Below are 55,957 nucleotides of genomic sequence, written 5' to 3'. Positions count from 1 at the left end.
GGCGAGGCCTCCGTTCCGGGACCGCGGGTGCCGTGGCGGGCCCGGGAGATCGCCGACACGGAGCCGGAACCGGCGCCACCGGAGCGTCCGGGGCGGCTGATCGTGCTGACGTCGGGCACCACGGGCACGCCCAAGGGCGCGCGCCGCCCCACGCCCAGGGGTCCGCAGGACGCGGCGTCGGTGCTGTCCCGGATCCCGTTGCGGTCCTCGGACCGGATCCTGGTCGCGGCGCCGGTCTTCCACACCTGGGGCCTGGCCGGGGTGCAGTTGGGCATGTCGATGCGGGCGACGCTGGTCATGCGCCGCCAGTTCGACCCGGAGGACGTGCTGCGGGCGGTGGCCGAGCACCGGTGCACGGCGGTGTTCGCGGTGCCGGTGATGCTGCGCCGGATCATGGACCTGCCACCGCGGGTGCGGGCCGCCTACGACACGTCGTCGCTGCGGGTGGTGGCGTGCAGCGGTTCGGCGATGAGCCCGAAGCTCATCACGGAGTTCATGGACGAGTTCGGGGACGTGCTCTACAACCTGTACGGCTCGACGGAGGTGTCGTGGGCGACCATCGCGACCCCGGAGGAGATGCGGCGGTCGCCGACCACGGCGGGCCGCCCGCCGCTGGGAACGCACCTGGCGGTGCTGGACTCGGACGGGGTGGAGGTGCCGCCGGGGACGGAGGGGTCGATCCACGTCGGCAACGAGATGCTCTTCGAGGGGTACACGAACGGCGGGACCAGGGACGTCGCGCACGGCCTGATGGCGACCGGCGACCGCGGCCACGTGGACGGCGAGGGGCTGTTGCACGTGGCCGGGCGGGACGACGACATGATCATCTCGGGCGGGGAGAACGTGTTCCCGCGGCCGGTGGAGGAGCTGATCGTGGCCCTGCCGTCGGTGCGCGAGGTGGTGGTGACGGGGGTGCCGGACGAGGAGTTCGGGCACCGGTTCGCGGCGTTCGTGGTGCCCTACGAGGGGATGGAGGTCGATCCGAACGAGATCCGGCTCATCGTCCGCCAGGAGTTGGGGCGCTTCTCGGTGCCGCGTGACGTGGTGCTGCTGGACGAGCTTCCGCGCAACGCGACCGGCAAGGTGGTGAAGCGGCGGCTGCCGACGGACGCGTCACCGCGATAGGAGGCGATCGGGCGGCGGCATCGGTGTGGGCCGTGGATCAGGTGTGTCCGGTGGGACCGAGATTCCTGGTGTGCGGGATGGATCAGGTGTGTCAGGCGCAACGGCGTGTCAGACAGGACCGATGTGGCTGGTGTATCTGGTGTGCCTCATGTGCCCGGCGTGGCCGAGGTGCCTGGTGTGTCCCGACCGGATCGAAGTGCCTGGTGCGTGCGGGGTCCGGTGGGAGCGATTACGGGGTTTCCTCGCACCCGAGGCAATTGTGGTCTTTGACATCGACCACTCGGTTACTACGATGTGCCCGATGTCCGAGCAAGCTCCCAACCCCGGCGGAGACTTCCCTCTCCCACCCGTCGACGAGCAGATGTGCTTCGCGCTCTACGCCGCGTCGCGTGCCGTCACGAACCTCTATCGTCCGCTCCTGGAACGGATGAACCTCACCTATCCCCAGTATCTGGTGATGATGCTCCTCTGGGAGCGGCGGGACTGCCCGGTCAAGGACATCGGCGCGGTCCTCCAGCTCGACTACGGCACGCTCACGCCTCTGCTCAAGCGGCTGGAGACCAGGGGCCTGGTCAACCGGGACCGCGATCCCGGGGACGAGCGCTCGGTCCGGGTCACCCTGACCGAGGAGGGCGTCCGGCTGCGGGCCCTCGCGGAGGGCGTCCCCGAGGCGGTGGGCGAGGTCATCGCGCTGCCCGCGGACGAGTTCGAGGCCACCCGGCTGTCCCTGCGCCGCCTCACCGAGAACGTGCTCGCCGGTGAGGCCCGCCTGCCCGGCCAGGACTGAGACCCCGTCGCGGCGACCGCCACCGGGGGTGGGCGGCGGACGCGATGGCGGCGGAGACGGGCGCCACGGGGGTCGTGCCCGTCCTCACCGCGTGTGGGCGGACCTGTCCGCCCGCACGCGCTCGCGCACCGGGCCGGGCGGCCGACGAGGCCGTCCGGACCGGTGCGTCGAATGCCCCGTCCGGCGGCGGGACATGCCCTAGGTTGGGGGCATGACGATCTGGGCGTCGGACAACCGCAGCGGGCAGGTGCGCGAGGCTCTCACCATGCTGCTGTCGCAGGGCGTGATCGACGATTTCCGTATCCGCCCGGACGAGGAGTTCCCGTTCCACGTCCAGGTGCCGGCCGGGCTCGTCCCGATGACCGAGCACCAGGCGGCGCACTTCGCCCTGGGGGCGACGGTCGCCCACTTCGGACGGCTGGCCCGCGGCGGGAACGGCATCTGACACCCGCCGCGGACGCCGTCAGCAGGCACCGGGCGTGTGCTCCCAGTAGCCGGGAGAGGTCTCGGTCAGCGCGGTGGTGACGAAGACGTTCCACAGGCCGAGGGGGTCGTCGGACCCGACCGCGTAGGTGAGGCCGGAGCGCTGGACCGCCCGGTCGCCGCGGACGTGGTCGTAGTTGCTCGCCTTCACGCACTCACCGGGCTCCGGGTCCCCGGTCGGACCCGGCGTGGGGTCGGGGTCCCCGGTGGGGTCCGGGTCGCCGGTCGGACCGGGGTCGGTGACCTCGCCGAGCCCCCAGAAGTCGACGGTGTACCCGGTGGAGCAGACGGTGTCCAGGAAGTAGGCACCGGCCGTGCCACAGCCCTGCCCGGGGTCCACAGGCGTCCCGTGCCCCATGCCGGAGACCCGGAAGTGGGCGACGGCCGCCGTGGCCGCCGTTCCGCCGTGGTAGTCGGCGGTGGTGCCGCCGGGCAGCTGCTCGGTGGCGTCGGGAGAGCCGTCCAGCCCGTGCGCGTTCGTCCACTGGCTCACGCTCGCGGCGCCGTTGGCCGGGGCGACCGTGGTGTCGGCGGTGCCGTGCCACACGGCCACGCGCGGCAGGGGCCCGCTCCACCCGGGGTTCTTGGCCCGCACGGCGTCGCCCCACTGCTCCGGCGACTGCGTCTTACCCGGGTTCATACAGGTGAAGGCGTCGACCATGCCGTCGGCGCAGCCGACCGGGATGCCCGCCACGATGGCGCCGCCGGCGAAGAGGTCGGGGTAGGCGGCGAGGAGTTCTCCCGCCATGGCGCCGCCCGCGGAGAGACCGGACACGTGGACGCGGTCGGCGTCGAGCCCTTCGGCGGCCACGGCGTGCTCCACCATGGAGCGCACGGACCGGGCCTCGCCGGAGTCGCGGGCCACGTCACCCGGCTGGAACCAGTTGAAGCAGGCGTTGGCGTTGTTGGCCGACCGCTGCTCGGCGTAGACGAGTGCGAATCCGTGGCTGTCGGCGTAGCCGGCCCAGCCGGAGTTCGCGTGGTAGGCGGACGCGTTCTGCGTGCAGCCGTGCAGGAGGACGACGAGCGGCGCGCCGTCGGGCAGCCCGTCGGGGACGTAGGAGTACATGCCGAGGTCGCCGGGGTTGGTACCGAACGAGGTGACGGGGGTGAGCGCGGCGGCCGATGCCCGTGGGGCGGCGGCGAGCAGGACGGCCGCGACCGTGGCGACGACGGCGGCCAGGGCGGTGAGGACGACGGCGAGCCGTCGCGGGGTCGGAGTCGGGGGGTGCAAGGGAGCCTCCGGGGGTGGGTCCGAACAGGGCGTGGGGGAGCTTCGGACGAACTCCGTGGCCCGGAGACTAGTTCTCGTGTGACGTGGGCGACATGTCAGTGAGACCCTGGTCACTCACGCGTCGGGCGTGGGATCTCCACAGCCGCGCCCGGGCACATGGGCCTCGTCCACATGAGTCGCCGGTGCCGTGTGTCGGCCCGGCCTATCCACGCTCTGCGCACGCCCGCCTAGTTTTCAGGCATGACGACGCACGAGTACCCGCCGGGCGCGCCTGGCCGGATCCCCCCGCTGCCCGCCGCCTCCCCCTCGGTCGCCCAGCGCACCGCCCGGGTCGACCTGACGGGACGGACCGCCCTGGTCACCGGGGCGGCGCGCGGGATCGGCCGGGCGTGCGCGCTGCGCCTGGCCGCGGCGGGGGCCGACGTCCGGCTGGCCGACCTCGACGGACCCGGGCTGCGCGCGCTGGCCGACCAGGGCGTCGGCGAGCCCCTGGAGATCGACCTGTCCGACCTCGACGCCGCCGAGGAGGCCGGACGCGGCGCCGACATCGTGGTCAACAACGCGGGTGTGCAGACGGTCGCCCCCGTCCAGGACTTCCCGCCCGAGCGCTTCTCCCTCATCCTCCGGCTGATGGTCGAGGCGCCGTTCCGCGTGGTCCGCGGTGCCCTGCCGCACATGTACGAGCGCGGGTGGGGGCGCGTCGTCAACCTCTCCTCCGTGCACGGGCTGCGGGCGTCGCCGTTCAAGTCGGCCTACGTGACCGCCAAGCACGGGCTGGAGGGCTTCTCGAAGGTGGTCGCGCTGGAGGGCGCCGAGCACGGGGTCACGTCCAACTGTGTGAACCCGGGCTATGTGCGCACCGCCCTGGTGGAGCGGCAGATCGCCGACCAGGCGCGGGCGCACGGCGTCCCCGAGGACGAGGTGCTGGCCGAGGTCCTGTTGGCCCGCACCCCCATGAAGCGGTTGATCGAGCCGGAGGAGGTCGCCGAGCTGGTGGTCTACCTTTGCAGTGCCGACGCGTCGTTCGTCAACGGTGCGTCGCTGGCCGTCGACGGAGGATGGAGCGCGAGCTGAACACGACCCCCGCCCCGCAGGGCGATCCGGAGGACCAGGCGTTCTTCCTCGACCTGCTGCTGCGTGACGCGCCACCGGTGGAGTACGAGCGCCCGGTGCTGCGGGCGCGCGCGGAGGGCGCCGACCCCGACGTGGTGGCGGCCCTGGAGAACGCGAAGCTGACCGCCCTGCGGGTGCGGTCGGTGCTGCGCGACCGCCAGCGCCGGGAGTCGGAGCTGAGCGCGCTGTTCGAGACCGCCAACGACCTGGCGGGCATGCGCAGCCTGGACCGGGTGCTCCAGGCGATCGTGGAGCGGGCGCGGCACCTGCTCAACTGCGACGTCTCCTATCTGACGCTGAGCGACCCGGAGGCGGGCGGCACCTACATGCGGGTGACGTCGGGTTCGGTGTCGGCGTCCTTCCAGCGGCTGCGCCTGGCGTCGGGCAAGGGGCTGGGCGGTCTGGTCGCGACGACGGCGCTGCCCTACGTGACGGCGAACTACTTCGCCGACCCCCGGTTCGAGCACACCGAGAACATCGACCACGCCGTCCGCGAGGAGGGCCTAGTCGCCATCCTGGGCGTGCCGCTGAAGATGAACGGCCGCGACGTGGGCGTGCTGTTCGCCGCCAACCGCAGCGAGCGCCCCTTCGCCCACTCGGAGGTGGCGCTGCTGTCGTCGCTGGCCACGCACGCGGCCATCGCGATCGACAGCGCGAACCTCATCGACGACACCCGCAGGGCCCTGGACGAGCTGCACACCGTGAACGAGCGGCTGCAACGGCACACGGCGTCGGTGGAGCGGTCGGCGGCGGCGCACGACCGGCTGGCCGACCTGGTGCTGCGCGGCGGTGGCGTGCGCGAGGTGGCGGCGGCGATCGCGGAGGTGCTCGGCGGTTCCGTGCTGATCCACGACCAGACCTCCGACGTGTCGGTGAGCGCCACCCCCGAGGGCACGGTCGTGGAGGACCGCCACCACGGCGGGGCGGGCCCGCTGCCGGAGGAGGAGCTGGCCGAGGCGGTGCGCACCGCGCTGTCCAGCGGACGGGCGGTCCGCGCGGGACGGTCGGGGCAGGCGGGACAGGCGGGGCCGTCCGGGCACGCGGGACGGTCGGCGCAGGCGGGACAACAGGCGCAGGCGGGACAGCAGGCGCACGCGGGGGGACCAGAGCACTCGGGGCGGCCGGAACCCGTGGGGGAGTCGGCGCACGCGGGGCCGCCGGAGCAGGTGGGGGAGGCGTGGGTGGCGTCGGCGACGGCGGGCAGCGAATCGCTGGGCACCCTGGTCCTGCACGGCGCGGTGCTGGACGAGACCGACCAGCGGGTCCTGGAGCGGGCCGCGATGGTGACGGCCCTGCTGCTGCTCATCCGCCGGTCGGTGAGCGAGACCGAGCACCGGGTGCGCGGCGACCTGCTCAACGAGCTGTTGGAGGTCCCCGCGCGCGATCCGGAGTCGCTGCGCCAGCGCGCCGCGCCCCTGCACGCCGACCTGGACGCGCCCTACGTGCTGGTGGTGGCGGAGGCGCCCGGCGCGGACCCGGCGCGCCTGCGCTCGGCGGCCACGCACGTGGCCGAGACGACGGGCGGGCTGGCCGGGCACCGGTCGGGGCGCCTGGTGCTGGCGCTGCCGGGTGAGGATCCCGCCGAGGCGGGGCGCCGGGTGGTCGGCGAGCTGTCGGCGGCGGCCAACGGGCCGGTGACCGCCGGATTGGCGGGGCCCACGGACGGCCCTGGGTCGTTCCTGTCGGCGTTCGCGGAGGCGTCGCGCTGTCTGCAGACCCTGCGGGCGCTGGGCCGTGACGGCGATGTCGCCACCACCGACGACCTGGGGTTCCCGGGTCTGCTGCTGAGCCAGGACCGGGACGTGCCGGGGTTCGTGTCGGCGACGCTGGGGCCGCTGCTGGAGTACGACGCCAAGCGGGGCACGCTGCTCGTGGAGACGCTGGGGGCCTACTTCGCGGCCGGGGGCAACCTGTCGCGCGCCAAGGACGACCTGCACATCCACGTGAACACGGTGGCGCAGCGCCTGGAGCGGATCGGGCAGCTCATCGGGGCGGACTGGCAGCGCCCCGACCGCGCGCTGGAGCTACAGCTCGCGCTGCACCTGCACGGTCTGCTCGGCCAGGGCGTGGACCTGCTCGGCGAGCAGGGCGGCGGTTGAGGAGAACAGCGGGCTGTAGTGGTTGTCGTCGGGCAGTTCCACGGTGACGAGGTCGTCGGGGAGCCCGGCGAGGCGTTCGGGGGAGTAGAGGCCGGGTGACTCGTCCATGAGCCCGCGCGCCGTCCACAGCAGGCGTGCGGGGCAGGGCAGGCGGTGCACGGCGCCGAGGGCGTCGGGGTCGGCGAGGACCTGGGCGCCGTCCACCCGGACGGCCTCCTCGTGGCAGGCCGAGCGGGTCTTCGGCGGCGTGCCGACGAGGTCGCGCAGGACGTAGTGGTCCACCCAGGTGTTCCAGCGGCCGGTGAAGGCGGGGTGGCGCCGCCAGAAGGCGCGGTAGTCGTCGGGCCCCTCGAAGGTCATCCGCAGGCGTGCCATGGCCGGGCCGAGGACGGCGTCGATGTCGGTTCCCGGTGGCACGGGGAGTCCGTGGCCGCCGTCGACCAGGAGGAGTCCGGCGACGCGGTCGGGGTGGCGGACGGCGGCCAGGCAGGCGATGAACGCCCCCATGGAGTGGCCGACCAGCACCGTGCGCTCGATGCCGGCCGCGTCCAGGACGGCGACGAGGTCGTCGACGTGTCCGCCCAGCCCGTAGGGGCCGGGGAGGGGTGAGCGGCCCCGGGCGCGCAGGTCGGGGGCGATGAGCGGCGGACCGCCGCGGGCGGCGAGTTCGGCGGCGAGCCGGGCGAAGGCGTGGCCGTTGGCGGTGATGCCGTGGACGGCGAGCACGGGGAGGAGGGGGAGGAGGGGGAGAGCGGGGGGCGGCGACGGACGGTCCGCGGGTCCGTCCCACCGGGTGACGGCGAGGTCGCCCCCGCGGACGGGAACGGTGTACTCGTCGCCGTCGCGCCAGGCCGTGGTGGACGGGGTGGCCTTGGTGGACGGGGTGGGCGTGGTGGACGGGGTGGACGGCGTGGACGGGGTGGGCGTGGTCATCGCTGGACCGCCTTCCGGTTCCCGAGGGTGTCGGACGCGTGCGGGGAGGGCGGGTGCGGGGCCGCCCGTGTGGAGTCGGTCCGATGGTAGGAGCCGGACGCGGCCACAGATATCCCCCGGGCGCACAGGGTGGGACCGGCGAAGGTGGGAGGAGTCCACGTGGTGGGTTCGCGGGGCGGGCCGGTGGCCTGGCGGGCTCCGGGTGCGCGCCGGGTCGGGGCCTGGCGCACGGGCTCGGTACCCCGGCCGTCCGAGCGCGGTCGGCGGTCTCCCGATGGCCTGGCGGGCTCGGCCCGGTGGTCGACTTGGCGAGCGGGCCCCGGTCAGTTCTTGACGTACTCCGCCCGGACCGCGTAGATGGCGGCCTCGGTGCGCGAGTGCACCTGGAGCTTCTCCAGGATGTTGCGCACGTGGTTCTTCACGGTGTTCTCGGTGATGAACAGGCGCTCGCCGATCTCCCGGTTGTTCAGCGACCGGGCGAGCAGCTTGAGCACCTCGGTCTCCCGCGGGGTGAGCTCGGGCATGGCCGGGCGGCTGGGCGGTGAGCTCTCCTGCTTGGCCAGCTCGGCGAACTCGCCGATGAGCTTGGTGGCCATGGCCGAGTTGATGAAGGACTGCCCCTCGGCGATGGTGCGCACCGCCCGGGGGACCTCGGTCACCGAGATCTCCTTGAGCAGGTAGCCGGTCGCACCCGCCTTGAGGGCGTCGAAGAGGTCCGACTCCTCGTCGCTCATCGTCAGCATGACGAACTTGGCGTGCGGCACCGCCTCGCGGATGCGCGGGCAGGCGTCGATCCCGCTGGAGTGCGGCATCATCACGTCCATGAGGACGACGTCGGGCCGCAGCTCGGTGGCCAGACGGACGGCTTCCTCCCCGTCCCCGGCCTCGCTGACGACGCTGATGCCCTCCTCGTCGTCCAGGACGGATACCAGCCCACGCCGGAAGAGGGCGTGGTCGTCCACCACCAGGACGCGGATCGGTCGGGCCTGTGCGATGTCGGTGGGTACCGGGGCGTCCGTGGCTGGGAAGGGGACAGGACTCGGGGGGTGCGGGCTCACGGCGGTTGCCTTCCTCGCGTGTCACAGCCGGGGGCGGACTCCACGGACCCGGTCTCGGCCGGGCGTCGAACGGTGCGGGGCGCACCGCCTTGGGGTGGTTCTTTCCACTTTAGGGGCGCTTCTCGCCATCAGTGGAGGGAACGCTTCAACTGACCCGGCGGTACCCATCTCAGGGCGACAGAAAACGGGACCAATTACACTTTCACCCCGAGTTGGGGATGAGGTCCGACACGGCTGGTCGTGCCAAATGCGCAAGAAATTAATCCACTTATGTCGTGACCGAAACCCGGTAACCGCAGGCCATCGCGCACTTCCGGGCGACATCGTGCCTTGCCGGAGAACGGGTCTCGCACACCGTCATCTCGGGCGTGTTCGGGGCGCCGCACAATCCCCGCAGACGCCTTCGCTGAGCGGGGATGCGGAAATGACCAGGCATGACGTCCGATCCCTTTTCGCGGGGTGGGGCGAATGTATCGATCCAGGAGTGTCCGCCCCGGGCCACGACGCCCGGGGCGGACGGGAACGAGCGGGGACGGCCTGTCAGGTCCCCACGGTCGGGCGGTCATGCTCAGACGCCCTTCGCCAGGGGTCCTGCTCCAGTGGTCATTGGCGCTGCATCCATCTGCGCGCGCTCCTCGTGCGTCAGTTCGTCGTCGCCCTCGATGTGGTCGAGTATTTCGGCGACGACGCGGCCGACGGGGGTCTCGATGACCTCTCGACGGGTCGGGGGAGGACTATCAGGGGGTGGGGTCGCCGCCTTCGAGGGTGGCCCGGATGCTGCCGCGTCCAAGGGACCTGACCTGCAACTCGATGAACGCGCGGAATCGGAAGCGCTCGGGTGACTGCCTGCCTGGGAAGGCCCGCACGAGGCGGCGGCACCTGGGCAATGCCGGGCCGGTACCGATCATCAGGCATCGTCCCATTCTGGCAGGTCAGGTCTCGTCGAGGTCGACCCCGAGATCCCCCACGGTGTGGACGTGTCCCGCCGGTTCCAAGATCACCTCTGCCGGGCGTGACAGGAACGTGCACATCCGAGCGCGCCGTTCTACTTCCCGCACGACGGTCCATCCCTGGACCTCGGTGTAGTAGCGCACCAGGGCCGGAGCGAACGTGCCCCGGCGCACGTGCTTCCGACCGGTGCGTGCGGCGTGGTCCAGCGCCCACCGGGCCAGAACCCACCCCAGGCGCTGGCCGGTCGGCCAGGTCCACGTCGAGGCCAGGAACAACGCCGGGATCTCGCGCTCGGTCTCAGTGAACCCCCACTCGGGTGATTCGCTGTACGCGGTTGTACACCCCACCACCTGGCCGCCGTCGACCAGCACCCACATGGGGGTGTCGGCCTCCGCTGCCTGCCCGGCCATGGCCTGGGCGATCTCCGGGCTGGAGGCCAGGCCGTTGTCGCTCATCCACTCCACACGCCGCGCCACCATCGCCTCAACGCCATCATGGTCATCCGCTCGGGCCGGTCGGATCTGCATGTCGCCCCTCATCGTCGGGCCTGGAGGGATGCCAGGCCGGTCTCCAGGATCAGTGGTCGGTACACGTCGAAGGTGCGCTCGCCCGAGGTCTTGAACTCGGTGGCCGCGTGCGCCAGCTCGTCCGCGTCGAGGTATCCATCATCGACCAGGAGTGAGCCGCGATCGAGTGTGTCGAGTAGATGGTCTGTTCCGTGGCGGCGCATGGCCGTGTCGAGGATGTCCTGGAAGTTCTCGGGCATCACCGGATGGGAGACCTCTCGGGAAAACCCGCACCGCGTCAGCCGGTCCCGGAGCAGCCGTTTGCGGTGTCTCCATTCTGCGGGCAAAGACTCGGCGAGCCGTACCACTTCGGGGGCCGCAAACGGGTTGATCGGCCAGATCCCATGCCGCATGTGCTGAGGGTAGAACGCACCGAAGCAGTCCAGGATGGACCACAGGGTCGGGCCGATGGGTGCCGCGCCCTCGAACCGGTGAGGGAACAGCTCCCGACCGAGTGGTCCCAGGAACGCCGGCACCCCGTCACGCTGACGTAGCGGTGCCGCCGCCCTCACCCCGAACCGTTCCCGTTCGGCGGTGCGGAGCTTCATCGCTTCGTCTCCGCCCAGCCCGGTGAACAGCACCCGTTTGCCGTGCTCGGCGTAGTCGGTGAGGAGGACATCGCGGGCTTCCGCGTAGGGGCCTTCCTGGGGGTCGAACGGGCGACCCCGGCGACGCCTGTCCTGAGGATTGAACGGTAGGTGATCCACCATCCGCATGGCGTGGTCGGGGCCGAACCCGTTGGCGAGTAGTTCGTGGCGCCGTCGCCGCTGTTGTTGCCCCATGGTCCCCGCCAGGAGCATGGCGCCGGTATGGACACGGCCCGGGTAGAGCTGGGCCAGGGCCATAGCCACGTTCGCGGAGTCCATCCCCCCGGACACGTCGGCCACTGCCTGTGCGGGGTTGAACTCCCAACGGTCGATGACGCCCTGGAGGATGGTCTCGAAGACCGCCGCCGGGTCGGCATCCTCGACCAACGTCCGGGGCAGTGCGTGTGCCGCGGGCTCGGGATAGGCGATGGCTACGCCTTCACCCGTCCAGGTCGCCGTCGCCCGCTCGGTGACGGTGGCGACGTCGGCCAGGAGAGTGGCTGAGCTGTAGTGGGTGGCGTAGGTCAGGAACCGAACTACCGACAGTGGGTCGAACCGGCGGGGGTTCACGTGCGGGGCCAGGGTCAGCACATCCCAGGAGCCGCGCAGCGTGCCGTCCGATGCGGCGAGGTGGACCGGGGCCACACCCCATGGGCTCGCGTGGAGCTGGACCTGCCCTCGGGTGAGCTCGACGAGCACGTATCCCAGCGGCCACGTGCGCGCTTGATCCCATCGCGTCTGGTACTCGCCTGGTGCGACGTGGTCCGCTCCGACTGAGGTTGAGCACCAGGTGGTGGAGCCGCGCGCGCGTTCGCGGATCACCAGAAGCGCACGGTCTTCGGTGACGGTCATGCCCGTTTCGAGGCAGGGGTGTGCGTAGGGGGTCAGGTGCGAGTCGCCGAATGTCCAGCCATGGCCGTCCGGCGCGGGACGCCACAGGGCTGGGGTTCTCAGGTCATGGAGGTGGATCTGCAACCTCAGCATGTGGAATCCCGACTACGAAGATGAGGGCGGCCCCTGGATGTGGGGCCGCCCTCGGCGGTCAGATCTCGTCGTAGTTTCGAGGGGAGTCGCTGTCTCCGTCGACCTTGGTGTACTCCTCGGCCTGATCCGGGATCACCAGTTGCTCGGGGGTCGCGAAGAGGGCTTCGATCTGTTTGTTCATCTGGGCTCCTTGGGAGGGGAGTGGGGCGCCCTGGCTTCTCTCGGCCAGCGCCCTCATGCCCGCGCCCGCAGGGGAGGCACTCCCTGGACGGCGGGCGCGGGGGTCTGGTCACCTCACCCGCGGGTGACGGTGATGGTGTCGTGGCAGTGGCGACACTTCATGGTTCGGATGTCGGGGTACTTCGGGTTGGCCGGGTCGGCGATGTAGTCGTGCTGTCCGCTCGTGGTGTGCCGCTGCACCTGGTGGCACCGTCGCAGGCTCGTCTCCTGGGGGTGAGAGGTGCGGCCCCGACCGGGTCAAGGGGCGGGGCCGCACCGGATCAGGGCGTCATGGCGGGGGTCAGTCGTTCCAGCGGTGAGTGCCAGACCAGCGGTCGGGGGTGGGGGTCCGGACGCGGGTCCACGACCACACGGCTGGACGGACCCCGGGTCGCCGCGTAGAGCGGGCGGCCCTCCAGGGTCGGACCGAGGTAGCGGACGCGCGTGCCGTGGGCGCGGGCCCAGGCGCGCAGTTCGGCCAGGGTGGCCAGTTCGTGCAAGTCGCAGACGGCGGTCACTCGGACGCCTCCCTGGTCTCGTACCGCACGGCTAGGTCGGGCTCGGTGTGCAATCGGCGGATGCGGGCGGTGAGGGCGCGGACGTCGTCGCCCGTACGTCGGCGGCAGCCGAGGAGGCCTCGGACGTGCTGGGCGCGCGCGGCCAAGAGGTCGCGGCGCGCGTCCCAGGAGCCGAGCGCGGCCGGGGGCAGGTGGTAGACGGACGCGAGCGCGTCGAGGAGGTCGTCGACGTCGGCGACGGTGATGCGGGCGTCTGACTCGGTGGCGGTCATCGCGTACTCGCCTCCAGACGCCGCAGGCCCTCCAGGATCGTGCTCAGGATCGCGGCGGGGATGAGGTCCGCGGGCACGCGTGGACGCGGGACGGGCCACGGGGCGTAGGAGCGGGCGCGAGCGGCGCGGCGGGGCCGACGCCGGCGCACGCGCTCTTCGGCGAGGTAGCGGACGGCGGCGAGCGCCGACGGGTTCAGGTATCGCACAGGGCGACTCCTCTGTCAGGGTGCCGCTGGATGAAGGCGGCGAGTGGATGAGTACAGCACTCATCATCCACTCGAAACTTTTAAATCGCAAGTCCTAAGTCGCGATACGGTGTTTCGCATCATCACAGTAAGGAGTTGCGAAATGTCCGTTTCTCACTCACCGGCGATAGCATCGAGCAGGTCACCTGAGGAGGTCGATGTGAGCAGCCCGTCCGTTGCACGACGCCAGCTATCAGCACAGATGCGGGCGAAGCGACTCAACGCGGGCATGACCATCGAGCAGGCCGCCGACGCCCTCGAATGGTCGAGCACGAAGATCTCGAACATCGAGACCGGCCGGTCGAAGAAACCGGCGGTGACGGACATCCGCGTCCTGCTCGACCAGTACGAGGTGACGGACGAGCGCGAACGCGACTCGATACTCGCCTTGACTCGGCAGTCACGCGAACGCGGGTGGTGGAACCGCTACGACGATGTCCTCGGAGGCGCGTACGCCTCCCTGGAGGCCGGTGCGAGAAGCGTTCGCCTCTTCGAGCCGCAGTACATCCCCGGACTGTTCCAAACACCGGAGTACGCCGAAGCCATCGCGCAGGCCACGCTCATCCGCGATCCTGCTGACATCCAGCGGACCGTCGAGGCGCGTGTGCGACGGCAGGAGATCCTGACGCAGGACGATCCGCCGGACGTGTGGGCGGTCATCCACGAGGGTGCACTCTTGATGCTCAGAGCGTCTCCGGACCTGTTCGCCCCTCAGGTGGAGCGGCTCCTCGATCTCGCGGAGTCGCCCAACTCAGTCACCATCCAGGTACTCCCCATGTCATCAGGGCTACATGCTGGGATGGGAGGCCCGTTCTCCATCCTCGATTACGACGCCGCTCAGTCACTCGTCTTCCTGGAGACGAACACGGACGGGCTGTACCTGGAGAAGCCGCCGGAGATCGCCCGGTACCGCAACTGCTTCGACCGCTTGCTGGCCAAGGCACTCGACCCGGACGCGGTCCCTGGCTACCTGCGATCGCTCACCGCCTAGAAAGTCACCACCATGTACTCATCCAGCGACGAACTGACCTTCCGCAAGTCCTCGTACAGCAACCCGTCGAACTGCGTCGAGGTCGCCGACGTGCCCGGCGGCGACGCGGCGGTGCGCGACTCACAGAACCCTGGTCACGGGCACTTCCTCGTCCCCGGAACGGAGTGGACGGCGCTTCTGTCCGCCGTGCGGCACGAGCGCGGGTAATACGCCCAACAGACAGGCCCCGGGGAAATCCCCGGGGCCTTCTGCGTACTCATCCGTCGCCGATCTTACCTCTCCGTGCCATCCCGGCACGAGGTAGTGGCCGGAGTCAGCTCCGGGCCGACCTCCGTTCCCTGAGGGCGGACCGGACGCGTCCGGGGAGCGCCACCAGACCTCCCGGGAAGAAGAACACCATGAGCACGAACAGGACCCCCAGCACGAACAGCGGCTGCGACAGCGGCGCGCCGAGCCACGCGGGCAGGGCCGTGAACGCGTCCGAGCCGCCGAGCTGGAGCAGGCGGTGGTCGAGATACGTGTACAGCCCCGCGCCGACCAGCGGACCCCACCGGGTTCCGGCTCCGCCCAGCGCCACCATGACCAGCAGGGCCAGCGTGAACTCCGCGGTGGTGATGCCCGGGGTCACGCCTCCGGTGACCAGCAGGTACGCGACGCCGCCCAGGGAGGCCAGTCCGCCGCCGACGGTGAACGCCGCCAGCTTGTAGGGGTACGGATTCACCCCGAGGACGGCCACCCGCTGTTCGTTGGCGCGGATGCCCTGCCACACGCGACCGACCGGCGACGCGGTCAGCCACCAGACCACACCCGTGGCGACCACGGCGTAGGCCAGGGCCACCCAGTACAGGTTGACAGTGTTCACCACGCCCACGAAGGCGTCGGGCACGGCCGCCGTGTGCAGCGGCAGGCCCTCCTCCCCACCGGTCGCCCGGCCGGGGTCGCGCGCGATGAGGATCGATCCGGCCTGCGCGAAGGCGAGCGTGACCATGGCCAGCGCGATGCCGTTGACCCGCAGGGACACCGCGCCGAGGACCAGCGAGAGCAAGGTGCCGCCGACGACGGCGACGACGGCCGCCCACAGCAGGGGCAGCTCCAGGACCCGCATCAGCAGCGCGGCGGTGTAGGCCCCGCAGGCGAAGTAGAGCGCGTGCCCGAAGGACAGCAGTCCCACCCGCCCGTAGAGCAGGTCGTAGCTGGTCGCCAGCCCACCGAACACCAGGCACAGCGCGAGCAGGTGCAGGGTGGGCGGGCTGTTGAGGGTCCCCTCGAACACGCCGGGCAGCGTGAGCGTGGAGAAGGGCAGGGACAGCGCCACCAGGAGGAGCACGCCCGGGGCGATCCAGCCGGTCGGCCGCGGGCGCCGGCGCACGTCGGGCACGGCGGCCGGGGCCGACGCACCGGTGCCGGGCGTCGTCGGGGCCACGTCGGTGTCGGTCATCAGGCCACCCTCTCCGCGGACTTCTTCGCGGTCAGTCCGCCCTGCCGCGTGAGCAGCACCAGCGCCAGGACGATGACCACGGCGATGTCGCCGAGTCCGGCGACGGTGTAGTAGTTGGCGAACTGCTGGATGAGCCCCACCGCCACGGAGGCGAGTGCGGTACCGACCAGCGAGGTGGTCCCGCCGATCACCACGACGATGAACGCGAAGATCAGCAGGGACATCCCCTGCGTGGGGGTCACCACGCCGAAGTAGAGGCCGCCCAGGGCCCCGGCGAGCGCGGCGGCGGCGCCGCCGATCGCGAAGACCAGGGTGAAGGCGGTCCGCACGTCGATGCCCAGGGCCGTGACCATGGCGCGGTCCTGCACCCCGGCTCGGACGATCAGCCCGTAGCGGGTGCGGGAGTTGAACAGCCACAGCGCGGTGAAGACCGCGACGGCGGCGGCGATCAGCAGGAAGCGGTCAGTGGGGACGTTGACGCCGAGGACACCGACGGTGCCCGCCACCAGCTCGGGGCGGGGGAAGGTGAGCGGGTCGGCGCCCCAGACGGCCTGGATGAGCGCGGGCACGGCGAGGCTGAGGCCGACCGTGGCCAGGATCTGCTCGCGGTGGCGACCGTAGAGCGGTCGGATGACGCACAGCTCGACCAGGGTCGCGGCGAGGGTGCCCGCGCCGACGCCGAACGCGACCGCCAGGAGGAAGCCGAACCCGTCGGGTCCGGCCCCGGGCAGGTACACGCTCGCCCACCAGGTGCCGTAGGCGCCGATCGCGAGGAAGGCGCCGTGGGCGAAGTTGAGCACGTCCATCAGGCCGAAGATCAGGGAGAGCCCCGAGGCGATGAGGAAGTACAGGGCGCCCAGTCCGAGTCCGGTGATGACGAGGAGCACGACGGTACTCACGCGGTGTCCACCTGCCTGTCGTGGGTCGGGTCGGCGGCGGGTCCGGCCGGAGGACCGACCTGAGGAGCGGTCGTGGATCCGCGAGCGGACCCCGGTGTGGACGCGGACGTGGACGCGACCCGGGAGTCGGCGTCGGGCTCGGTGTCGGGCTCGGACTCGGGCTCGGGCTCGGGCTCGGGCTCGGTGTCGGACTCGGCTGCGGACCCCGACCCGGTCCGGGCCACTCCCAGGAGCGCGCGGACGCGGTCGGGGTCGTCGAGCAGGTCGTGAGCCGGGCCGGTGTGGGTGACCCGTCCGGCGTCGAGCACGACCACCTGGTCGGCCACGCGCCGGACCAGGGCGAGGTTCTGTTCGACGAGCAGGACCGGCACGCGCTCGGCGGCGACGGCGACCGCGTCGGCGACCTCGCGCACCACCCTGGGGGCCAGCCCCTTGGTGGGCTCGTCCACGATGAGCAGCCGGTTGTCGTTGAGCAGGGCCCGCCCGATGGCGAGCATCTGCTGCTGTCCGCCGGACAGGGTTCCGGCGGGCTGGGCCGCGCGGGCGCGCAGTTCGGGGAAGAGTTCGTGGACGAGGTCGTAGCGGGGCGCACCTGGCCTGCGTTCGGCCAGCCGCAGGTTCTCGGCGACGGTGAGCGCGGAGAACACCCCGCGGTCCTCGGGCACGTAGCCGATCCCCCGGGCGACGATGGCGTGCGTGGGGTGCGCGGTGATGTCGGTGCCGTCGAACTCCACCCGCCCGGTCCGGGGCACCAGGCCCAGCAGCGCCTTGACGGTGGTGGTCTTGCCGACGCCGTTGCGGCCCAGGAGTGCGGTCACACCGACCGCCGGGGTGGAGAAGGTCACGCCCTGGAGGATGTGCGACCCCTCGATCCACACGTGCAGGTCGGCCGCGTCCAGGAGCGGCCCGCCGGTCACGCCCCGTCCCCGAGGTAGGCGGCCTGGACCTCGGGGTCGGCCATGGCCGAGTCCGGGTCGGTGAAGGCCAGCAGTGCGCCGTGGTGCATGACGGCCAGTCGGTCGGCCATGTCGAGGAGCACCTCCATGTGGTGTTCGACCATGAGGACGGTGCATCCCTGTTCGCGGTGCACGTCCCGGATGACGGTGGTGAGGTCGCCGATCTCGCCCGCGCTGACCCCGGCCATGGGTTCGTCCAGGAGGATCAGGCGGGGTCGGCGGGCCAGCAGCAGGGCGAGTTCGAGCTTGCGCTTGTCGCCGTGGGAGAGGTCCCCGGCCAGCGCGCCCGCCCGGTGGGAGAGGCGGACCAGGTCCAGGACCGCGGCGACCTCGGGGCCGCCGTCGGGTGCGGCGCGCCGCCAGAACCGCCGCGACTCGCCCGTGCGGGCCTGGACGGCGAGGCCGACGTTGGCGCCGACGCCCAGGTCGGCGAAGACGCTGGAGGTCTGGAAGGTGCGCCCCATGCCGAGCCGGGCCCGCCGGTGGGGCGCCCGGCGGGTGATGTCGGTACCGGCGAGGCGGATGGTGCCGGAGGTGGGCCGGGTCAGCCCCGTCACGAGGTTGAACAGGGAGGTCTTGCCCGCCCCGTTGGGTCCGATGAGGGCGACGAACTCGCCTTCGCCGACGTCCATGGTGATGTCGTCGACGATGACGGCTCCGCCGACCGACCAGCTCAGGTGCTCCAGTGCGAGCACGGCGGGGCCCTGGTGCGGCCCGGGTCCGGTGGCGGTCCCGGCGCCCGCCTCCTCACCGGTACGGATGTCCTGGGCCGCGGCGGCGTCCGCCGCGCGGGTGGCGTCGGTGGGCACGGCTACTCCGCGACCGGGGGCTCGACGTCCGCGGCGGGGATCTCCGCGATGAGTTCCGGGTGGGCGTCCTCGCCCTCGCCGACGAGTTCGACCTGGTACATCGGCTGGATGAGGGCGTGGTCCTCGGCGCGGATGTGCACCTCGCCCTTGACCCCGTCGAACGTCCACCCCTCCAGGGCCGCGATGCGGTCCTGGACGTCGGTGCCCGCCCCGGCCGCCTGGACGATCATCTGCGCCGCGGTGAAGCCGTCCGGGGTGAAGAGGTCGACCTCGCCGCCGTCGGTCACGACGGTGTCGTGCATGATCTCGGCGACCTCGGTCTCGCTGGCACCGTCGAAGTAGTGGGACAGGAAGGAGATCCGGCCGCCCGCCTCGCCGAACACGGGGTAGGAGGGCTTGATGTCCAGTCCGGTGACGACCTCGGTGGAGCCGAGGATCTCCTGCTGGTCGAGGGCCTGCCACATCGCGGCGGCCGTCTCGCCCGCCCAGGCGACGAACACCAGGTCGGGCTCGGCCTGGCCGAGTTGTTCGGCGAAGGGGGTGAGGTCCGTGGTGTCCGGCGGGGCGAGGACGCTGTCGACGGAGGCGCCCTCCGCCTCCAGGACCTCCGTGACGGCGGCGACGTTGTCCTGGCCGAAGGCGTTCTGCTGGGCGAACACCACGACCTCGGCGCCCTCGGGGTCGTCCATGAACGCGGCCGCGGTGAGGATGTCCTGGTAGGTCTGGCGCCCGGACCGGAAGGTGTGGTCGTTGAGGCCGGTGAGGGCGTCGGTGGCGGCGGAGCCGGAGACGAACAGGATGTCGTTCTGCTCGGCCAGCGGCGCGACCTGCGCGGCGATACCCGAGGCGGTGGACCCGGCGATGATGTCGTGCCCGGAGCCGATGAGGTCGCGTGTGGCCGACACCGCCTTGGTGGGGTCGCCCGCGTCGTCGGCGTAGGACACCTCGATGGGGCGGCCGTCGACCTCCATGGTGCCGTTGGTGGCGTGGTCGAGTCCGGCCTCGAACCCCTGGCGGTACTGCTCGCCGTAGGAGGCGAGCGGCCCGGTGGACGAGTAGACGATGCCGACCCGGACGGGGTCGTCCTCGCCGCTTCCGGCCGCCTCGCCGGGGGTCCCGCACGAGGTGAGGGCGAGCGCCGCGGCGCAGGCGGCGGCCAAGGGGGGCGTCTTGCGCATGTGTCTCCTCCGGTCGGCACCCGATCGTCGGACACCACCGCCCGTACGGGGGGATGGGGTGCCAACCCGAAGGTAGAACCGCAGTGACCTGATTCACATGTAGGTGTCGCCCATAGTTCGCCGCGGATCAGTGTCGGTGGCGCCCACGGGTCAGCAGGGGCCGAGGTCGGCCCACGGCCCCCAGTCCCCGCCGTCGCCCGGACGGTGCTGCGCGCCCTGGACCCACCAGCGCGCCTCGTACTCGCGGCCCTGGTGGTGCACGCGGTCGCCGGTGTCGTACTGGGTGTGGGGGTGCCAGGCCGCGCCGGAGCAGGACGCGTCGTCGTCGCCGCGTCCGCCGCCCCAGCCGTCATCGTCGTCGCCGCGGTCCGGGTCCTCCTCCTCGTCGGTGGGCTCGTCCCGGTCCCGCTCCCGGTCCGCGTCGCGCTCCTCCTCGTCGTCCTCGGTCTCCGACTCCTCGACCTCCGGCTCCTCGGGGCCGGTGGAGACGGTGATGGCGACGTTCGCGTCGTCGGGCAGGATCGACCCGGGCTCCGGGTCCTGGCCGAAGACCTCGCCGACGACCACCTCGTCGTGGGGTTCCTCGACGATCAGCGCGGCCAGCCCGGCTTCGTCGAGGAGGGTGACGGCCTCGGCCTGGTCCACGCCGATCAGCGACGGGACCACGTTGCCCTCGCTGACGCTGACCACGACCGGCTCCTCGCGGTCGCCCTGTTCGCCGGCCGCCGGCTTCGTGGAGAGCACGGTGCCGGGGGCCTCCTCGCCGGAGTGCTCCTGCACCACCTCGATGTCGGTGAAGCCCGCCTCCCGCAGCGCGGTGCGCGCCTCGGACTCGGTCCCGCCCGCGACGTCGGGGACCTCCACGGAGCGCGCTCCGATGGAGACCACCAGTGTGACCTGGTCGCCCGTCTCGACCTCGGTGCCCGCGGCGGGCTCGGTGGCGGCCACCGCCCCGGTCTCGACGGCGTCGTCGTAGGCCTCGGTGCGCCGCACGACCAGGTCGGCGCCGAGCCCGGTGAGCACGGCCTCGGCCTCCCCGGGAGCGCTTCCAGTGACGTCCGGGACCACGACCGCGTCGTCGGGGGCGAGCGCGGCCCAGCCGACGACGGCGAGGAGGACGACGGCCAGGGCGGCGGCCGAGACCAGGACGGGCAGGCGCCGCCACGGCGGTGCCCCGTCGCGGCCGCGGCCGGGGGTACCACCGCCGGTGGGCCCGGAGGCTCCACCGGGGGCGCGCCGGGAGGCCCGGCCTGCACGGAAGGCGGAGGTGAAGGCGGACCCGGCACCGGCCTGGGCCAGGGTCTCCGGGCCGACCACGGGGATGGGCCGGGTGTCCGCGGGGTCGCCGTCACCGTCCGCGCGCGGCAGTGACCGCGTCACCTGTTCGACCATCGTGAGGTACTTGGCGGCGTCGCGCGGGCGGTAGCGAGGCGTGGGGTCGGTGGCGTTGGCGACCAGCATGTCGACGTCGGACGGGACCCCGTCCACCGCCTCCGAGGGACGCAGCGGGCCCTCGTGCGGCGCGGTGCCGACGCCGGTGATCAGTGTGTGGAGCAGCCGCCCGACGGCGTGGACGTCCTCGCTGGTGTCCGGCTCCCGCCCGGCCGTGGTGTCGGCGATCAGGGGGAGCCCGGTGACGGTCACACGGCCGTCGTCGTCGAGCAGGACGTGGTCGGCCTCGACGGCGCCGTGCACGATGCCCGCCTGGTGGAGGGCGTCCAGCGCGCCGAGGACGTCGGCGACGATGGTCAGGGCCGTGGCGGGGGAGTAGCGCAGGGCGGCGTCGCCGTCGGTGAGGACGCTGGCCAGACTCTCGCCGCGCTCGTACTCGGTGACGGCGTAGACGTGGTCGCCGTCGCGCCCGTGACCGAGTGTGCGCGCCAGCCCCGGGTGCGTGACCGACTCCAGGGTCTGGACACGGCTGTCGAAGGCGTGGACGGCGCCCGCGTCGGCGACCGACTCGGGGTGCATCACCGTGACCATGACGAGGTGGTCGACGGTCAGGTCGTGCGCCGTGTGGACGGTACCCGAGGGACCGCTGCGGACACGCTGCCCCAGGACATAGCGTCCATGCAGCGTGAGGCCGAAGAGGGTGTCGGGGCTGGGGGTCGCCATGATGCGGATTCTACGGTCACCCGCACAGCAGATCACCGCCATTCGTCCGAATGTGGACATGCGACCCGCGCGCACGGGCGCGGCGCCGGGTCCGCGCACGGGCGCGCGACCACGCCGCCGTCACCGTCGGTGTCCTCGCCGTCTCGTTCGCCGTGTCCCGGGCCGCTTTCCGGTGGTTTCCCGGAGCGAGTCGGGGCACGCGGCCTCGATAGGGTCCCAGTACCCGAAACCGAAGCGAGGCCCCCCATGACACCGCCCCCTCCCGGGACCGTCGGCGACCGCGCGGCCGGAGTGCTGCTCGGCGCCGCCTGCGGGGACGCACTGGGCGTCCCCTACGAGTTCGCACGCAGACTCGGCGACCACGAGGTGCCGGAGATGGTCGGCGGTGGGCTCGGTCCGTACGCGCCGGGCGAGTACTCCGACGACACCCAGATGGCGGTGTGCATCGCCGAGGCCCTGCGCGACCACGACGCCCCGCTCTCCGACCGGGCGCTCCGGCAGACCGCCGAGGCCTTCCTGGCCTGGCGGCGCGACGGTGCCAGCGACATCGGCCACCAGACGCAGAAGGTCCTGGGCGAGGTGGAGGCCGCACGGGGGACCGAGGGTGTGGCCGAGCAGATGGCGGCCCACGCGCGACGGTTGTTCGAGTCCGGCCTGCCGAGCGCGGGGAACGGCTCGCTCATGCGGACCGGGCCGCTGGCCCTGGCCTATCTGGACGATCCGGCGGGCCTGGCCGTGGCGGCCGACCGCTACAGCCGCCTGACGCACGGGGACCCGCTGGCGTCCGAGGCGTGCGTCCTGTGGTGCGAGGGCGTGCGCCGGGCGGTCGTGCGCGGGGACCTGTCGGGGGTGCGCGCCGGGGTGGAACTGCTGCCGATGGGACGCCAGGCGTCCTGGGCGGCGTGGCTGGACGAAGCCGAGGAGCGGCCTCCGCACGCGTTCGAGGGCAACGGCTTCGTGGTCCGCGCGCTCCAGGCGGCGTGGTCCGCGGTCAGCCGCGGGGAGGCGGAGGAAGAGGCGCCGGGCGCAGGGGACGCGGGGAACGCGGGGCTCCCGACCTCAACGGAAGGCCCGCGGCTCCAGCTTTCCCGACCCGCCGCCCACCAACGCCCCGAGGGCGCTGCGCGGGAGTCGGAGCGTCCACCCTCAACGGAAGGCCTGCGGCTCCAGCGTTCCCTGTGGTCGGCGGTACGGGCGGGGAACGACACCGACACCGTGGCGGCGATCGCCGGGGCTCTGCTCGGCGCCCGTTACGGCGCGAGCGCGATCCCCGACGAGTACCTGTCGGTGGTCCACGGCTGGCCCGGCTACCGGGCGGCGGACCTGGCCGCTCTCGCCCTGGCCATCACCGAACGCCACTCCTGACCGGCGGTTCCGACCCCGGCCCCTGCCGTTCCCGGCTCCCGCCAGTGGGCGCCGACTCCCGCGCCCCGAAGCGACCGTCGACCAGGCGGCGGGAAGGGGTCCCCCATCGCGGGTGCCGGCGCCCGCGATGGGGGGGGACACGTCCGTGCGGGGGGCCGGATCCGTCCGTGCGGCGGGCGCCGCCGGGCCTCACTACGCTGGCGGCGAGAAGCGGTTCGACGAGGGAGGCGCCCATGACCGACGCACTTGACTGGACGCGGCCCGACGAGCACCCGGACTGGCTGGCCGAGCCGACCAGGGCCGCGCTCGACGGTCTGGCGGAGGGAGACCGGGACCGGGTGCGGGTCGCGGAGATCGATCCGGAGCTGGCCGACACCGCCGCGTTCTGCGAGCGCTACGGGATGCCGTTGGAGACCAGCGCCAACTGCGTGGTGCTCGCGGCCAAGCGCGGCGGCGAGGTGACCTACGCGGCCTGCATGGTGCTCGCGACCCAGCGCGCGGACGTCAACGGGATGGTCCGGCGCCACCTGGGCGCCCGCAAGATCTCGTTCGCGCCCATGGAGGAGGCCACCGGGCTGACGGGCATGGAGTACGGCGGCATCACGCCGTTCGGGCTGCCCGAGGGGTGGCCGGTCCTGGTGGACAAGGCGGTGGTGGACACCCCGTCGGTCGTGGTGGGCAGCGGTCTGCGCCGGTCGAAGCTGTACGTGCCGGGCCCGCTGGTGGGCGGGCTCCCGGGCGCCGAGGTGCTCCCGCTCGTCAAGGAGTAGGCGTCGGGTCGATATGTCGACAAAGTGACCAGTGGTTACGGTCGCCGACAAAGCGCCTTCGTGCGCGTCTACAGGTGTTCGACACCGTACCCCGTGCGGTGGGGCGCCGTCAGGGGTTCGCGCGTCCTGAGGGTGACGGGGAGCCGGCCCGCCACCGTGTCGACCTGTCGCCATGTCCGCACCGGTGGTCGAGGCGACGGGTCGACACGTCGCTACGTCACTCCCGGCGCAGGGCCGCCGGGACCGCCCCCGCCGCGAACGCGGCCACGAGCAGGGCCACGAAGAACACCGCCAGCCCTGTGGACCCGTCGATGAGCGTGGTGAAGTTGGACAGCACCAGCGCCGCCACACCCACCAGTCCCACGGCTCCCAGAACCGGCGCGATCCGGGCGTGCCACCACCGCGTGTCCGCGCCCGTCCTGGCGAAGAACGCCACGACCGCCACGCTCACGAGCACCATGAGCGCCAGCACTCCCAGCGTGGCCATGCCGCTCATCCAGGTGAACACCTGGAGTACCGGATCGGCCTGGGCCAGCGCGAACACCGCGATCAGTACGGCCGCGGCCGCGGACTGGACGAGCGAGGCCACGTGCGGCGACGCGTGGCGGACGTGCGTACCCGCGAGCGGCGACAGGACGCCGCCGGTGTGCCCGATCGCGTACAGGTAGCGGGCGATCGTGTTGTGGAACGCCAGCAGCGCCGTGAACAGGCTGGTGAGCAGCAGGATCTCCATGGTCACGGCCACACCCGGCCCCGCGTACAGTGCGGCCACGGAGAACACGAGCCCCTCGGTGTCCTCCAGGGCGGCGGTCCGCGCCTGCCCCGTGCCGACCCCCACGACGACGGCCCAGGACACGAGCGTGTAGAAGCCGCCGATGAGCAGCACAGCCGCGTAGGTCGCGCGGGGCACGGTCCGTCCCGGGTCCCGGGCCTCCTCGCTGTAGATCGCCGTCGCCTCGAAGCCGATGAAGCACGCCACCGCGAACATCAGCCCGATCCCGGGCGACCCGGAGAGGAAGGCCCCGGCCGTGAACGGCTCCGCGCTCGGGCCCTCGGCGCCGCCCCGCAGGAACACCGCGCCGACCAGGACCGCGAGGACCCCGACCTCGCACACGATGAGCACACTGAGCACGCGCGTACCCACGTCGATGCTGCGGAAGCCGAGCACGCCCACGACGGCGAGCAGCACTCCGCTCCACAGCCACCAGGGCAGGTCCGGCCCGCCGTAGGCGGCGACGGTTCCGCCGAGGGCGGCCCCGGCCAGTCCGTAGACCGCCGCCTGGATGGCGGTGTAGGAGAGCAGGGCCAGACCCACGGCACCCGCGCCGGTGGTCCGGCCGAGCCCCGCGGTGACGTAGGCGAAGAACGCGCCCGCGCCCTCCACGTGGCGGCTCATCCCGGCGTAGCCGACGCTGAACAGCAGCAGGACGACCGTCACCGCGAGGTAGGCCACCGGGACGCCCGCGCCGTTGCCGATGGCCATCATCACCGGAAGCGCGCCGCCGATCGCGACCAGCGGCGAGGCCGCGGCGACGACGAGGAAGACGATGCCCGCGGTTCCCAGCGATCCCCGGAGTCCCAGGGGGGCGCCGGCCCGTGCCGGTTTCGTGCGCTCAGTCATGGCAGCAGTCCGTTCGCTCGGTGTCCGCGGCCGTGGCGGGTCCGCGCGAGTGGCAGGCACCCGCGGCGGTGGCGGGCACGTCCAGGGTGGGGTTGCGGTCGAAGAAGCCGACCGGGCGCAGCGTGAAGCCGGTGTGGTCGACCGGCATGATCGGCCAGTCCTCCGGGCGGGGCGCGTGCGTCAGGCCGAAGGTGTGCCACACGACCAGGTCCCGGCCGTCCAGGTCGCGGTCGGCGGCGGCGTAGGCGGGCAGGCCGGCGCCGCCCGGGTGCTGGTTGACGAAGTCGCCCGCCGGGTAGCGCTCGGCGGGATCGTAGGCGGTCACCCACAGGTGGCGGGTGGCGAAGGCGGCGCGCGCGGCCACCGACGAGGCGGGATCGGCGAGCAGGACCGGCTTGCCCTCGGGCTGGAGGGCGTAGCCGACGTGGCGGCCGAGCCGGTTGGGGGAGCCGGGGTTGGTGATGTGCCAGACCCGGTCGACGGAGGCGTCGGCGTCGCGCTGGGCCTGGTTCTCGGAGGCCAGCACGGTGTGCTTCTGGGTGAAGGCGTTGCCGCGCGGATTGTCGGGGCCGATGGGGACGCGGGCGGCGTCCACCTCCACCACACGGTTGGCGGTGCCGTCCAGGGCCATGTCGAGCCGGGCGCAGAACAGGTGCTGGTGGAAGGGCGCGCCCAGTCCGGGGGCGATCTCGGTCGCGTAGGGGTAGTCGCCGCCGGGGTGGGCGGAGGTGAACACGATGCCGGTGGCCTTGGCCTCGAACTCGATCGTGCCGTCGAGGTAGAGGTACCAGTAGAACCCGTAGTCGTAGTTGCCGACGGTGGTGAAGAAGGAGATCACCATCCGCCGCCGGCGCCGGGTCTCGGACGATCCCGCCCACAGGTCGCTGTGCTTCCACAGCACCCCGACGTCCTCCTCGTGCAGGCACACGGCGTTGGGGAGGGTCTGTGGCTCTCCGCGCTCGTCGGCGAGGACGGCGTCCATGTAGGTGATGTCGCCGAGGCAGTCGCAGCCGAGCCGGAGGGCGTTGGCGTAGCGGCCGACCATGTACTCGCCGGTGTCGAAGTAGTTCTGCCAGGACCGCACGGGCGAGGGGTCGGCGTAGGGGACGACCATCTCGGCGATGGAGGCGCGGTGGACGATCGAGCGCTCCCGCCCCCGGTCGCGGTCGGCGAAGGCGATCTGGTGCAGCACCAGCCCCTCGCGGGCGTCGAAGCCGATCCGCAGCGACCAGTTCTCCCAGCTCAGCACGTTGCCGTCGAGGGTGAAGCTCGGCCCCTCGGGCTGAGTGATCTCGATGGGCCTCTGGGTGGTGCGCGGCGGCCCGCTCACCTCGGGATCGGGGTAGTTGCCGGACTCGGTCGGGATCGGCACGGGCCCGAAGTCGATGACCCGGTCGACGGTCCTGCCGACGACGTCGACGTAGGCCACGAGTCCGTCCACCGGGTGCGCCCAGGCGTGGTCGGTCTCGTGCTCCTGGACGAAGGCGAGTCCGCGCAGGATGCGGCGGCCGCGTTCCTCGGGGTACTCGTCGTCGTAGACCCCGGCCGACAGCGGGGCCACCCGGACGGTGGAGGGGTCCAGGTCGCGGGCGCGCAGGGCGGCCAGCCAGTCCTCGTCGGTGGACAGGACCTCCTCCACCAGGGCGAACTCCTCGTCGAGGACGGGAAGTTGGCCGTCGGTGGCCGCGTCCAGGGTCCGGTCGGAGTCGATCCGACCGTGGGTGAGGGACAGGACGACGTCGTGGGCGGGTCCGCCGCCGGTGTCGTGCAGCAGGACGCGGACCCGGCGGTCGACGGGCGTGCCGGGCGTGTGGGCCAGGAGGTCGTCCTTGGCGGGTTCCTCCAGGCCGAGGTAGGCGAACCGGGTGGCGTCGGTGGCGTGGCCGGTCGTGGTGAGCAGGGTGCGGGCGGCGGTGATCTCGTCGGGGGTGAGGGCGTCGAGGGGATGCGCCGCCGGGGTGTCGGTGGTGGCCATCGGTTCCTCCGGGGATGGATGTGGTGAGGCCGGCGTCGGTGTGCGGGACGCGGGTGTCGGTCAGGCCAGGTTGGTCCAGATGCTCTTGACCTGGGTGTAGGCGTCGATGCCGGACCAGCCCATCTCCCGGCCGAGCCCGGAGGCCTTCATCCCGCCCCAGGCGGCCGCGGCGTCCAGGAACGGCGGCATGTTGATCCACACGGTGCCCGCGCGCACCCGGGCGGCGAGGCGGTTCGCGGTGCCGATGTCGCGGGACCAGATCACCGCCGCGAGCCCGTACTCGGTGTCGTTGGCGCGGGCGACCAGCTCGTCGGGGTCGTCGTAGGGCAGGACGGACAGGACGGGGCCGAAGATCTCCTCGCGGGCGATGCGCATGTCGTCGGTGACGCCGGAGAACACGGCGGGGCGCACGAAGAACCCGCGGTCGTCGTCCAGCGGGGCGCGGTCGTGCAGGTGGGCGCCGTCCTCCCGGCCGATGCGCACGTAGCTCTCGGCCTGGTCGCGCTGCTCGGCGGAGACCACCGGGCCCATCTGGGTGTCCTCGGCCAGGCCGTGGCCGAGCTTCATGGCCGCGGCCCCGGCGGCGAGCTTCTCCGCGAACTCGTCGTGGCGCGCGGAGTCGACGAAGAACCGCGTGTAGGCGGCGCAGACCTGGCCGGAGTTGAGCAGGCCGCCCATGAGGTTGCCCGCGACGGCGGCGTCGATGTCGGCGTCGGAGGCGATGATCGAGGGCGCCTTGCCGCCCAGTTCGAGCGAGACGTGCTTGAGCGCGCGGCCCGCCTGGGCTCCGATCTCGCGGCCGACCTCGGTGGAGCCGGTGAAGGACACCTTGGCGACCCCGGGGTGTCGGACCAGGGCCCGGCCGACCCCGGGTCCGCCGGTGACGACGTTGACGACCCCGTCCGGGATACCCGCCTCCTTGACCAGCCCGGCCAGGCGCAGGGTGGTGAGCGGGGTCTGCTCGGCCGGCTTGACGACCACGGTGTTGCCGGTGGCCAGGGCCGGGGCGAGTTTCCACATCAGGATCATGAGCGGGAAGTTCCACGGCGTGATGAGCGCGCACACGCCGAGGGGTTCGCGACGGGTGCGGTAGTCGACGTCGGGGATGGACAGCGGTGCGGTGACTCCGGTGATCTTGGTGACCCAGCCCGCGTAGTAGCGCAGGTGCTCGACGGCGTTGGGGACGGCGAACCCGCCACTGACGCCGAGCGGCTGTCCCTGGTCGCTGGTCTCCAGGCGGGCGAAGGCGTCCGCGTCGGCCTCCAGCAGGTCGGCGAGCCTGAGCAGCAGCTTGGCGCGGGCGGCGGGGAGCATCCCCGCCCACTCGGCGGACTCGAAGGCCCGCGCGGCGGCGGTCACGGCCGCGTTCACGTCGGCCTCGGTGCCCTCGGGCACCTCGGCCAGGACCTCCCCCGTGGCCGGGTCGAGGGTCGGGAACGTGGTCCCGTTCCCCTTGCTCCACTCGCCGTCGATCAGCATGTCGGTCCGGATCTCGGTCCTCATCGGTTCCACCTGGCCTTTCCCTCGTGGTTCGTGTGAGTGCTGGTCGTGCTGTTGCGCGTGCGGTGCTGGTGGTTCGCGTGTGGTCAAACGAGACCGACTGCCTTCCCGTCGGCCCTGACCGCCGGAGCGCGGGTGGCACCGCGGGGCCGGGGTATGGGCGCCGTGTTCCGGAGGCGGGGACGCGGACGTGGACGAGTCCCGTTCCTGCGGCGTCGCGACCGTGCTGGGGAAGCTACGCGGGTGATGCCGGTCACTGTCGCCATCGTGCGCACGGCCGTTCGCCGATTCGTGCACGGGCCCGCCCGGCGCTCGGCTCACCCTTGCCCGGTGATGGTGACGCGGTTAACATCCGAGGACCCGGCATCGTTCGTACGCCCACGTCAGGCACGAGATGTGGGGGAAGGGAGAGGGGCGTGAGCACCACGCACTCCGTTGACCGGGGGCGCCACCGGGGCATCATCGACCGGCTCGACACCTTCGAGGACGCCGCCTCCCGGGCCTTCGCTCCCCTGCGCATGCGCACCACCGGCGGCCTGCCCTTCCACGGCGCGTTCACCTCGGCGCGAGTGGACCAGTTGGTGCTGACGCACATCACCGCCGACCCGGTCGTGGTGCGGCGCGACACCTCGGTGATGGGGTCCTCAGATCCCGACCTGATCAAGGTGGCCTGGCACGGCTCGGGCCGGGCGGGGGTGGACCAGGGCGGCCGGCAGTGCCTTCTGAACCCCGGCGACCTGGTGGTGTACGAGACGGGCCACCCGTACGAACTGCCGTTCTGGGAGCCCTACGACACCGTGGTGGTGGGCGTGCCCAGCGCACGGTTCGGCGCGCACGCGGACGTGCTGCGGCGGCGGGTGGCCATGCCGGTCCGGGCGGACACCGGGCTGCGCGGGATCGTGTCGGCGATGTTCCAGGGGATGGCGTCCGGCGGCGTGGGCGACGGCGCGAGCGGCGCGGCCCAGCACCACATGGCGTCGGCGCTGGTGTCACTGGTGTGCGCGGCGTTCTCCGACACGTTCCCCAGCGATGACGAGGACCCGTTGGACCGGGTCCGGGCGTACTGCCTGGCGAATCTGGGCGACCCGGGCCTGTCGGCGGAGTCGGTGGCCGCGGCGCACGGGATGTCGACGCGGTACCTGTACACGCTGTGCCGTGCGGGGGGATTCACGCTGGCGCGGTGGGTGAGGTCGGAGCGGTTGGCGCGGATCCGGCGCGACCTCGCGGACCCGGTGCTCGCGGAGCGGCCGACGGCCGTGATCGCGGCGCGGTGGGGCGTGCTCGACACGGGACACCTGGGGCGCATGCTGCGCGCTGAGTTCGGAGTGACGGCGAGGGAGATCCGCGCCGAGGCGCGTCAGTCGGTCTGATCACGGGAGAAACAGCAGGTCGGTGCGGGTCCGTCCCTTCATGCCCTATTTACTGAACGATCGGTCTGTAATACTGTGCCAAGCAGAGTCGCAGCCGGAGGAGAGGACCGCCAGGTGTCCGCAGTACTGGAGAGCTACGCGCAGGGATCATGGTTCACCCCGTCGGACGAGGGCACACCGCTCGCCGACGCCAACACCGGCGAGACCGTCGCCCTGTTCTCGCGGAAGGGCCCCGACGTCGGCGCGATGGTGGAGTACGCGCGCACGGTCGGCGGACCCGCGGTACGGGCGCTGACCTTCCACCAGCGGGCCAACCTCCTCAAGGAGGTGGCCAAGCACCTGATGGCGTACAAGGACGAGTTCTACGCGCTCTCGCACCGGACCGGCGCCACCGCGCGCGACACGATGGTCGACGTCGACGGCGGCTTCGGCACGCTGTTCAGCTTCTCCAGCAAGGGGCGGCGCGAGCTGCCCAACTCCACCGTCATCCTGGACGGGCCCTCCGAGCCCCTCGGCAGGGCGGGCACGTTCGTCGCCCAGCACGTGTACACGTCCCGTCCGGGCGTGGCCGTGCAGATCAACGCCTTCAACTTCCCCGTCTGGGGCATGCTGGAGAAGCTCGCGCCCGCCTTCATCGCTGGCCTGCCGAGCATCGTCAAGCCCGCTCCGCAGACCGCCTACCTCACGGTCGCGGTCGTGCGGCGGATCATCGAGTCGGGCCTGCTCCCGGAGGGGGCGCTCCAGGTGCTCAGCGCCGGGCACGAGGGGCTGGTCGACGCGCTGGGGCCGCAGGACATCCTGTCCTTCACCGGTTCGGCGTCCACCGGGGCGATCCTGCGCAACCACCCGAACGTGGTCAGCGGCGGCGTGCAGCTCAACGTCGAGGCCGACTCGCTCAACTGCTCGATCCTGGGACCTGACGTGGCGGTCGAGGACCCGGAGTTCGACCTGTACGTCAAGCAGGTCGTGGCGGAGATGACCGTCAAGGCCGGGCAGAAGTGCACCGCCATCCGCCGGATCCTCGTGCCCGAGCCGATGGCCGAGGCCGTCACCGAGGCGCTGGCCGACCGGCTGTCCAAGGTGGTCGTGGGGGCGGCGGACCAGGCGGACACCCGGATGGGGCCGCTGGTCTCCCTCGCCCAGCGCGACGAGGTGCGCAGGTCGGTCAAGGCGCTGCGGACCTCCTGCCGACTGGTCTACGGCGACCCCGGCCAGGTGGACGCGGCCGGTGCCGACGCCGAGTCGGGCGCGTTCATGTCGCCGATCCTGCTGCGGGCGGAGGCCGGTGCCACCGAGCCGCACGAGGTGGAGGCGTTCGGACCGGTCGCCACGGTCATCGCCTACGGATCGGTGGCCGAGGCCGTGGAGCTCGCGGCGCGCGGCCGAGGCAGCCTGGTCGGGTCGCTGGTCACGCGGGACGAGGACGTGGCCCGCGAGGTCGTGCTCGGTTCGGCGCCGTGGCACGGCCGGATCCTGGTGCTCAACCGGGAGGACGCCAAGGAGTCCACCGGGCACGGCTCCCCGCTGCCGGTGCTGGTGCACGGCGGTCCGGGCCGCGCGGGCGGCGGCGAGGAGATGGGCGGTGTGCGCGGTGTCAAGCACCACATGCAGCGCACGGCCGTGCAGGGGACGCCGGACATGCTCACGGCGATCACCGGGCAGTGGACCACCGGGTCGCGGCGGGCGGTCGGCGACGTCCACCCGTTCCGCAAGAACCTGGCGGAGCTGCGGATCGGCGACACGATCGAGTCGGCGGAGCGCACGGTCACCCGGGCCGACATCGACCACTTCGCGGAGTTCACCGGGGACACCTTCTACGCGCACACCGACGAGGAGGCCGCCGCCGCCAACCCGCTGTTCGGCGGGATCGTGGCCCACGGGTACCTGGTGGTCTCCCTCGCGGCGGGGCTGTTCGTGGACCCGGCGCCCGGGCCGGTGCTGGCCAACTTCGGCGTCGACAACCTGCGGTTCCTGACTCCGGTGAAGGAGGGGGCGACCATCCGGGTGACGCTGACCGCCAAGCAGATCACCCCGCGCACGAACGCGGAGTACGGCGAGGTGCGCTGGGACGCGCTGGTGACCGACCAGGACGGCGAGCCGGTGGCCACGTACGACGTGCTCACGCTGGTCGCCAAGGGCGAGGAGTAGCCGGGGAGACGGGTCGGCGGAGTGGACGCCGTGACAAGCCGGTAGGCAGGTGAGCGGATCTGTCGACAAGGCGCCCTGTCGTCATCTCGTCCTGACGACAGGGCGCCGCCCGCGCCGGCTTCGATGCCGTGGCGGGCCTGGGCTGTCCGGCCGTCGAGTCGTTCCGTGTCCCGGCGCGGGGCGAACCGGGGGAGTGCCCGTGGCGATAGGACAAGCGTGGCGCGTGAGCCCGTTCCGACCTCGCGCCCGTCGACTCATGCCGCGACAGCCACCAGGAGGAGCCCGTGACGTCCACGTCCCCCCATGACGACCGCCCCGACGCCCTGTCCAGACGCCGCTTCGCCCGACTCGCCGCCGTCGGGCTCGCGGCCGGTGCCGGAATGGCCGGTCTCGCCTCGGCGCCCGTGGCCGCCGCGGCCGACGGGCAGGTGTACTACGACCGCGCGGACGGGCTCGCCGGGCAGGACCCGGTCCTGCGGAACCTCGTCCGGGCGCTGACCCCGGGGAGCGCGCCTCCGCAGCTGCCCGCCCCGGCCCCCGTGAAGCTGTTCGACGACCTGGCCATGCTGAGCGTGGGCTTCGTGCACGCGATGGCGGTCCTCACCGACGACGGCATCGTGCTGATCGACGCGCTCAGGTCCCCGGATGACGCTCGGGACGTGATCGTTCCGGGGCTGCGCGAACTGGGAGCCGATCCGGAGGCGATCACACACGTCGTCGTCACCCACGGGCACGACGACCACTTCGGCGGGGCCCAGTACATCGCCGACCGCTACGGGGCCCGCGTCCTGATGTCCCCGGCCGACTGGGACCTCGTCGAACGCAGGCGGCCGGACCACGCTCCCGTCCGGGACCTGGAGATCACGGACGGCCAGTGCCTGACGGTCGGGGGCACGACCATCCGCCTCCACGACACCCCGGGCCACACGGCGGGCACCGTTTCGCCCATCCTTCCCGTACGTCAGGGCTCCGAGCGACACACGGCCATGCTGTGGGGCGGCATCCGGCCTCCCTCGACGCTCCCGGAACTGCACACCTACCTGGCGTCCATCCACTCCTTCCGGCTCCGCATGCGCAGGGCGGGGGTGGACGTCGAGCTGGCCAACCACCCGGTCGACGACGGACTCGCGCGTGCCGAGCAGGTCCGGAGCGATCCCGGCGGAGACCATCCCTTCGTGCTCGGCCGACGCGGGACGGACCGGTTCATGGCGGTCCTGGACCTCATGCTGCGCGGGTGGACCGCCGACGCCGAAGCCCACCAGGGCCGGGAGTAGCCGGAGCCGCCCCGCCGGGGGACGGCGGGGCGGCGGGGCGGCGGGGCGGCTCCGATCGTCGGCCACGCCGCCCGCGGGTGTGGAGACGTGCGTACCGACCCTGGGCCCGAGCTCGACGTACTCGCGGCGGAGTCCGTCGCGGAGCTTGGGGCCCGGCGGCAGCCGGGTGCCGAGCCGGACCAGGGTTCTCCGCCAGCCGCGGGCGATCAGCGGATTCGGTACGCGCCGGAAGGCGGACCGCGGTTCGGGGTGCGGCGCCGAGGCGCCCATGCGGTTCTCTCCGGAGTCATCGTGGGCGCGCGGGCGGTCAGGACCGTGGCGGCCGCAGCCCGCGCAGGAGCAGTTCGATCAGCCGACGGGGGTCGTAGTCGGGGTCGTTCTCACGTCCGACGCACAGGTTGCCGATGCCGCGCATCAGTTCGAACGCACGGATGTCGGACCCGATCTCCCCGGCCTCTACGGAGGCGTCGAGCAGCTGCCCGCAGACGGGCACCAGCCGGTCGAGGAAGTAGGCGTGCAGGGCGTCGAAGCCGCCGCCGCCCGACTGCATGGCTTGGGCGAGCCCGTGCTTGGTGACCAGGAAGTCGACGAAGAGGTCGACCCACCGCCGGAGTGCCGTGAACGGTGAGTCCGCCTCGGCCAGCAGGCGCGGACCGGCCTCGGCGCAAGCCTCGACCTGGTGCCGGTAGACGGCGATGACCAGGTCCGACCGCGTCGGGAAGTGCCGGTAGATCGTGCCCATGCCGACTCCGGCCTCGGCCGCGATGGCGCGGATGGGCGCGTCCACGCCAGAGGCGACGAACACCTTGGCGGCGGCGGTGAGCAGCGCCTGCTGGTTGCGCCGCGCGTCCGCCCTCCGGCCGCGGGACGGCCTCTCCTCCGGCTCGCCTGTGGTGGCCACCGCGCTCTCCTTCCGATGCTCGTTGACAAAGCGGAGCAGTGCTCCGTATATTAATCGGAACGTCGCTCCGCTTGCAGTCTAGCCGAGCCCGACACTCCTGCCCGCCTCGCACCGCCGACCATCCGTCCGGGTCGTCCGCGGCCGAGGCCATCGAAGGGACACACGCATCATGAGCGCATCCACACGCACGGCCGAGGCCCCCGGCACACCCGTTCCCGCCCTCTCGATCGCTCCGGTGGTCCTGCCGACCCCAGGCCGCGCGGTCGACCTGCGGGTGCGGGTCTCCGCTCCCACGACAGGGGCCGACCTGCCGGTCATCCTGCTCTCGCACGGCCAGGGCTTCTCGCACCACCTGTCCTCCCTGGACGGCTACGCTCCGCTCGCGCAGTACTGGGCGGCGCACGGGTTCGTCGTGGTCCAGCCGACCCACCTGAGCTCGCGGACGCTGGACCTGGCCACCGGCGCCCCGGACGCGCCGATGCACTGGCGGTCGCGGGCCGAGGACATGACGCTCATCCTGGACCGGTTCGACGAGATCGAGGCCGCCGTCCCCGGACTCGCCGGGCGCGTGGACCGCGGCCGGGTCGCCGTGGCCGGGCACTCGATGGGCGGGCACACCGCGAGCCTGCTGCTGGGCGCCCGGCTCACCGACCCGCTCGACGGCGCGGAGGTCGACCTGGCCGACCCCCGGATCGGCGCGGGGGTCCTGCTGGCCGCGCCGGGCCGGGGCGGCGACGCCGTCACCTCGTTCGTGGCGGAGAACTACGCGTTCCTCTCGACCACGGACTTCTCCACGATGACGGCGCCCGCCCTCGTGGTCGCGGGAGACAAGGACGCCTCCGAGCACCTGGCGGTCGCGGGCCCGCAGTGGCACGCCGACCCGTTCCACCTGGCCCCGGGCCGCAAGGCCCTGCTCACCCTGTTCGGCGCCGAGCACGGGCTCGGCGGTGTCTCGGGCTACGACGTCGCCGAGACCACCGACGAGAGCCCCGAACGGGTCTCCGCGGTCCAGCGGCTCACCTCGGCCTATCTCCGCACCGAGTTCTACCCCGGTGACCCGGCATGGCGGGACGCGTGCGCGGAACTGACCGTCGGCCCCGACGCGGTCGGACGGGTCGAGGCCAAGGGAGACGGCGCCGGGACCCCGTAGGCCGGTGCTCCAGGCCCTCACCCGCCTCCGGTGACCGCCTGGGACCGCTGAGGCCGTCCCTCGGCCCCGTCTAGGAACCGGCGTCCAGCCGCGTGGCGGGGAACCCGTGCGCGCGGGCCCCGACCACCACGATGAGCACCGGCACCAGGAGCACCGGGACGCTCCAGGCGAACGAGGTGTGGTCGAGCCGCGTGAGGAGTACGCCGCCCACGACGCCGCCACCGGCCATGGCCGCGTTCCACAGGGTGACCAGCATCGACTGGGCCGTGTCGGCGGCGTCGCCGCCGGCGTCGGCCACGGCGGTCTGGAGCAGGGTGGGCACTCCGCCCCAGCCCAGGCCCCACAGCGCCGCCGCGGCGTAGACCGCCGCCGTGCCGCCGTCCGACACGGCCAGGAGGGTGGCCGCCGCCGCGACCAGGAGCGTGGCGGCCACCGTGAGCGCGCGCGGACGGCGGTCGATCCGCGCTCCCACGACGGCGATGCTCACCAGCGAGGCGACGCCGAAGACCAGCAGGACGAGGTCGACGGAGGCGCCCGTTCCGATCCGGTGCAGGAACGCGGCGATGTAGGTGTAGAGCACCGTGTGGGCCAGGACGAACACCAGGGTGACGGACAGGACCGGACCGACGCCCGGCAGCGCGAGGGTCCGCAGGAGCGGGGTCCGCGCGCCGGTCCGTCGGCCCGGACGGTCGGGGACCAGCGCGAGGATCCAGCCGATCAGCACCACGGTGAGCACGCTCATCAGGGCGAAGGCCACCCGCCAGCCGAGCAGCCCGCCGAGGAGGGTGCCCGCGGGCACCCCCAGGGACAGGGCGATCGGGATGCCCGCCATGACGACGGCCACGGCCCGGCCCCGCAGGCGGGCGGGCACCAGGGCGCGCGCGTAGCCGACCAGCATCGCCCACACCAGCCCCGCCGCCACTCCGGCGGCGAACCTCGCGGCCATGGTGAGGGCATAGTCCGGCGACGCGGCCGTGACCGTGTTCGCGACCGCGAACGCTCCCATCGCCGCCAGCAGCAGCCGTTTGCGCCGCCAGCCCGCCGTGGCGGCGGCCAACGGGATCGCGGTCAGCGCGGTGCCGACGGCGTAGACCGTGACGGACTGGCCCATCGCCGGTTCACCGACCCCCAGGTCGGCGCTCATGGCGGGGAGTACACCGGCGGGGAGGGTCTCGGTCAGGCTCGTCACGAAGACCGCCGTGGCCAGGGCGAGCAGTGCGTGCAGAGGCAGTCCGCGCCCCGGCGGCCGGGAGGCGTCGGTGGACGGGGTGGTCGGCGTGGACGGCGGGGACGGGGTGGGCGCGTGGGGGGTGGCATCAGGTCTCATGCGGAGTATCGTCGAACCCTCACATCTGTGTGAAGGTCAATCGGGCGGAACATGAGGTGGGCCACATGCGCATCGGCGAGCTGGCGGAGCGCACGGGAGCGTCGCGGCGGCTCCTGCGCTACTACGAGGAGCAGGGGCTGATCACTCCCGAGCGCTCGGCCAACGGCTACCGGGAGTACGGCGAGGCCTTCGTGGACCGGATCGCCCAGATCCGCGGACTGCTGGACGCGGGGCTGCCGACCCGGATCATCAAGCAGGTCCTGCCCTGCCTGAACACCCCGCGAGCGCTCTACTTCCCCGACGCCACCCCCGAGATGATCGCGACCCTGGAGCGCGAACGCGACCGGATGAGCGACCGCATCCGGTGTCTGGCCCAGAACCGGGACGCCATCTCCGCCTACCTGGACGCCGTGCGCGACGGGACTCCGCCGCCGACCGAGGCCCCGATCCGCACGGGCGGGCCGGTCGACGGCACGGCCGGACGTACCGGGGTGACCCGGTGAGCGAACCGGAAGACCGCTTCGTCATCGCCCCCGCGGACGGCCCGGGGCGCTGGGTCGTCCACAGGCCGGTCGACACCGAGCGCGACGGCTACACCTACACCGTGGACGTCGAACTCGACGATGCCGGGCTCTCCGCTCGTGGTCCGGTCTCCCTCGACGGCCGGACACCGGAGAACCTGCGGGACTTCCTCGTCGGGCTGGAGAAGGACTGGCGGGGCTGGCCGGGCGTCCGTTCCTGGACGTCCATGGAGGAGGAGATGACCGTGGAGGCGCGCCACGACGGCCGCGCGCACGTGAGCCTGGCGGTCACCCTGCGCCGGGCCGATCTGCACCACACCCACGACGCGTGGTCGGCCCAGGTCATCCTCACCGTGGAGGCGGGGGAGGGGTTGCGCCGGATCGCCGACGCGGCGGACCGGCTCCTGCGCCCCTAGGGGCCCCGTTCCGCGGACACTCGGCCTGCCGCACGCCGCCCCGGCGACACTCGCGCCGCGTTCTCGTCCGTCGACGGGGCACCAACGGAACACGCCCCGGGCCCGTCCCTCCGAGCCGGTGCCGGGACGCCTTGTCGACACGCCGACACGCCGACACGGCGATACGGCGATACGGCGACAGGACGACTCGCCGACACGACGCGCGGGCCCCGACCGGACAGCGGTCGGGGCCCGGTCGGCGGGCGCACGCACCCGGTCAGGCGAGGGGCGCGCCCATGGCGTGGTAGCCGCCGTCGACGTGCAGGACGGTGCCGGTGATCGCCCGCGCGGCCGGGGACATGAGGAACAGTGCCGGACCGGCGACGACCGTGGCGTCCTTGGTGTCCCAGCCCAGCGGGGCGTGGTCGCCCCAGGAGTCGGAGATCTGCGCGAACCCGGGGATCGATCCGCCCGCCAGGGACTTGATCGGGCCGGCCGCGATCGCGTTGACGCGGATGCCCTCGGCGCCCAGGTCGCGGGCCAGGTACTTGGTGGAGTTCTCCAGGACGGCCTTGGCCGAGCCCATCCAGTCGTAGACCGGCCAGGCGACGCTGGCGTCGAAGGTCAGCGAGACGACTCCGGCCCCGTGCGGGGCCGCGCCGAGCAGGCTCCGGAAGCCGACCGTGAGGGCCTTGAGCGAGTACCCGGACACGTGCACGGCGGTGGCGACGTCGGCCCACTCGGTGTCGAGGAAGTTGCCGCCCAGCGCCTTCTCGGGCGCGAACGCGATGGCGTGCAGGATCCCGTCGACGTGGTCCCAGTGCTCGCCGACCGCCGCGGCGGTCGCGGCGATCTGCTCCGGGTCGGTGACGTCCATGGGCAGGACGGCGACGGGCTCCTTCGGCAGGCGCCTGGCGATCCGCTCGCAGATCGAGAACTGCCGTCCCGGCGGGTTGGTGACGATCACCTCGTGGCCCTGGTTCATGGCCTCCTCCGCGATCGCGTACGCGATGGAGGACTGGGTGGTGATGCCGGTGATGAGCAGGTTCAAAGCGCCCCCTGGTGGATTCTTCGCTCGCTCAGGCAAGCTATCGACAACCCGGCGGATCCACCGCTGTGGAGTGTCACAAGAAATCCGCGCCGATTTTGAATCGGCCCCGGCGGCGCGGGGCTCAACGGGGCGCGGTCGCGGCGCTGCCGTCGATCAACGCGGTGACCGTCGCGCGCAGGCGCTGGGCCGCGTCGGGCCCGGTGTCGGCCGAGAGCACGAGGTGGTGCACGACGCCGACGAGCGCGAGGGCCAGCGCCTCGGGGTCGGTGCCCGCGGCGACCCGGCCGAGCCGTCGTTCGGCGGTGAGGTAGGCGGCGACGGCCCGCTCGACCGCGTCGAAGCCCGCCGTGCCCTCACCGAGGACCGCGCGGACGCTGCCGGTGAGGTCCGGTCGTGCGACGAGCAGGCGGGCCCACGGGCGGACGGAGTCCAGCGGCGTCGCCAGGACCGCCTCGCACAGGTTCGCGGCGACGCTTCCCTCGCCCACCCGGCCGGACAGCGCGGAGGCGCCGGCCGAGACCAGGAAGGAGCGGTCGACGGCGTAGGAGGCGAGGAAGTCGTCGAGATCGGTGAAGTGCGCGTGGAGCAGCCCTGTCGCGACCCCGGCCTCGCCCGTGACGGCACGGCCGCTCAGCCGCCCCGGTCCGTCGCGGACGATCACCCGCTCGACGGCGGAGAACAGGTGCTGCCGGATCTCCGGAATGGCGACGCCTCTGGGCATGCCGCCGATTCTACGTGCCCCCGTTGCGCCATGTATGAACAAACGCTCATACTCTGTTTGAGCACGTGTTCATTCTGAGGCGGACCGAGGAGCGGCGATGACGGACGACCGGGGCGGGGCACGGGAGGACGACGGCGGGGGGAGGCGGCGGGTGGTCGTCGTGGGGGCGGGTATCGCCGGACTGGCCGCCGCGCTGCGCCTGCGCGGGGACGGGTGGGACGTGCTCGTGGTCGAGCGCGCGCCGGGGCGCCGCAGCGGCGGCTACATGGTGAACCTGCTCGGGCCGGGCTACGACGCGGCGGAACGCCTGGGCGTGCTGAGCGCGCTGGCCGAGGCGGACCTCGGCTGGTTCACCTCGATCCTGGTCAGGGCCGACGGGAGCCGGAAGTTCACCGTCCCGTCCGCGATCGCCCGGGCCGCGATCGGACACCGGGCCCTGACCGTGTTCCGCGGCGACCTGGAGTCCGCCCTGTTCGAGGCGGTGCGCGGGAGGGTCGCGTTCCGGTGCGGCACCACCGTGCGCGGCGTGGAGCAGGACTCCGCCGGCGTCGACATCGAGCTGAGCGACGGCACGCGCGAACGCGCCGACCTCCTGGTCGGCGCCGACGGCCTGCACTCCGGTGTCCGGGCGGCCGTGTTCGGGCCGGAGGAGGACGTCCGGGTGGACATGCGGCACATGGTCGGGGCGCTCCCGCTCGACCGGGTGCCCGAAGACGTGCCGGAGGGCGCGGGCACCACGTACATCGGCCCCGGGCGCACGGCGGCGGTGGTCAACCTGGGGCCGGGGAGGTCGTCGGTGTTCTTCGCCTACCGCTGCGCCGACTCGGCGGCCGAACTGGCCCGGGGGCAGGTCGAGGCCCTCGCGTCGGCCTTCGGGGACCTGGGCGGCGGAGTTCCGGACGCGCTGGGCGCGCTGGCGGACGCGCCGGAGACCGCCTACTTCGACTCCGTCGGGCAGGTCGTGATGGACCGGTGGAGCCGCGGCCGGGTCGTGCTGCTGGGTGACGCCGCCTGGTGCGTCACGCTGTTCGCGGGGTACGGCGCGGCCCTGGCGCTCGCGGGGGCCGACCGGCTCGGCGCCGTCCTGGCCGAACACGGCGACGACGTCCCGGCCGCCCTGGCGGGCTGGGAGGAGGGCCTGCGGCCCGAGATCCGTCGGCGGCAGGCGCTGGCACGCAGGGGGATGGCCCAGTTCGCCCCGCCCGGCCGGGTCCATGTCTGGGTGCGGGACCTGGTGATGCGCGCGGTACTGCTGCCGGGCGTGCGCGGGCTGGTGGTCCGCTCGATCAGGCGCGCCCACCGGAGCCCCGCGAGCCGTTAGACGCCGGTGGTCGCCGGGTCCGCTGGGACGGGCGGAAGGCGCCGGGGGCGCCGGGGTCTGCTGGGGCGGTTGGGGCCGCAGGGTCGGGCGGCACCCGGAGGTCCGTGGACCGCGGCGGGGCCGGGACCAGTTCGCTCCACGCCTGCGGCCCGGGGACCCGTCGCCGCGGGTGGGCGGGCGGTCGGTGGGCGCCGGAGGTGCGTGGTCGGCCGCCGCCGGGGCGGACGGGCCGCGACCCCTGGGACACCCGGTCGGCTCAGGCCGCCTGCCGTGCGTCCACGTCCAGGGCCGCGTCGATGAGCGTCGCCGCCGCCGCGCGGGCGTGGCCCGCCGCCCCGGGGTCGCCCGTGACGGCTGCGGTGGTCTGTGCGCCCTCGGCGAGGATCGCCAGTTGGGCGGCCAGGGACGGCTCCGCGCCGAGTTCCTCGACCAGGCGCGCCAGGTCACGTTGGAAGTGGGCCTTGTGCTCGCGCACGAGGTCGGCGACATCTGTGTTGACGGCCCCCAGTTCGGCGAAGGCGTTGACGAAGCCGCAGCCCCGGAAGTCGTCCTCGCAGAACCACCCGGCGAGGAAGTCGTAGACGGCCAGGAGCTTGTCCCGGGGGGAGCGCACCGCGTCCACGTACTCGGCGATCCCCTCCGCCCACACCCGTCGCCGTTTGCGCAGCGTGGCGATGATGATGTCGTCCTTGGACGGGAACAGCTTGTACAGGCGGCGCAGGGACACGCCCGCCTCGTCGCGCAGTTCGTCCATGCTCACGGACGAGAACCCCCGCGAGTAGTACAGCCGGTCGGCGGCCTCGACGATCCTGCCGCGGCGGTCCTCCTCCTCGGCTCTCTTCCTGTCCTCGTTCGATGTCATGCCACCAGTGTACTTGCGCCGAGAACGATCGTTCTCTAGTGTGGGCAGTGGCGAGAACGACCGTTCTCACTGCCACCTCTGATCCGAGAACGATCGTTCTCGATCTACCGGGGAGAACCAGCCATGGGACGCATCACCGTCGGAACCGAGAACAGCACCCCCGTCGAGCTGTACTACGAGGACCTGGGCAGCGGGCAGCCCGTCGTCCTGATCCACGGCTACCCGCTCGACGGCCACTCCTGGGAGAAGCAGACGGCCGCGCTGCTGGACGCCGGGTACCGGGTCGTCACCTACGACCGCCGCGGCTTCGGGCAGTCCTCGCAGCCCTCCGGCGGCTACGACTACGACACCTTCGCGGCCGACCTCAACACGGTCATGGAGACGCTCGACCTCAGCGACGCCGTGCTCGTCGGCTTCTCGATGGGAACCGGTGAGGTCGCCCGCTACCTGGGCACCTACGGTTCGGCGCGGGTCGCCAAGGCGGCCTTCCTGGCCTCCCTCGAACCCTTCCTCCTCAAGACCGAGGACAACCCGGACGGCGCGGCCCCCCTGGAGTTCTTCGAGGGCGTGGCCGCCACCGTGAAGGCCGACCGGTACGCGTACTTCACCGAGTTCTACGACACCTTCTACAACCTGGACGAGAACCTGGGCACGCGCATCAGCGAGGAGGCCGTCCGCAACAGCTGGAACGTCGCCGCGGGCGCGGGCTCGGTGGCCTCGGCCGCGGCGCCGCTGACCTGGTTCACCGACTTCCGCGCCGACATCCCGCGGATCGACGTGCCCGCGCTCATCGTGCACGGCACCGGTGACCGGATCCTGCCCGTCGAGGCGACCGGGCGCCCGTTCTCGGACCTGCTGGCCTCGGCGGACTACGTCGAGATCGAGAGGGCTCCGCACGGCCTGCTGTGGACCCACGCGGCGGAGGTGAACGAGGCCCTGCTGGCCTTCCTCGCCAAGTAGGGCGGACGACCGGCGCGGCGCGGTCCCGATCGCGCCGCGCCGCGCAGGGGGGGGCGAACGGAAGAGCGCCCCGGGGTGCCGACTCCCCGGGGCGCTCGGCCAGGTGGCCGCCGACCTGCGGCTACAGGTCGGCGATGGCCGCGGCCGGGTTCTCCATGGCGTCGGCGACCACGCGCATGAAGCCCGCCGCCGCGCCGCCGTCGCACACCCGGTGGTCGAAGGCGAACGACAGCTGGGTGATCTTGCGGGCGACCACCTCGCCGTCCACGATCCACGGGCGGTCGAGGATCCGGCCGAGGCCGAGGATGGCGACCTGCGGGTGGTTGATGATGGCGGCGCTGCCGTCCACCCGGAGCGAGCCGTAGTTGTTGAGGGTGAACGTGCCCGCGTTCATGTGGGCAGGAGGGACGGTCCCCTCGCGGGCCTGCCGGGTCAGCTCCCTGATCCGCGCGTCGAGTGCGCGGGTGGTGAGCCCGTGCGCACCCATGACGGCGGGGGCGACCAGGCCGCGGTCGGTCTGGACGGCCAGCCCGAGGTTGATCCCGTCGTACTGGACCAGCTCGCCGCGCTCGGTGTCGACCAGGCCGTTGAGCTCGGGATGGGCGCGCAGACCCGCGACCACGAACCGGGCCACGTAGGCGAGCAGGCCCGGGCCCTCGGGGTCGGACCGGCGCAGCCGGACCAGGTCGGTGGCGTCGACGTCGACCCAGACGGTGGCCTCGGGGATCTCGCGGCGGCTGCGGGACAGCGAGGCGGCGACACTCCTGCGGAACCCGCTCATCGGCACGCGCCTGGACTCGGTGAGCCCGGTGCGCGGATCCCTGGCCCCGGTGGTCGCTGCGGTCTCTCCGGCCTCGGTGGCCCTTGTCGCTGCGGACCCGGTAGCCCCGGCGGACCCGGCGGCCCCGGCGGCCCCGGCGGACCCGATGGCCCCGGCGGCCCCGGCGGACCCGATGGCCCCGGTGGTCCCTGCGGACCCGATGGCCCCCGTGGTCGCTGCGGACCCGGTAGCCCCGGCGGACCCTGTGGTCGCCGCGGACCCGGTGGCCCCGGCGGACCCGATGGCCCCTATGGCTCCCGTGGTCGCCGTGGCTCCTGCGTCCTCTCTTCTCGCCCCGGTCCCGGTGACCTCTGTCGTCCCGGTGGTGTCCGTGGCCGTGTCGGCCCGGGCGGCCTCGACGGCGGCGCGGACGTCGCGCCGGGTGATGAGCCCTCCGGGTCCGCTGCCGGGGACGTCGGCGATCCGCAGTCCCGCCTCGCGCGCCATCTGGCGCACCAGCGGAGAGGTCACCAGCGGCACCCGTCGCGCGCGATCCTCCGAGTCGGCCGGGGCCTGCGTCGCCCCCCGCGCGGGCGCGGACGCACCCGCACTGGTCGGGGCGGCGGGTGCCGACGGCTGGGCGCCGCGCGCGGGCGGGCGGGTGCGGGGCCTGCGGCGGCGCCCGGTGGCCCCGGCCTCCGGGGTGCCGTAGCCGATGAGGACGTTGCCCGACCCCGTTCCGGCGCGCTCCTCCTCGCGGTAGCGCTCGCCCTCCGGCGACACCGCCGCGGCCCGCGCGGTGTCCGCGGGCACGTCGCCGGCGACGCTGATGAGCGGCCCGCCGACCGCCATCACCTCGCCCTCCTCGCCGTGCAGTTCGCTGACGGTGCCCGCGAACGGCGACGGCACCTCCACGACCGACTTGGCGGTCTCCACCTCCACGACCGGCTGGTCCACCGCCACGGTGTCCCCGACGGCGACGAGCCACCGGACCACCTCGGCCTCGGTCAGCCCCTCGCCCAGGTCGGGGAGGTCGAAGGTCTGCGTGCTCACTGGTCCTCCCACTGCAGGTCGTCGACGGCGTCCAGGACGCGGTCCACGCTCGGGAGCTGGAAGCGCTCCAGCTTGGGCGGGGGATAGGGGATGTCGAATCCGGTGACCCGGCGGACCGGTGCGGCCAGGGAGTGGAAGCAGCGCTCGGTCACCCGGGCGACGATCTCCGAAGCCACGCCGGCGTACCCGCTGGCCTCGGCGACGACGACCGCGCGTCCGGTGGAGCGCACCGCCGCGCACACGGTCTCGTCGTCGAAGGGCACGAGCGAGCGCACGTCGACCACCTGGAGGCTGCGGCCCTCCTGGGCCGCGGCCTCGGCCGCCTCCAGCGCGGTGGGCACGGACGGGCCGTAGGCGATGAGGGTCGCGTCGGTGCCCTCGCGGCGGACGACCGCGCGGCCGATGCCGGGCCGGGGCTCGGTGAGGTCGACCTCCTCCTTGGCCCAGTACAGCTTCTTCGGTTCGAGGAAGACGACCGGGTCGGGGGAGGCGATGGCGTCGCGCAGCAGGGCGTAGGCGTCGGCGGGACAGGACGGCGCGACCACGGTCAGGCCGGGGGTGTGCGCGTAGTAGGCCTCGGAGGAGTCGCAGTGGTGTTCCACGCCGCCGATGCCGCCCGCGTAGGGGACGCGGATGACCATCGGCAGCCCGACCCGGCCCCGGGTGCGGTTCCTGGTCTTGGCGACGTGGCTGACGATCTGCTCGAAGGCCGGGTAGGCGAACGCGTCGAACTGCATCTCCACGACGGGCCGCATGCCGTTCATCGCCATGCCCACGGCCATGCCGACGATGCCGGACTCCGCGAGCGGGGTGTCGAAGCAGCGCTGCTCGCCGAACTCGGCGGTCAGGCCGTCGGTGATGCGGAAGACGCCGCCGAGGGGGCCGACGTCCTCACCGAAGACGTACACGGTCCCGTCCTCGGCCATCGCGTCGCGCAGCGCCCGGTTGAGCGCCTGGGCCATGGAGAGCTTGGTGGGGTCCGTCGCCATCTCAGTGGCCCTCTCTGCTCAGTTCGTCGGCCAGGAAGGCGGCCTGCTCGGCCAGCTGCGGGGTCGGTTCGGCGAACACGTGGGCGAACAGCTCGGCGGGGTCGGGCTCGGTGTCGTGGGAGAGCCCCTCGCGCATGGCGGCGGCCACGGCCTCGGCGTCCTCGGCGATGCGCTCCTTCCGGGCTTTGGTGAGCACGCGCCGGCGTTTGAGGTAGGCCTCCATGCGCACGATCGGGTCGCGGGCCACCCACGGCTCGACCTCGTCGTCCGAGCGGTAGCGGGAGGCGTCGTCGGCGTTGGTGTGCGCCTGCACGCGGTAGGTGTGCGCCTCGACCAGGCTCGGCCCCTTCCCGGCGCGGGCGTCGGCCACGGCCCGGTCGAGGACGGCGAGCACGGCGGCGGCGTCGTTGCCGTCCACGCGCGAGCCCGGAACCCCGTAGCCGACGCCCTTGTGGGCGAGGGAGGGGGCGGCGCTCTGCTTGGCGAGGGGGACGGAGATCGCGTACTCGTTGTTCTGCACGAAGAACACGACGGGGGCCTGGAACACGGCGGCGAAGTTGAGCGCCTCGTGGAAGTCGCCCTCGCTGGTGGCACCGTCGCCGCACAGGGCCATGACGACGGTGTCCTCGCCGCGCAGGCGGGCGGCGTGCGCGACCCCGACGGCGTGCAGGAGCTGGGTGGCCAGCGGCGTGGCCTGGGGCGCGACGCGGTGGGCGTAGGGGTCGTAGCCGGAATGCCAGTCGCCCTTGAGGAGCGTGAGCACCTGGACCGGGTCGACGCCGCGCGCGATGACGGCGGCGGTGTCGCGGTAGGTGGGGAAGAGCCAGTCGCCGTCGGCGAGCGCCAGGGCGGCCCCGGTCTGGCAGGCCTCCTGCCCGTGGGAGGAGGGGTAGACCGCCAGGCGGCCCTGGCGGACGAGGGCGCCGGCCTGGTCGTTGACCCTGCGGCCGGTCACCAGGGAGGCGTAGGCGGCCAGCAGCCGGTCGTTGTCGGGGAACGGCAACGGCGGGTCGGCGACCGGTCTCCCGGTTTCGTCGAGCAGCTGGACCGGCCGCTCCGAGGGGAGCAGATCCTGGTCACCGGCCATGCTTCTACCTCCTGTACGGCGGAGAGATGTACAGGAACATGGTGCTGTTCGTTGCCATATGTTCGCCAGTGACCCGTAAAAGTCAAGATTATGTCGATTCATGCCCGGCAGAATCGGACCAACCGTCCAGACCTGTGACGCGGAACACTGACCCGCGTGGACAAGTGGTCCACGTCACCAGTGCGTGAGTCGGCGCTGGTGGCGACCGCACCCGGCGAGTCCGGCCTGTGGGACACCGGGTCCGGACTGACCTGCCGGCAGCGGACCGGGGGACCGGCCGACCACCGCGGGCTTCTGGTGCCCGCCACCGTCGACACACTGCCGGGGTGGGGCGGCCTGTCCGCGCCCACCGGGGTCGGGGTGGACATCGACACGTGACGGGGACCGCGGACCCGCCCGGGGCACGGGGCGGGGCGGACATAGCATGAGTCGGTCCCCGAGCGCCGCCACCTGCGACGAGACCGCGGGGGCACACACCGCACCACCGGGAGGGGAACCGCGTGAGCGACGAGCGCGAGAATCTGAGCTACGACCTGTTCGGCACCGCGATGCGCGAGCTGGCCACGGCGATCGCCGACGACGGGTTCGAGCCGGACATCATCCTCTCGATCGCCCGCGGCGGGCTGTTCGTGGCCGGAGGACTCGGGTACGCGCTCGACGTCAAGAATCTCCACGTGATGAACGTCGAGTTCTACACGGGTGTCGGCACCACGCTGGACATGCCCGTCATGCTGCCGCCCGTCCCCAACGTGGTGGACCTGAGCAGCAAGCGGGTCCTGGTCGCCGACGACGTCGCCGACACCGGCAGGACCCTCAAGCTCGTCCACGACTTCTGCGCCGAGCACGTGGCCGAGGTCCGCAGCGCGGTGATCTACGAGAAGCCGCAGTCGCTGGTCAAGTGCGAGTACGTGTGGAAGCACACCGACCAGTGGATCAACTTCCCGTGGTCCGTCCTTCCACCGGTCGTCACGCGCCCGGACCAGGTACGTGACGCCTGACGGGGGGACTGCGAGCCGAGCGGGGAGCCGTGAGCCGGGCGGGACTCCGCGAGCCGGGCGGGAGTCCGCGACGCCTGACGGGGGGACCGAAGGGCTGGCGGGAGCCGTGACGCCTGACGGGCGGGTCAGACCCGCTCGACGGTCAGGGACCCGACGAAGTCGTCGACCTCGCCCGCGTTGGCCCCGTAGTCGGACGTGGGGCACACGGGCGCCATGATCAGCTCCACGTCCTCGAACCACTGTGCGGCCAGGAGCATGGTGTAGTCGACGCCGTCGTTGCCGGTGTAGCCGAGTTCGTCAGACTCGAACTCGGCGGTGCCGCCGCCGAAGTCACTGACCTCCACGACCCGTCGCGGAACCACGGCCACCGTGCCGACCTCGTTCTCCAGCGTCGTGGTGAAGCCGTCGAGCGTGTCGCGCGGCCCACCGCTCAGGGAGGACTCCGCGGCACGGTTCCGGTACAGCGTGACCTGGCAGGAACTGGAGTCGTGCGTGAACTGGTGGACGCCGTTCTGGTCGAAGACCTCGATCGTCCATCCCTCCAGCACCGGCACTCCCCAGGTCGCCGACCCGAACCGGGAGTTGTCCGCGGGCGCCTCGACCGCCCCTCCGTCGCCCTGGGTCTCCTGGGCCTCCGAGGTCTCCTCGACCTGCTCGGCGGCCCCACCGGCGGGGGCTTCGGAGGCGGGATCGGGGGCGGTCTCGGCCCGGTCGGGGAAGCCGGGCAGGCAGCCGGTCGTGATCAGGGCGAGGGCGAGCGCCCCGGCGCCGCTCGTCCACTGGGAGATGTGCGTCCTTGTCGTCATGCCCCCATGCTGGGACAACGGCCCCGCGGCCCGACTGAGTAGCGGTACTCAACCGCGTGGCCGCACCCGGCCCGAACCGGAACCGCCCCTGGCGCATCCGGTGCGAGGAGCCGGGGCGGCGGCCGGGGCGGATCAGCGCGACGCGCCCCAGGGGCGGTGCCGGCATCCGGCCTCGGCGCACCCCCGCGACGGGTGCGACTTGTAGACGTAGGTCGTGAAGTCCATGACCGCCATGTCGAGGGTGTCCTCGCCGACCTCGTCGTGCGTCATGAGCACCCAGTCCACGCCGTGCCTGCGCTCGACGCCGCTGATCGTCCAGGGCCAGTGGTTCTGGCTCCACACCCGATCGCCGACCGTCACCTTCTCGCCGTCCCTGGTACGGAATCGCTGGGGCATCGCTCACCTTCCGGACTCGACCGTCGCCGGACATCGGACCACAGGGGGCGGCCGGGAACCAGAGGCCCTCCTGTCCGGAACCGGACAGTGCGCGGCGCGAGCGGAATGGGCCGGGTCTACCTCGGCCGCGACGCCGAGACCATGGAGGTCCTCGGCACGATCACCTGAGTCGGCGGGTGTTTCACGTGAAACACCCGCCGACCAGGGAGTCCGTGGCCGGGCGCACCAAGGACGACATGCCGACACGTCGACGAACCGGCACGGCGACACGTCGACTCGTCGCCCCGGCGGCCTACACCCGCTCGCCCTCGGCGGTGTCGTCCACGTGCAGGTCGACTCCGCGCGGGTCCTTCACCATCGAGACCGCGACGAAGGAGACCGCGCACGCGGCCACGACGTAGGCGCCGATCGTCCACGACGCGTCGAACGAGGTCAGCAGCAGTTCGGCGATCATCGGCGCGAACGCGCCACCGACGATCGCGCCGAGCGCGTAGCCGATCGAGACTCCCGAGTAGCGCACCTCGGCGGGGAACATCTCCGCGTACAGCGCCGCCTGGGGCCCGTAGCTGAGGCCCATGCCCAGTGTGAACAGGAAGAGCGCGAGGAAGTACAGGAGGATGTTCCCCGTGTCGATGAGGAACCACATCGGCACTGACCAGGCCGCCAGCATCGCGTAGCCGATCTGGAAGGTGCGCACGCGGCCGATCCGGTCGCACAGCCATCCGCCGTACAGGGTGGACGCCAGCCAGCCGAACGAGGCGAGCGTGGTCGCCAGCAGGACCGGGCCGCGCTCCATGCCGAGGCCGAACTCCTCCACCGGGCGGGAGGCGTAGGTGGCCAGGAAGGCGATGAGCAGGTACCCGGCCGCGTTGTTGGCCAGGAAGATCAGGGCGGAGAGCACGACCTCGCGGGTGTGGTTCCTGAACAGCGTGCGCAGGGGCGCCGACGCCTTGGCGCGCCGTTGCTGCATCTGCTGGAAGACGGGGGACTCCTCCACCGACTTGCGGATCAGGTGGCCGACGATGATCAGCAGGAAGGACACCAGGAACGGGATGCGCCAGCCCCACTCGAGGAAGGCGTCCGGGCCGATGATCGTGGTGATCGTCCACACGACGAACGTCGCGAGGATCATGCCGCAGGGAACGCCGATCTGCGGGTAGGCGCCGAAGAAGCCGCGTCGGCTCACGGGGGCGTGCTCGACGGACATCAGGGCCGCGCCGCCCCACTCGCCGCCGGCGGAGAAGCCCTGCAGCACGCGCAGGGTGATCAGCAGGACGGGCGCCGCGATGCCGATCTGGGCGTAGGTGGGCAGGACACCGATGAGGAAGGTGGCCAGGCCCATCAGGACGAGGGTGGCCACGAGCACGCGCTTGCGGCCGAACCGGTCGCCCAGGAAGCCCGCCACGACGGCGCCCAGGGGCCGGAACAGGAACGAGATCCCGATGGTCGCGAAGGACAGCACCTGCGCGACGGCCGGGCTGGAGTCGGCCACCGGCGCGAGGAACAGCGGGGCGAGGACGAGCCCCGCGGCCTGCGCGTAGACGAAGAAGTCGTACCACTCGATGGTGGTCCCGACCATGGTGCCGGCGAGGACACGACGTCTCTCCCTGGACTGGGTGACGTCTCCCGTCGGGGGGATCACGGGGTCGGACGTGGCCATGGGGGCTCCGTTCGCTTTCGACCGGCGTTGGGGGCCGGTGTCGTGTGTCGAGCGCGCCCGTGGTGGACACGCACGAGGACACCATGCCATGTGACCCACTGCACTTTTCAAGTCGGCTCCCCCTTTTCGCAGTTGAGTGGGCCCCTAGTGACCGAATGGTCGGTTGGTACGCGCGACCGGAACCGCCCGGAGGAGACGCGGGTGCCGCGGCGGTGGATCGACGGGGCGACCCTGGCACCGGAGGGCGCGGGCCAGGTGACCTGGGCCGGAGGGGACCGGACCGCGGAATCGGACGACGGCACGGGCGGCGGTGCGGGCGCGGGGTGCGCGAGACTGGAGGCGTGAGCACCGATGACACCCGGCCCGGACCGCCCGACACGAGCGTCTCGATCCTCGTGCTGACCCTGGCGCGCCGCGTCGAGACCGAGCTCGGCGCGGCCCTGGCCCCGCTGGACCTCACGGTCGCCCGGCTCGGGCTGCTGGGTCACATCTCGGGCGTGCCAGGCGCCTCGTTCAGCAAGCTGGCCCGGATGTCCGGGATCACCGTCCAGAGCGTGCACACCGGGGTGCGCTCCCTGCTGGCCGCCGGACTCGTCCGCGACCGCACGGCGCGCCCGGGCTCGGCCTCGGAGATCGAGTTGACGCCCGAGGGCCTCCGGCTGCTCCAGCGGGCGCGGGAGGCGGTCGCGCACGTCGACGAGCACCTGTTCGGACCGGAGGCCGACCCGGTCCAGCGCCGGGTCGGCCGGGCGATCCTGGCGGCCTTCGCGGGCGAGGACTGAGTCCGGACCTGACCGGGCGCCCGCTCAACCGACCATCACGGGGGACCTTGCCTTCAGGGTGGCTGAAGCCTGAGGTAGGCTTCAGCCACCCTGAAGGTTGGAAGGAGAACCCATGGAAGACGTCCTTCTCTCGGTGCACGTCCTGGCCGCCATCGTGTTCGTGGGGGGATCGGCGGTCGCCGCGAGCCTCTTCCCCCGGTACGCGCCGGTCGCCGCGGCCCCGAATCCCGCCACGGGCGCCACGGGCGCCCCCGGTCCGGAGGCGGCGGACACCATGGCTCCGGTACGAGACACCGGCCCTGGGACCGCTCCCGCCGCAGCTCCGGTTCCGGCCGCGGGCGCCACCCCGGAGACGGGTACCGCTCCCGCCCCGGACACGGGTACCGCCGCCGCGGAAACGGTGGACACCATGGCCCCGGCAGGGGACACCGGTCCTGAGGCCGCTCCGACGGGGGAGCGCAACCGGGCCGTGGCCGCGTCCATGCACCGCATCACCCGCGGCTACGCCCTGTTCGGCCTCATCGTCCCCGTGGCGGGGATCGCCCTGGCCCTCGTCCAGGGGCGGATGGGAGAGATCTGGGTCAGCGTCTCCATGGCCCTCACCCTCGTCGCCGGACTCCTGCTCGCCACGCAGATCCACCCCCGCCAGCGCGAGGCGCTCCGCCGCCCCGGCGGGACGCGGCCGCTGCGCACGCTGTCGATGCTCGCCGGGGTCTACAACCTCGTGTGGGCGGCCGTCGTCGTCCTCATGATCGTGCGCCCGGGTTCCGAGGCCGGGGCGTGAGCCGGAGGCCGGCCAGGCGCCGAGTCGTCGGGTCGCCGTGTCGACACGGCGACCTGACGACAGGTCGACCGGCGGCCGGTCGGGCGGGAGCCGGTCAGGCGGCGCGGCGGAAGGTGCGCCGGTAGGCGATCGGGGAGACACCGATCGCCGCCTGAAGGTGCTGGCGCAGGGACGTGCCCGTGGCGAAGCCCACCTGGACCGCGATCTCGTCCACCGGGAGGTCGCTGGACTCCAACAGGTACCGCGCGCGCTCGACGCGCTGGCCGATCAGCCAGCGGCCGGGGCTCGTCCCGACCTCGTCGTGGAAGCGGCGGGAGAAGGTGCGCGCGCTCATCCGGGCGTGCGCGGCGAGATCGGCCAGGGACAGCGGTTCGTGCAGGCGCCCCAGCGCCCACTGGCGGGTGGCGGACGTCCCGTCGCCGGGCGCCTCCGGAACCGGCCGCTCGATGTACTGGGCCTGGCCGCCGTCGCGCCAGGGCGGCACCACGCACACGCGCGCCACGTGGTTGGCGACCTCGCTGCCGTGGTCGGCGCGGACGAGGTGGAGGCACACGTCCACACCGGAGGCGGCGCCCGCCGAGGTCAGCACGTCGCCGTCGTCGACGAACAGTACGTCCGGGTCCAGATCCACCGCCGGGTACCACTGGCGGAAGGTGTCCGCCAGCGTCCAGTGGGTGGTGGCCGGGCGGCCGTCCAGGCGGCCGGCGGCGGCGAGCACGAAGGCCCCCGTGCAGATGGACACGACCCGCGTGCCGGGACGGATCCGCGCCAGCGCGGAGGCGACGGACGGGGACGGCTCGCGCTCGATCAGGGCGCAGTCGTAGGGCGGGATCACCACGGTGTCCGCGGTGCCCAGGAGCTCGGGCCCGTGTTGCGCGGTGAGCGCGAAGTCGGCGTTGGTGGCCACCGGTCCGCCGTCGACAGTGCAGGTCAGGATCTCGTACCGGCCCTCGGCCGACCCGAAGACGCGGTGCGGGATGCCCAGCTCGAAGGGGTACACCCCGGCCAGGGCGAGGACGACGACTCGGTGCGGGCGCGACATGGCACGATCCTATCGAAAAACGGCGATCTTGCCATGGCGGTGGCACGATCGCTCGGCCACGCTGGACCCATGGACAACACGAACGACGCACCCACCATGCGCGCCATCAGCCAGGACACCCTCGGTGGACCCGAGGTCCTCACCGAGACCACCGTGCCCCGGCCCGCGCCCGGCCCCAGCCAGATCCTGGTCGCCGTCCACGCCGCCGGCCTGAACCCCACTGACTGGAAGCACCGCGCCTCGGCGCTGTTCCTCGGACGGCTCCCCCTGATCCTGGGCTGGGACGTCTCCGGCGTCGTCGAGGCCGTCGGCTACGGCGTCACGCTCTTCAAGCCGGGCGACCGGGTCTTCGGCATGCTCCCCTACCCCCACGGTGCGGGCGCGCACGCCGAGTACGCCGTCGGGCCCGCCCGCGCGTTCGCGCACACGCCCGACGGCATCGACCACGTCCAGGCCGGGGCGCTCCCGCTCGCCGCGCTCACCGCCCACCAGGCGCTGGTCGACACGGCCGGTGTCGGGGACGGCACCCGGGTCCTCGTGCACGCCGCGGCCGGCGGCGTGGGCCATCTCGCCGTGCAGATCGCCAAGGCACGCGGGGCCCACGTCATCGGGACGGCCAGTGCCGCCAAGCACGGCTTCCTGCGCGAACTCGGCGCCGACGAGGTCGTGGACTACCGCAACGAGGACTTCGCCGAGGTGGTCGAGGACGTCGACGTCGTCCTGGACCCGCTCTCGGGTCCGACCCGCACGCGCTCGCTCGACGTCCTCAAGCCCGGCGGCGTCCTGGTGTCGCTGCTGCCGGGCCAGGACCCCGGCGAGGCGGAGCGGGCGGCCCGGCTCGGTGTGCGGGTGGAGACGCTGCTGGTCGAGGCCGACCACGCGGGCATGGCGGCGATCGCCGGACTCGCGGACGAAGGGCGGCTGAGGGCCCACGTCCAGGCGACGTTCCCGCTCGCCGAGGCCGCCAAGGCGCACGCGCTGGGCGAGACCGAGCGGACCACGGGCAAGATCGTCCTGGTCGTCCGGGACTGACCGGCTCCGCCCCCTGCGGGGCCGTCGGTTCCACCACTGTTCCCGTCCCACCGCCGGGTCCGGCCCACGCCGGGCCCGGCGGGTCGGTGTGGACGGGCGGAACGCGTCGGTTGATGCCGCCTCAACACCGAAACTATCGGCGCCCGAATTCTCTGCATTTCCACAGAGGCACGCATCCGCCACCGCAGGATCACCACTTCGACCTGCGGTTTCGTGCGGAATACAGCCATTGACCCGCTCCTCGCACGGGCGGGCGTACTCGGTGTGCGGGTATTGACGCGCACTTCGGGCTCGATCTAATGTCGGGAGTAATTAATTTCCGAAAAGTTTCGGAAACTTATCCCCCGCGAGGATTGGAGACCCCCCGTGCGACCGATCCGCACTCTCCCCGCACTGCTCATCGCGACCGCGCTGGCACTTCCGCTGGTCACCGCGGCCACCGCCACCCTGCCGGCGGCCGACATGCCGACGGCCGACATGCCGACGGCCGAAGCCGCCGGATGGCACCTCCGGCTGCGCGACGCGGCACCCGAGGGGATGGTGATCGGGACGGCCGTCGCCGGCGGCGGCCACCACGAGAGCCAGGACTACCCCGACCCCTTCACCCACGACAGGCGCTACCTGCGGCACATGGCCGCACAGTTCAGCTCGCTGTCGCCCGAGAACCAGATGAAGTGGGAGTACCTGCGTCCCGACCAGGACACCTACGACTTCGCCGCGGCGGACGCCATCGTCGAGTACGCCGAGGCCAACGGCCAGGTCGTGCGCGGCCACACCCTCCTCTGGCACAGCCAGAACCCCGACTGGCTGGAGGAGGGCGACTTCTCCCGCGAGGAGCTGCGCACACTCCTGCGCGAGCACATCACCACCGTCGTCGGCCGCTACGCCGGCCGGATCCACCAGTGGGACGTGACCAACGAGATCTTCCAGGAGAACGGGGAGCTGAGGACGGAGGAGAACGTCTGGATCCGCGAGCTCGGCCCGGAGGTCATCGCCGACGCGTTCCGGTGGGCGCACGAGGCCGACCCGTCCGCGGAACTGTTCCTGAACGACTACAACGTCGACGGACTCAACGCCAAGAGCGACGCGTACTACGCGCTCTCACAGGAGCTGCTGGACCAGGGCGTGCCGCTGCACGGCTTCTCCACACAGGCGCACCTGAGCCTGCAGTACGGGTTCCCCGGTGACCTGGAGGAGAACCTGCGCCGCTTCGACGAGCTGGGCCTGAACACGGCCATCACCGAGCTCGACGTGCGCATGACGCCGGACGGCCGCCACGGCCGGCCGAGCAGGGACCAGCTCATCCAGCAGGCCGACTACTACCGGCAGGCGCTGGAGGCGTGCCTGAACGTGGACGGATGCCGTTCCTTCACCATCTGGGGGTTCACCGACAAGTACTCCTGGGTTCCGCACTTCTTCGAGGAGGAGGGGCACGCGACGGTCATGACGGACCGCTTCCAGCGCAAGCCCGCCTTCTACACGCTGCTCCACACCCTGGCCGTCGCCCGGTAGGCCGACACCGGCGGGGCCCGGCCTCCCCTGGGGAGGCCGGGCTCCGCTGCTCCCGGGGAACGGGGCCGCGGGATTCGGTCGGGAGGATCGGGCCCGGGAAACACGGGCCCGCGCCACCCGCGCATCACAGGCGGGGCGGGCGGGGGGGGGGGGGCGGGGGAGGCGAGACCCCCCACTAGCCGCGCCGCTCGCCTCCGGCAACCGGCCCGCCGAGGTTCCGCCGATCGCCCACTCCATCCCCGAACGGACAGCATCGGCCTGGCG

At 72.6% G+C, this 55,957-nt stretch carries 53 protein-coding genes and 1 pseudogene (1 of these 54 cut by a window edge); 23 read left to right on the top strand and 31 right to left on the bottom strand.

Going from position 1 to position 55,957, the window contains the following annotated elements:
• The 3 genes from ADL05_RS18145 to ADL05_RS18135 form a co-directional block, all read left to right on the top strand.
• Positions 1-1,125, top strand: the 3' portion of a protein-coding gene (locus tag ADL05_RS18145; protein WP_053618169.1) for an AMP-binding protein. The gene continues 522 nt to the left of window position 1, outside the view; the window shows 1,125 of its 1,647 coding nt (coding positions 523-1,647); its start codon lies off the left edge, out of view; the stop codon is at positions 1,123-1,125.
• Positions 1,126-1,426: 301 nt separating this feature from the next.
• Complete coding sequence (locus ADL05_RS18140) at positions 1,427-1,912, top strand: MarR family winged helix-turn-helix transcriptional regulator (RefSeq protein ID WP_053618168.1); 486 nt, start codon at positions 1,427-1,429, stop codon at positions 1,910-1,912.
• A 211-nt stretch (positions 1,913-2,123) separates the two neighbouring features.
• Entirely contained in the window at positions 2,124-2,357 is a 234-nt protein-coding gene (locus ADL05_RS18135; RefSeq protein ID WP_053618167.1) for a hypothetical protein, read from the top strand.
• Positions 2,358-2,375: 18 nt separating this feature from the next.
• Here ADL05_RS18135 and ADL05_RS18130 read toward each other — a convergent pair whose 3' ends face one another.
• Complete coding sequence (locus ADL05_RS18130) at positions 2,376-3,629, bottom strand: PHB depolymerase family esterase (protein WP_053618166.1); 1,254 nt, start codon at positions 3,627-3,629, stop codon at positions 2,376-2,378.
• 240 nt (positions 3,630-3,869) lie between these two features.
• On the opposite strand from ADL05_RS18130, the gene ADL05_RS18125 reads away from it, so the two are divergent.
• Together ADL05_RS18125 and ADL05_RS18120 are read left to right on the top strand one after the other, a co-directional pair.
• Positions 3,870-4,703: a 3-hydroxybutyrate dehydrogenase gene (locus tag ADL05_RS18125; RefSeq protein ID WP_053618165.1), complete on the top strand. Its 834-nt coding sequence runs from the start codon at positions 3,870-3,872 to the stop codon at positions 4,701-4,703.
• Positions 4,688-6,841, top strand: coding sequence for a GAF domain-containing protein (locus tag ADL05_RS18120; RefSeq protein ID WP_053618164.1), 2,154 nt, complete (start codon positions 4,688-4,690; stop codon positions 6,839-6,841). Before ADL05_RS18125 ends, ADL05_RS18120 begins: the two co-directional genes overlap by 16 nt.
• Here the strand turns inward: ADL05_RS18120 and ADL05_RS18115 are convergent.
• From ADL05_RS18115 to ADL05_RS18085, 9 genes are all read right to left on the bottom strand, one after another.
• Positions 6,767-7,774: an alpha/beta hydrolase gene (locus tag ADL05_RS18115; protein ID WP_053618163.1), complete on the bottom strand. Its 1,008-nt coding sequence runs from the start codon at positions 7,772-7,774 to the stop codon at positions 6,767-6,769. The two genes, ADL05_RS18120 and ADL05_RS18115, sit on opposite strands and share 75 nt — an antisense overlap.
• A gap of 323 nt (positions 7,775-8,097) precedes the next feature.
• Positions 8,098-8,832 carry a response regulator transcription factor gene (locus ADL05_RS18110; RefSeq protein ID WP_053618162.1) on the bottom strand — a complete coding sequence of 245 codons (735 nt, stop codon included), beginning with the start codon at positions 8,830-8,832 and terminating at the stop codon, positions 8,098-8,100.
• Positions 8,833-9,764: 932 nt separating this feature from the next.
• Complete coding sequence (locus ADL05_RS18105) at positions 9,765-10,238, bottom strand: hypothetical protein (RefSeq protein ID WP_197285844.1); 474 nt, start codon at positions 10,236-10,238, stop codon at positions 9,765-9,767.
• 80 nt (positions 10,239-10,318) lie between these two features.
• Entirely contained in the window at positions 10,319-11,920 is a 1,602-nt protein-coding gene (locus ADL05_RS18100) for a hypothetical protein (RefSeq protein WP_053618161.1), read from the bottom strand.
• Positions 11,921-11,978: 58 nt separating this feature from the next.
• Complete coding sequence (locus ADL05_RS32155; RefSeq protein WP_255351847.1) at positions 11,979-12,101, bottom strand: hypothetical protein; 123 nt, start codon at positions 12,099-12,101, stop codon at positions 11,979-11,981.
• Between the two features lie 113 nt (positions 12,102-12,214).
• Positions 12,215-12,340 carry a hypothetical protein gene (locus ADL05_RS32150; protein ID WP_255351846.1) on the bottom strand — a complete coding sequence of 42 codons (126 nt, stop codon included), beginning with the start codon at positions 12,338-12,340 and terminating at the stop codon, positions 12,215-12,217.
• A gap of 80 nt (positions 12,341-12,420) precedes the next feature.
• Positions 12,421-12,657, bottom strand: a complete 237-nt coding sequence (locus ADL05_RS18095) for a hypothetical protein (RefSeq protein WP_053618160.1) — start codon at positions 12,655-12,657, stop codon at positions 12,421-12,423.
• Entirely contained in the window at positions 12,654-12,929 is a 276-nt protein-coding gene (locus ADL05_RS18090; protein ID WP_053618159.1) for a hypothetical protein, read from the bottom strand. Before ADL05_RS18090 ends, ADL05_RS18095 begins: the two co-directional genes overlap by 4 nt.
• Positions 12,926-13,135, bottom strand: a complete 210-nt coding sequence (locus ADL05_RS18085; protein ID WP_053618158.1) for a hypothetical protein — start codon at positions 13,133-13,135, stop codon at positions 12,926-12,928. Before ADL05_RS18085 ends, ADL05_RS18090 begins: the two co-directional genes overlap by 4 nt.
• Positions 13,136-13,277: 142 nt before the next feature.
• Here ADL05_RS18085 and ADL05_RS18080 point away from each other — a divergent pair, with 142 nt between their 5' ends.
• Positions 13,278-14,165: a helix-turn-helix transcriptional regulator gene (locus ADL05_RS18080; protein WP_255351845.1), complete on the top strand. Its 888-nt coding sequence runs from the start codon at positions 13,278-13,280 to the stop codon at positions 14,163-14,165.
• Between the two features lie 12 nt (positions 14,166-14,177).
• Entirely contained in the window at positions 14,178-14,372 is a 195-nt protein-coding gene (locus tag ADL05_RS18075; protein WP_053618156.1) for a DUF397 domain-containing protein, read from the top strand.
• 106 nt (positions 14,373-14,478) lie between these two features.
• On the opposite strand, the gene ADL05_RS18070 is transcribed toward ADL05_RS18075, so the two are convergent.
• The 6 genes and pseudogenes from ADL05_RS18070 to ADL05_RS18045 all read right to left on the bottom strand — a co-directional run bounded on the left by ADL05_RS18070 (position 14,479) and on the right by ADL05_RS18045 (position 21,560).
• Complete coding sequence (locus ADL05_RS18070) at positions 14,479-15,603, bottom strand: branched-chain amino acid ABC transporter permease (RefSeq protein ID WP_082376533.1); 1,125 nt, start codon at positions 15,601-15,603, stop codon at positions 14,479-14,481.
• On the bottom strand, positions 15,603-16,502 hold the full coding sequence (locus tag ADL05_RS18065; RefSeq protein WP_053618155.1) for a branched-chain amino acid ABC transporter permease: 900 nt from the start codon (positions 16,500-16,502) through the stop codon (positions 15,603-15,605). The genes ADL05_RS18070 and ADL05_RS18065 overlap by 1 nt, the downstream gene beginning before the upstream one ends.
• A 206-nt stretch (positions 16,503-16,708) precedes the next feature.
• Positions 16,709-17,419 (bottom strand): annotated as a pseudogene (locus tag ADL05_RS18060) (ABC transporter ATP-binding protein); the annotation flags it as partial.
• Positions 17,416-18,267 (bottom strand): ATP-binding cassette domain-containing protein, encoded by an 852-nt coding sequence (locus tag ADL05_RS18055; protein ID WP_082376531.1) that lies wholly within the window; start codon positions 18,265-18,267, stop codon positions 17,416-17,418. The pseudogene ADL05_RS18060 and the gene ADL05_RS18055, both read right to left, overlap by 4 nt.
• 2 nt (positions 18,268-18,269) lie before the next feature.
• Entirely contained in the window at positions 18,270-19,445 is a 1,176-nt protein-coding gene (locus ADL05_RS18050; protein ID WP_053618154.1) for a substrate-binding domain-containing protein, read from the bottom strand.
• Positions 19,446-19,595: 150 nt separating this feature from the next.
• The gene (locus tag ADL05_RS18045; protein ID WP_053618153.1) at positions 19,596-21,560 is read right to left on the bottom strand and encodes a PASTA domain-containing protein; all 1,965 of its coding nucleotides are present in this window, start codon (positions 21,558-21,560) and stop codon (positions 19,596-19,598) included.
• Between the two features lie 246 nt (positions 21,561-21,806).
• Here ADL05_RS18045 and ADL05_RS18040 point away from each other — a divergent pair, with 246 nt between their 5' ends.
• A complete protein-coding gene (locus tag ADL05_RS18040) occupies positions 21,807-22,925 on the top strand; it encodes an ADP-ribosylglycohydrolase family protein (protein ID WP_053618152.1) in 1,119 nt (372 codons plus the stop codon).
• A 233-nt stretch (positions 22,926-23,158) separates the two neighbouring features.
• A complete protein-coding gene (locus ADL05_RS18035; protein ID WP_053618151.1) occupies positions 23,159-23,695 on the top strand; it encodes a YbaK/EbsC family protein in 537 nt (178 codons plus the stop codon).
• 217 nt (positions 23,696-23,912) lie between these two features.
• Here ADL05_RS18035 and ADL05_RS18030 read toward each other — a convergent pair whose 3' ends face one another.
• From ADL05_RS18030 to ADL05_RS18020, 3 genes are read right to left on the bottom strand one after another with little or no spacing between them, the layout of a single operon-like run.
• Positions 23,913-25,316 carry an APC family permease gene (locus ADL05_RS18030; protein ID WP_053618150.1) on the bottom strand — a complete coding sequence of 468 codons (1,404 nt, stop codon included), beginning with the start codon at positions 25,314-25,316 and terminating at the stop codon, positions 23,913-23,915.
• Positions 25,309-27,291: a primary-amine oxidase gene (locus tag ADL05_RS18025; protein ID WP_053618149.1), complete on the bottom strand. Its 1,983-nt coding sequence runs from the start codon at positions 27,289-27,291 to the stop codon at positions 25,309-25,311. The genes ADL05_RS18030 and ADL05_RS18025 overlap by 8 nt, the downstream gene beginning before the upstream one ends.
• Positions 27,292-27,351: 60 nt before the next feature.
• Positions 27,352-28,794 (bottom strand): aldehyde dehydrogenase, encoded by a 1,443-nt coding sequence (locus ADL05_RS18020; RefSeq protein ID WP_197285843.1) that lies wholly within the window; start codon positions 28,792-28,794, stop codon positions 27,352-27,354.
• Between the two features lie 413 nt (positions 28,795-29,207).
• Between ADL05_RS18020 and ADL05_RS18015 the strand changes: the two genes are divergently transcribed.
• From ADL05_RS18015 to ADL05_RS18005, 3 genes are all read left to right on the top strand, one after another.
• Positions 29,208-30,161, top strand: coding sequence for a helix-turn-helix domain-containing protein (locus ADL05_RS18015; RefSeq protein ID WP_053618148.1), 954 nt, complete (start codon positions 29,208-29,210; stop codon positions 30,159-30,161).
• Positions 30,162-30,275: 114 nt separating this feature from the next.
• Positions 30,276-32,309 (top strand): phenylacetic acid degradation bifunctional protein PaaZ, encoded by a 2,034-nt coding sequence (gene paaZ / locus ADL05_RS18010; RefSeq protein ID WP_053618147.1) that lies wholly within the window; start codon positions 30,276-30,278, stop codon positions 32,307-32,309.
• A gap of 284 nt (positions 32,310-32,593) precedes the next feature.
• Positions 32,594-33,583: an MBL fold metallo-hydrolase gene (locus ADL05_RS18005; protein WP_231640802.1), complete on the top strand. Its 990-nt coding sequence runs from the start codon at positions 32,594-32,596 to the stop codon at positions 33,581-33,583.
• 307 nt (positions 33,584-33,890) lie between these two features.
• Here ADL05_RS18005 and ADL05_RS18000 read toward each other — a convergent pair whose 3' ends face one another.
• Positions 33,891-34,484 carry a TetR/AcrR family transcriptional regulator gene (locus ADL05_RS18000; RefSeq protein WP_053618146.1) on the bottom strand — a complete coding sequence of 198 codons (594 nt, stop codon included), beginning with the start codon at positions 34,482-34,484 and terminating at the stop codon, positions 33,891-33,893.
• 169 nt (positions 34,485-34,653) lie between these two features.
• Between ADL05_RS18000 and ADL05_RS17995 the strand changes: the two genes are divergently transcribed.
• Positions 34,654-35,634 (top strand): chlorophyllase, encoded by a 981-nt coding sequence (locus ADL05_RS17995; protein WP_053618145.1) that lies wholly within the window; start codon positions 34,654-34,656, stop codon positions 35,632-35,634.
• A 70-nt stretch (positions 35,635-35,704) separates the two neighbouring features.
• Here the strand turns inward: ADL05_RS17995 and ADL05_RS17990 are convergent, their stop codons facing one another.
• Positions 35,705-36,961, bottom strand: a complete 1,257-nt coding sequence (locus ADL05_RS17990) for an MFS transporter (protein WP_053618144.1) — start codon at positions 36,959-36,961, stop codon at positions 35,705-35,707.
• Between the two features lie 65 nt (positions 36,962-37,026).
• Here ADL05_RS17990 and ADL05_RS17985 point away from each other — a divergent pair, with 65 nt between their 5' ends.
• Positions 37,027-37,464: a MerR family transcriptional regulator gene (locus ADL05_RS17985; RefSeq protein WP_082376535.1), complete on the top strand. Its 438-nt coding sequence runs from the start codon at positions 37,027-37,029 to the stop codon at positions 37,462-37,464.
• The gene (locus ADL05_RS17980) at positions 37,461-37,898 is read left to right on the top strand and encodes a DUF6228 family protein (protein WP_053618143.1); all 438 of its coding nucleotides are present in this window, start codon (positions 37,461-37,463) and stop codon (positions 37,896-37,898) included. Before ADL05_RS17985 ends, ADL05_RS17980 begins: the two co-directional genes overlap by 4 nt.
• Positions 37,899-38,154: 256 nt before the next feature.
• Here the strand turns inward: ADL05_RS17980 and fabI are convergent, their stop codons facing one another.
• Positions 38,155-38,928, bottom strand: coding sequence for an enoyl-ACP reductase FabI (fabI, locus tag ADL05_RS17975; protein WP_053618142.1), 774 nt, complete (start codon positions 38,926-38,928; stop codon positions 38,155-38,157).
• 121 nt (positions 38,929-39,049) lie between these two features.
• Positions 39,050-39,649, bottom strand: coding sequence for a TetR/AcrR family transcriptional regulator (locus ADL05_RS17970; RefSeq protein WP_053618141.1), 600 nt, complete (start codon positions 39,647-39,649; stop codon positions 39,050-39,052).
• Between the two features lie 97 nt (positions 39,650-39,746).
• Here ADL05_RS17970 and ADL05_RS17965 point away from each other — a divergent pair, with 97 nt between their 5' ends.
• Positions 39,747-40,970, top strand: coding sequence for an FAD-dependent oxidoreductase (locus tag ADL05_RS17965; protein WP_053618140.1), 1,224 nt, complete (start codon positions 39,747-39,749; stop codon positions 40,968-40,970).
• Positions 40,971-41,226: 256 nt separating this feature from the next.
• Here ADL05_RS17965 and ADL05_RS17960 read toward each other — a convergent pair whose 3' ends face one another.
• On the bottom strand, positions 41,227-41,832 hold the full coding sequence (locus ADL05_RS17960; RefSeq protein WP_053618139.1) for a TetR/AcrR family transcriptional regulator: 606 nt from the start codon (positions 41,830-41,832) through the stop codon (positions 41,227-41,229).
• Between the two features lie 123 nt (positions 41,833-41,955).
• Between ADL05_RS17960 and ADL05_RS17955 the strand changes: the two genes are divergently transcribed.
• Positions 41,956-42,792: an alpha/beta fold hydrolase gene (locus ADL05_RS17955; protein ID WP_053618138.1), complete on the top strand. Its 837-nt coding sequence runs from the start codon at positions 41,956-41,958 to the stop codon at positions 42,790-42,792.
• Positions 42,793-42,913: 121 nt separating this feature from the next.
• Here the strand turns inward: ADL05_RS17955 and ADL05_RS17950 are convergent, their stop codons facing one another.
• From ADL05_RS17950 to pdhA, 3 genes are read right to left on the bottom strand one after another with little or no spacing between them, the layout of a single operon-like run.
• Positions 42,914-44,605 (bottom strand): dihydrolipoamide acetyltransferase family protein, encoded by a 1,692-nt coding sequence (locus ADL05_RS17950; RefSeq protein ID WP_053618137.1) that lies wholly within the window; start codon positions 44,603-44,605, stop codon positions 42,914-42,916.
• Positions 44,602-45,594: an alpha-ketoacid dehydrogenase subunit beta gene (locus ADL05_RS17945; protein ID WP_053618136.1), complete on the bottom strand. Its 993-nt coding sequence runs from the start codon at positions 45,592-45,594 to the stop codon at positions 44,602-44,604. Before ADL05_RS17945 ends, ADL05_RS17950 begins: the two co-directional genes overlap by 4 nt.
• Before the next feature lies 1 nt (position 45,595).
• Complete coding sequence (pdhA, locus tag ADL05_RS17940; protein ID WP_053618135.1) at positions 45,596-46,681, bottom strand: pyruvate dehydrogenase (acetyl-transferring) E1 component subunit alpha; 1,086 nt, start codon at positions 46,679-46,681, stop codon at positions 45,596-45,598.
• A 156-nt stretch (positions 46,682-46,837) separates the two neighbouring features.
• On the opposite strand from pdhA, the gene ADL05_RS17935 reads away from it, so the two are divergent.
• Both ADL05_RS17935 and ADL05_RS17930 read left to right on the top strand, forming a co-directional pair.
• Positions 46,838-47,059: a hypothetical protein gene (locus tag ADL05_RS17935; RefSeq protein WP_156365901.1), complete on the top strand. Its 222-nt coding sequence runs from the start codon at positions 46,838-46,840 to the stop codon at positions 47,057-47,059.
• Between the two features lie 122 nt (positions 47,060-47,181).
• Complete coding sequence (locus ADL05_RS17930; RefSeq protein WP_053618133.1) at positions 47,182-47,679, top strand: phosphoribosyltransferase; 498 nt, start codon at positions 47,182-47,184, stop codon at positions 47,677-47,679.
• 125 nt (positions 47,680-47,804) lie between these two features.
• On the opposite strand, the gene ADL05_RS17925 is transcribed toward ADL05_RS17930, so the two are convergent.
• The 3 genes from ADL05_RS17925 to ADL05_RS17915 all read right to left on the bottom strand — a co-directional run bounded on the left by ADL05_RS17925 (position 47,805) and on the right by ADL05_RS17915 (position 50,541).
• Entirely contained in the window at positions 47,805-48,485 is a 681-nt protein-coding gene (locus ADL05_RS17925) for a hypothetical protein (RefSeq protein ID WP_053618132.1), read from the bottom strand.
• A 132-nt stretch (positions 48,486-48,617) separates the two neighbouring features.
• Positions 48,618-48,881, bottom strand: coding sequence for a hypothetical protein (locus ADL05_RS17920; protein ID WP_053618131.1), 264 nt, complete (start codon positions 48,879-48,881; stop codon positions 48,618-48,620).
• A gap of 292 nt (positions 48,882-49,173) precedes the next feature.
• Positions 49,174-50,541 carry an MFS transporter gene (locus ADL05_RS17915; protein WP_053618130.1) on the bottom strand — a complete coding sequence of 456 codons (1,368 nt, stop codon included), beginning with the start codon at positions 50,539-50,541 and terminating at the stop codon, positions 49,174-49,176.
• 341 nt (positions 50,542-50,882) lie between these two features.
• On the opposite strand from ADL05_RS17915, the gene ADL05_RS17910 reads away from it, so the two are divergent.
• Together ADL05_RS17910 and ADL05_RS31845 are read left to right on the top strand one after the other, a co-directional pair.
• On the top strand, positions 50,883-51,323 hold the full coding sequence (locus ADL05_RS17910) for a MarR family winged helix-turn-helix transcriptional regulator (RefSeq protein ID WP_053618129.1): 441 nt from the start codon (positions 50,883-50,885) through the stop codon (positions 51,321-51,323).
• A gap of 112 nt (positions 51,324-51,435) precedes the next feature.
• Positions 51,436-52,107: a hypothetical protein gene (locus tag ADL05_RS31845; RefSeq protein ID WP_053618128.1), complete on the top strand. Its 672-nt coding sequence runs from the start codon at positions 51,436-51,438 to the stop codon at positions 52,105-52,107.
• A 94-nt stretch (positions 52,108-52,201) separates the two neighbouring features.
• On the opposite strand, the gene ADL05_RS17900 is transcribed toward ADL05_RS31845, so the two are convergent.
• A complete protein-coding gene (locus tag ADL05_RS17900) occupies positions 52,202-53,149 on the bottom strand; it encodes a GlxA family transcriptional regulator (RefSeq protein ID WP_053618127.1) in 948 nt (315 codons plus the stop codon).
• A 69-nt stretch (positions 53,150-53,218) separates the two neighbouring features.
• Between ADL05_RS17900 and ADL05_RS17895 the strand changes: the two genes are divergently transcribed.
• Positions 53,219-54,181, top strand: a complete 963-nt coding sequence (locus ADL05_RS17895) for an NADP-dependent oxidoreductase (RefSeq protein ID WP_231640801.1) — start codon at positions 53,219-53,221, stop codon at positions 54,179-54,181.
• 366 nt (positions 54,182-54,547) lie between these two features.
• A complete protein-coding gene (locus ADL05_RS17890; RefSeq protein WP_053618126.1) occupies positions 54,548-55,693 on the top strand; it encodes an endo-1,4-beta-xylanase in 1,146 nt (381 codons plus the stop codon).
• The last annotated feature ends 264 nt before the right edge of the window (positions 55,694-55,957 follow it).

The sequence above is a fragment of the Nocardiopsis sp. NRRL B-16309 genome (assembly GCF_001279585.1).
In the GTDB taxonomy this organism is placed as follows: domain Bacteria; phylum Actinomycetota; class Actinomycetes; order Streptosporangiales; family Streptosporangiaceae; genus Nocardiopsis.
Note: the sequence above shows the minus strand (reverse complement) of the source record. Positions and strands in the feature narration are given on the sequence as shown.

What these genes read in the sequence shown, in the direction of transcription:
- ADL05_RS18070 (WP_082376533.1), bottom strand. Translation starts at nt 15,603, where the DNA reads ATGACCGACACCGACGTGGCCCCGACGACGCCCGGCACCGGTGCGTCG.
- ADL05_RS17900 (WP_053618127.1), bottom strand. Translation starts at nt 53,149, where the DNA reads ATGTCGCGCCCGCACCGAGTCGTCGTCCTCGCCCTGGCCGGGGTGTAC.
- ADL05_RS18025 (WP_053618149.1), bottom strand. Translation starts at nt 27,291, where the DNA reads ATGGCCACCACCGACACCCCGGCGGCGCATCCCCTCGACGCCCTCACC.
- ADL05_RS17960 (WP_053618139.1), bottom strand. Translation starts at nt 41,832, where the DNA reads ATGACATCGAACGAGGACAGGAAGAGAGCCGAGGAGGAGGACCGCCGC.
- ADL05_RS17925 (WP_053618132.1), bottom strand. Translation starts at nt 48,485, where the DNA reads ATGACGACAAGGACGCACATCTCCCAGTGGACGAGCGGCGCCGGGGCG.
- ADL05_RS18030 (WP_053618150.1), bottom strand. Translation starts at nt 25,316, where the DNA reads ATGACTGAGCGCACGAAACCGGCACGGGCCGGCGCCCCCCTGGGACTC.
- ADL05_RS18120 (WP_053618164.1), top strand. Translation starts at nt 4,688, where the DNA reads ATGGAGCGCGAGCTGAACACGACCCCCGCCCCGCAGGGCGATCCGGAG.
- ADL05_RS18040 (WP_053618152.1), top strand. Translation starts at nt 21,807, where the DNA reads ATGACACCGCCCCCTCCCGGGACCGTCGGCGACCGCGCGGCCGGAGTG.
- ADL05_RS17955 (WP_053618138.1), top strand. Translation starts at nt 41,956, where the DNA reads ATGGGACGCATCACCGTCGGAACCGAGAACAGCACCCCCGTCGAGCTG.
- ADL05_RS18045 (WP_053618153.1), bottom strand. Translation starts at nt 21,560, where the DNA reads ATGGCGACCCCCAGCCCCGACACCCTCTTCGGCCTCACGCTGCATGGA.
- ADL05_RS18125 (WP_053618165.1), top strand. Translation starts at nt 3,870, where the DNA reads ATGACGACGCACGAGTACCCGCCGGGCGCGCCTGGCCGGATCCCCCCG.
- ADL05_RS18135 (WP_053618167.1), top strand. Translation starts at nt 2,124, where the DNA reads ATGACGATCTGGGCGTCGGACAACCGCAGCGGGCAGGTGCGCGAGGCT.
- ADL05_RS17990 (WP_053618144.1), bottom strand. Translation starts at nt 36,961, where the DNA reads ATGAGACCTGATGCCACCCCCCACGCGCCCACCCCGTCCCCGCCGTCC.
- ADL05_RS17995 (WP_053618145.1), top strand. Translation starts at nt 34,654, where the DNA reads ATGAGCGCATCCACACGCACGGCCGAGGCCCCCGGCACACCCGTTCCC.
- ADL05_RS17970 (WP_053618141.1), bottom strand. Translation starts at nt 39,649, where the DNA reads ATGCCCAGAGGCGTCGCCATTCCGGAGATCCGGCAGCACCTGTTCTCC.
- ADL05_RS18100 (WP_053618161.1), bottom strand. Translation starts at nt 11,920, where the DNA reads ATGCTGAGGTTGCAGATCCACCTCCATGACCTGAGAACCCCAGCCCTG.
- ADL05_RS18080 (WP_255351845.1), top strand. Translation starts at nt 13,278, where the DNA reads ATGTCCGTTTCTCACTCACCGGCGATAGCATCGAGCAGGTCACCTGAG.
- ADL05_RS18035 (WP_053618151.1), top strand. Translation starts at nt 23,159, where the DNA reads ATGACCGACGCACTTGACTGGACGCGGCCCGACGAGCACCCGGACTGG.
- ADL05_RS17965 (WP_053618140.1), top strand. Translation starts at nt 39,747, where the DNA reads ATGACGGACGACCGGGGCGGGGCACGGGAGGACGACGGCGGGGGGAGG.
- ADL05_RS17945 (WP_053618136.1), bottom strand. Translation starts at nt 45,594, where the DNA reads ATGGCGACGGACCCCACCAAGCTCTCCATGGCCCAGGCGCTCAACCGG.
- ADL05_RS31845 (WP_053618128.1), top strand. Translation starts at nt 51,436, where the DNA reads ATGGAAGACGTCCTTCTCTCGGTGCACGTCCTGGCCGCCATCGTGTTC.
- ADL05_RS32155 (WP_255351847.1), bottom strand. Translation starts at nt 12,101, where the DNA reads ATGAACAAACAGATCGAAGCCCTCTTCGCGACCCCCGAGCAACTGGTG.
- ADL05_RS17895 (WP_231640801.1), top strand. Translation starts at nt 53,219, where the DNA reads ATGGACAACACGAACGACGCACCCACCATGCGCGCCATCAGCCAGGAC.
- ADL05_RS17920 (WP_053618131.1), bottom strand. Translation starts at nt 48,881, where the DNA reads ATGCCCCAGCGATTCCGTACCAGGGACGGCGAGAAGGTGACGGTCGGC.
- ADL05_RS17985 (WP_082376535.1), top strand. Translation starts at nt 37,027, where the DNA reads ATGCGCATCGGCGAGCTGGCGGAGCGCACGGGAGCGTCGCGGCGGCTC.
- ADL05_RS18105 (WP_197285844.1), bottom strand. Translation starts at nt 10,238, where the DNA reads ATGAGCGACAACGGCCTGGCCTCCAGCCCGGAGATCGCCCAGGCCATG.
- ADL05_RS18115 (WP_053618163.1), bottom strand. Translation starts at nt 7,774, where the DNA reads ATGACCACGCCCACCCCGTCCACGCCGTCCACCCCGTCCACCACGCCC.
- ADL05_RS18050 (WP_053618154.1), bottom strand. Translation starts at nt 19,445, where the DNA reads ATGCGCAAGACGCCCCCCTTGGCCGCCGCCTGCGCCGCGGCGCTCGCC.
- ADL05_RS17915 (WP_053618130.1), bottom strand. Translation starts at nt 50,541, where the DNA reads ATGGCCACGTCCGACCCCGTGATCCCCCCGACGGGAGACGTCACCCAG.
- pdhA (WP_053618135.1), bottom strand. Translation starts at nt 46,681, where the DNA reads ATGGCCGGTGACCAGGATCTGCTCCCCTCGGAGCGGCCGGTCCAGCTG.
- ADL05_RS18075 (WP_053618156.1), top strand. Translation starts at nt 14,178, where the DNA reads ATGTACTCATCCAGCGACGAACTGACCTTCCGCAAGTCCTCGTACAGC.
- ADL05_RS18020 (WP_197285843.1), bottom strand. Translation starts at nt 28,794, where the DNA reads ATGAGGACCGAGATCCGGACCGACATGCTGATCGACGGCGAGTGGAGC.
- ADL05_RS18090 (WP_053618159.1), bottom strand. Translation starts at nt 12,929, where the DNA reads ATGACCGCCACCGAGTCAGACGCCCGCATCACCGTCGCCGACGTCGAC.
- ADL05_RS18140 (WP_053618168.1), top strand. Translation starts at nt 1,427, where the DNA reads ATGTCCGAGCAAGCTCCCAACCCCGGCGGAGACTTCCCTCTCCCACCC.